Source organism: Ralstonia sp. Ralssp135 (assembly GCF_047304345.1).
GTDB lineage: Bacteria > Pseudomonadota > Gammaproteobacteria > Burkholderiales > Burkholderiaceae > Ralstonia > Ralstonia chuxiongensis.
This window is the reverse complement of record NZ_JBGLYZ010000008.1, coordinates 114,103-163,857: the sequence shown is the minus strand read 5'-3', so window position 1 is coordinate 163,857 and position 49,755 is coordinate 114,103. Positions and strand designations below refer to the sequence as shown.

Genomic DNA, 49,755 nt, shown 5'->3' with positions numbered 1-49,755 from the left:
ACCGGGGGGATGGGCGGGCTGGGCGAAGCCATTGCCATCCGTCTGTACGCGCAAGGGCATCGCGTTGTGGTTACCCATTCGCTGGGCAATGCGCATGTGACCTCATGGGTGGCAGAACAGCATGCCTACGGGCGCCTGTTCCAGACGTTCGCGGTGGATGTGGCCGACTACAACGCTTGCCAACGATGTGCATCTGAGGTGCTTTCGATCGTGGGCCCGGTCGACATCCTGGTAAACAACGCCGGTATCACGCAGGACATGACCTTCAAGCGCATGACCTTGGAGGCCTGGCGGAACGTGCTTGCCACCGATCTCGACTCCGTCTTCAACATGACCAAGCCGCTGTACGAAAACATGATCGACCGTGGTTGGGGCCGCATCATCAACATCTCGTCGGTCAACGGATCGCGGGGTGCGTTCGGGCAGACGAACTACGCGGCGGCCAAGGCCGGCATACATGGGTTTACCAAAGCGCTGGCCCTCGAGTGCGCCGCAAAGGGCGTGACCGTCAACACGATCTCGCCCGGTTATCTCGCCACGCGAATGACACGCGATATTCCCGGCGAGATCATGCAAGAGCGGATTCTTCCGCAGATCCCGGTAGGCCGTCTCGGTCGGCCCGAAGAGGTTGCGGCCCTGGTGGCTTTTCTCTGCGGCGAGGACGCTGCCTACATTACCGGTGCCAACCTGGCCGTAAATGGTGGCTTGCACATGCAGTAGTGCGCGTGCACAAGCACGATGCCTCAAGAGTGTGATTCACGTTTGCCATTGGCTTGCACGAGCATGCGTTCCACGTGCGAGAAGGCCTCGTGAAGCGCGACGTATGGATCCTCGTTGGACGTATTGCTCGAAACATGCGTCTGATGCGGTGTGAACACCTGGACGTTGACGTCGAACGGCTTGCCCTGGTGCTGGTGCTTGGCGCCCACGGCAAGGCTGACGCGGCAGCGCATCAGATCGGCGCGAATACGCTCCAAGCGGTCTGCATGATTGATCACCGCTTCTTCGACGGCCTTGGAATGCGGAAGACCCTGGAAGGAAATATCGACTGGGACACTCATGGTTTGGCTCCGGTTGCTCTGGATACTGATGTAGAAATTCATGTGTTCATTCTTGATCGCTCGATTTCCGGCACCTTGACTCGGATCAACCCGATGGGCACGGCGTACGTCATGTTGCGGTGCGGATACAGACTGGCCGAGGTGGTGTGCACATGCGCTCGTCACATAGTCCGCTTCAACAACGGAAGCAGCGTCTCGAGCGAGTGTGTATTGAGTACGTCTGCTTGCCCCAGCCACGCACGGCGGGCTTGCGTGACCCCCAGGGGCAGGTTCGTCAGATCGGCCGGGCTGTGCGCGTCGGACGCAATGCTCACGAGCACACCTTCCGCCTTGGCCAGGCGGCATCCACTGTCGGACAGGTCCAGGCGTGAGGGCTGGGCATTGGCCTCAACGTAGCAGCCGCGCTGTGCAATGGCGGTCAGGACCCGCTTGAGGTCAACGTTGCAGGCGTTGCGCTCGCCGATCAGGCGGCCTAGCGGGTGGGCAAGGATGGTGAAGTGGGGATGATCGAGCGCACGAAGAATGCGCGACGTCTGTTGGTCGGCCGGCAGGCTGAAGTGGCTATGAATTGCGCCCACGACAAGATCCAGGCGCCCCAGCACCGAATCCGGCAGGTCCAGTGACCCATCCTCCAGGATGTCGACTTCAACGCCCTTGAGCAGCACGGGCCAACCCTCGTGTTCGGCGTTGAAACGGTCAATGGCATCGGCTTGTGCTGCCAGGCGGTCCGCCGTGAGCCCATGTGTTACGCGAATGCGTGGCGAATGGTCGGTCACTGCCAGGTATTGATAGCCCAGCAGGCGCGCCTGCGCCGCCATGGCTTCGAGGCTGGCGGTGCCATCGCTGGCGGATGTGTGGGTATGGAGATCCCCCTTGATGTCGCTCTGTTCAACGAGGGATGGTAGTGAGCCGGACTGCGCAGCCGCGATCTCTCCTTGGTCTTCACGCAGCTCCGGACAGATCCAAGGCAAGCCCACTGCACGATAGACCGATGCTTCCGTCTGTCCGGCGATACGCGCCTTTCCTCGGAAAACACCGTATTCGTTGATCTTCAGACCCTGGGCCTGCGCAAGCTTGCGCAGTGCGATGTTATGCGGCTTCGATCCGGTGAAATACACCAGCGCCGCGCCGAAAGCGTCGGAACGCACCACGCGCAAGTCCACCTGCATGCCGTTTTTCAGGACGACGCTTGCGCGGGTGGGCCCCGCTGAGATTCGGGTGGCGACCTCGTTGTAGTGCACGAAATGCTCAACGATCTGGGCGCGTTTTCTTCCCGTGATGAGCAGATCCAGATCCCCCACGGTGTCTCGCCCCCGCCGGTAGCTGCCGGCAACGACGAGCTGGTCGACCAGGCCACTTGCCAGCAGGTAATGCGTCAATGCGTCGGCGCACGGCTTGGCGATTGCCAAACCATAACGGCGATCGCGCGCCAGGCGTGCGTTGAGTGCCTCGATCAATCGCTCTTCGCTTCGGGGGCCGAAGCCATGCAGCTCGCGAATGCGGTGCGCCACTGCTGCCCGAGCCAACTCATCCAACGATGTGATGCCCAGCTCGTGCTGCAGAGCACGGGCCCGCTTTGGGCCCAGCCCAGGCAATTGAAGCAGTTGAAGCACGTACGATGGCACCTCCGTACGCACACGTGTGAGCATGGCGCAGGTTCCCGTTTCGACGATCTCGCGCATCTTGGCCGCGAGGTCCACTCCAACACCCGGCAAGACGGTCAAGTCGGCGCCGCGTGCCAGCATGGCGTCAACGCCTTCCGTCATGCCTTCGACCATGCGGGCAGCATTGCGGTAAGCACGTACCCGAAAAGGGTTGGCCTCCTCAACCTCTAATAAATCAGCGATTTCGTTGAAGATCGCAGCGATGGCCTGGTTCGCGGGGTACTGATAAGAAGCGGCCAATGGCATGGGTCATCCTCTCGCGTGCACGTAGCTCCATGGTTCCATCTGGCCATGCCGGGGCCTTGCGGCACATCAAACGGAATGCGTGGCTTTGCAGGATCACGACACACTGTCGAACCGTCTTGCGCGAGATCAACCCGGCCAACGCGCGCGGCCGTATCGTGGGCAGAGATCAGAGGTGCCTTCATGATCAAGCTGCTCATCCTCACCAACGTGGCGGTGTTCTGTGCAGAGCTCTTTGCAGGAGACGAGCTGCTGCGTACCTTTGCGCTCTGGCCGCTCGGCATATCAGGGGCTGGCCTGCGGAGCGGATTCATGCCGTGGCAACCGCTGACATACGCCTTCCTGCACGCAAACGGCGCGCATCTGGTGCTCAACATGTTCGGGCTCTACATGTTTGGCCGCGACGTGGAACGCACCGTGGGTACACCGCGGGCCTGGCTGCTCTACGTATCCAGCATCTTGAGTGCGGCGTTCGCGCAAATCGCGTTTACGGTCTTGAGTATTCAGACGGCGGGGCCTGTCATTGGCGCTTCCGGGGGCGTATTCGGATTGATTCTCGCTTATGCCGTCCTGTTTCCCAATCGCATGATCGTTCCGTTGATCCCGCCCATCCCGATGCCTGCGTGGGTGTTTGCAACGCTCTATGCGATCGTGGAGCTGACGCTGGGCATGAGCGGCACCGAAGTCGATGTCGCGCACTTTGCCCATCTGGGCGGCATGGCAGGCAGCGGGTTGCTGCTTTGGCACTGGCTGCACGGCACACCAAAAGAGTCATAAGCGGGGCGGCGGGCGATGCGCACCATCCATCCTTCTTCGCAGGTGCGGTTGATGAACAGCTGGGTACTCTCGTTGTGTTGTGCACTTCTGATGCTTGCGTGCCCGGCTGCCCACGCAGATATGCCGGCCGTGCAGCCGCATGTGGTGGTACTCGTCTACCACCGCTTTGCATCGACGGTGGATAGCACCATGACGGTTCGGACGCAGACGTTCGAAGCACATCTACAGGCGATCGAGGCGGCTGGTTATCGCATCGTGCCGCTCGCGGACATCCTGCGCTGGCACCAAGGCGAGCAAGATGCACTGCCGGTGAAGGCGGTGGCCATTACGGTGGATGACGGTCATCGGTCTGTGTACGAGACGTTGTGGCCTGCGCTGCGCGGCCGGCACATTCCCGTAACGCTGTTTGTGTACCCGTCTGCCATTTCAAATGCCGCCTACGCAATGACCTGGCCGCAGTTGCGAGAGCTGGCCCGCACTGGCCAGTTTGACGTGCAGTCCCATACCTACTGGCATCCGAACTTCCGCGTGGAGCGGATGCACCGAAGCGCCGATGATTTCGTCAAGTTCGCCCGCGATCAGTTGCGCCGCGCAAAGGTGCGCATCGAGACAGAAATCGGCGCCCCAGTGCATTTGCTGGCGTGGCCTTTCGGCATTCACGATTCTGAGCTGGAGCGCATTGCACAGCAGGAAGGCTATACCGCAGCCTTCACGCTGGACGCGCAACCGCTGCAGGCGAGCCAACCCGCCATGGCATTGCCCCGATACCTGATCACCGATGGCTGTGGAGGGCGGTGCATGACGAACATTCTCAATGCAGCCGAGGGCAATCATGAGTAGCCGTCTGTGCCTCTGGCTTGCAGTTGCGTGGCTTTCCTGCGCGCAGCTTGCCGGCGCGGCCGAGGTCAGGGTGGTAGATGCACAGACCCACCTTCCTGTGGAAGGCGCAATCACATTCGTTCAGGGCAAGAGTGGAAATACTGATGCGGCTGGCCTGGTCGACATTCCAGCCGCGGCGGTGGATGCACGCGCGGTGGTCAGCGTCCGGGCCCCTGGCTATGCACGCGCCGAGCTGGTGCTTGGCGGCCCGCAGCCCGCAGCCGAGATCGTTCTCAAGCAGATCAAGCCCCGAGCGGTCTATCTGTCGGTACAGGGCGTGTCCAACCGATCTTTGCGCGATGCTGCCGTCGCCCTCCAGAGTGAGACAGCGATCAATGCGCTGGTGATCGACATCAAGGGCGACCGGGGCGATACACCGTACCCGAGCGCGGCCCGTGTGGCATTAGGCGCGGCCCGCGAACAGAAAAACGCTGCAGCGCGCATCAACCAGTTCGCCGCCGTGATTCGGCAACTTCGTCTACGTGGCCTGTATCTGATTGCGCGCATCGTTGTCTTCAAGGACGACCCGTTGGCCCGGGCGCACCCCGAATGGGCCGTGCGAGATCGTGATGGGGCGGTCTGGCACGATCGTGAAGATCAACAATGGATCGACCCCGGTTTCGAAGCCGCCTGGGCCAGCTCGCTTGACGTGGCGGAAGAGGCTGCACGACTCGGGTTCGACGAAATCCAATTTGACTACCTGCGTTTTCCGGACGCCAATGGCTTGCAGTTCCATCAGGCCAACACGCAAGCACACCGGGTTGCGGCCGTGACAGGTTTTCTTGCGCAGGCGAGAGAGCGGCTGCGGCCGTACAACATTTTCCTGGCAGCGGATATTTTCGGCTACGTCTGCTGGAACACCGACGACACGGCGATCGGCCAGCAGATCAACACACTGGGGGCTGTGGTCGACTACATCTCGCCCATGCTCTATCCGTCCGGCTTCACATGGGGCTTGCCGGGCGTCAGAAAACCGACAGAGAAGCCCGGCGAGATCGTTTCGCACTCCCTGGCTGAAGCGAAGCGGCGCACAGGTTTGCCGGGGGTGAGATTTCGGCCATGGCTGCAGGCATTCCGGGACTATGCTTTTGATCGTCGTGAGTTCAACGCCGAGATGATTCGCGCCCAAGTCGACGCTGCTGACGCGGAAGGTACCAACGGGTGGATGCTATGGAACGCGCGCAATCGTTACGATCCTGCCAATTTGCCGCGATAGCTGTCGTGCTGGCTGCGGTGCTGTTGGCCTGCATGCAGAGCGGGCGCGCCGAGCCAACCATCAACGCGCCAGGGCCGCTGGGCAAGCCTGTGCCCATGCACGAGCTGGAAGCCGTGGTAGCCGCGCAGATCACCGATGCCAATGTGGCCGGGGCGGTGGTCGCCATCGGTGATGTCAGCGGGGTGCGTGAACGTGTCGCGCTGGGTCAGCGGACCGTCGGACGCGACGCTGAGCCGATGACGGAAGACACCATCTTCGATCTGGCTTCCCTTACCAAGGCAGTGGCCACTTCCACGGCAGTGTTGCAGTTGGCAGAGCGCGGACGTTTGGACCTGGATGCGCCTGCCAGCCGGTACTGGCCAGCCTTCGCGGACGGAGGGAAGTCGGGCATCACAATACGGCAGTTGCTCACTCACACTTCGGGCCTGCCTCCTGGCCTGGCAGCTCGTTCGGAATTCCGGGGCCCCGCCACGGTGCTTCACGCGATCGGGACCATGCCGCCGATTTCGGAGCCAGGTCAGCGTGTCATCTACAGCGATCTCAACTATGTCGCCTTGGGCGAGATCGTCCGGCGTGTCAGTGGGGTCGGACTTGATGCATGGTGTGCGCAGCATATCTTTCGGCCGCTTGGCATGCGCGACACCGCGTTCCGCCCGAGCCACAAGGCGATCGCGCGCATCGCTCCGACCATCATTCGCAACGGACGATGGGTTCGCGGCAAAGTCCATGATCCGACGGCCGCCGCACTGGGGGGCGTCTCCGGCAACGCGGGCTTGTTCTCTACGGCAGATGACCTCGCGCTGTTCGCCAGGATGCTGCTCAACGGGGGCCGCATTGGGGATCGCCGTATCTTGCAGCCGGACAGCGTTGCCCTGCTGTTGACGCCGGACAGTTCGACTGCAGTGGAGGCGACTCGCACGCTGGGATGGGAAGTCCAGGCGCCGTTGATCCCAAACCGCTATCGCGCGCCGCGCGCCGGACTCCTCCAGCACTTGGGCTATACCGGAACCGGCTTGTGGATCGACCTGGTCACGCGCCGATTCGTGATTGTGCTCACAAGCCGGCTGTATCCGGACGAGCGGGGTAACGCCATGCCGTTGCGTGAAGCCGTGTTGAATCTGGTATCGAGCACTGCGCCGCTGCTCTCGGGCGAACAGATCTCGGTGCGTGCCCCGACCATGGCTGATGCGGTAATCAGTGCCGGACACCGCTTGCCCATGGCGGTTGGCCCCGTACGATCCGGTATCGACGTACTGGAGGCCGACGGCTTCGAACCGCTTATCGGAAAGCGGGTCGGCTTGGTCACGAACCACAGTGGCTTCGATGCACAGGGGCGGCGGACCATCGATGTACTGAGTCAGGCACCCGGTGTGCGGTTGAGCGCCATCTTTGCGCCGGAGCATGGGCTTGGCACCGATCTCGACGCTCGCTTTGGTGACACGATCGACACACGCTCTAACGTGGTCGTCCATAGCCTCTATGGCAACAGCAAGGACATACCACGCAGCGCGCTGGGCGAAATCGACGTCCTGGTGTTTGACCTGCAGGACGCCGGCGTACGCTTCTTTACCTACCTTGCGACCCTGGGGGCGACGCTGGAGGCCGCAGCGAAGGCCCACATTCCAGTGCTGGTTCTGGACCGTCCCAATCCGATAGGCGGTGATCTCGTTGGTGGGCCGGTATCCGATACGGCAGACCGCTCATTGACGAACTACGTGCCTCTGCCGCTTGTGCACGGCATGACGATCGGCGAGCTTGCCCGGCTGCTGAACGACCAGCTGCACATTGGCGCAGCGCTGCATACCGTGGCGATGGAGCGGTACGACCGCGCCATGCGCTTTGCCAACACGGGGCTGGGTTGGGTACCGCCATCGCCAAACCTGCGGGATTTCGCTGCCTTGGAGGGATATCCGGATGTGGGGTTGATCGAGGGCGCAAGTGTCAGCGTGGGCAGAGGCACGTCGGCGCCCTTCGGCATGGTGGGGGCACCGTGGATGGACGGCGCTGCAGTAACGAGAGAACTCAATGCGCTGGATACGGGTGCCACCTATGTACCCGTCCATTTCGTTCCTGCGGAAGGGCCATACCATGGCCGCTCGTGCTCGGGTGTGGCGATCCACCGGACGTCTGCGCTCACGCACCCCGGTCGCATCGGACTAGCACTGGCGCGAGTGCTGTCGCAGGACTATCCGGAGCATTTCAAGCTGGAGGCGATCCGCGTGTCCGTGGGGTCCGAGACGGTCTGGGCGATGCTGCGAGATGGCGTTTCGCTGGACGCAATCGAGCGCGCCTACATCGCACAGACCGATGCCTTCCTTTCCCAGCGGGCGGCGTATCTGCTGTATTGAAGGTGGCAGCTACGCCGACAGATGGAATGCGACAAGGCAATACCAGTTGCTTCTACTTCGTCTGATTACCGCCATCCGTATGTGGATCACGTTTGGCTTTTGCGCCTTCCGTGTACGGGTCGAACTTGCCGCTCCTCGATCCTTCCGTGTAGGGATCACGTTTGCCCTTTGCGCCTTCCGTGTAAGGGTCAAACTTGCCGCGTCTCGATCCTTCCGTGTAAGGGTCGCGCTTGGCTTGTTTGGCGCCTTCCGTATATGCGTCGCGTTTGCCCTTTGCTCCTTCCGTGTATGGATCAAACTTGCCGCTCCTCGATCCTTCTGTGTACGGATCGGGCTTGGACTGTTTGGCGCCATCCGTGTAGGGATTCACCTTGCCGGCCCGTTGTCCGTCGCTGTTCGGTGCCGTGTCGGGCTTGCCTTGTGCGTACGCCGACGTGGAGGCTGCTGCAACAACGAGCAGAGCCATCATGAGTTTTCCGCGCATTTTTTGCTCCTGCAAACAAATCAAGTTCAACCGCTGAATCAACAATCGTTTCCATCCACTGTGTGTTGTCGGATGGCTACTTTAAGAATAGGTAGCTACCAAACATCCTCGTTGACAGGAATCAAGCTCTTCTCTTTCGTCGAGGCCATGCATTGCACATGCCGTTCGGCAATCGCTAGCCATTCCGCCTGAGAGCCGTCACGCGCCTTGCGCGCTCTTGGGCCTCGTGTGCGGTTATGACGGCGCCCGGCCTTGCGTGGCCGATGCGGCTATTGCGTTGAAGGTGTTGACCAATGTTTGCCAAGAATCCAAGGACGCCAACAACAGTTGTGCAGGAGATGCAGCGGTGCCCGGCCGATGTTGGAACTGATCGTTCCACGCTGTCGCCTGGCGCAGATAAGAGCGCTGAGCGTCATTGAGGAGATCGGCCCACTGGCGAGCTGCGTTCGCGCTTTGGCTGGCTTGGAGCTTCATATAGGCGCTTTGCGCCGAGGCCAGCGTGCTCCAGTCTTTGACTGCGTCCAACTGGCCCTCCAGCTGGGACAGATTCTGCAGCGCCGTTTCCGCCATCTTGACGCGAAGGCGCGTGAGCTGAAGCTGACTATCGACGAAGAACTCGGCTGCGCGGCTGGCATCGCGCATGGTGGCGCAGGCGAGGTTGCAGACTGCATCAGTAGGCTGTGGCATCACGATCTCCGGTTGATATGACTGCAGGGTAGGCAGTTCGTCATTGCCAGACTTGACCTGACGCAAGTCGCCAGATCGGCTTGCCATACGCCCCTGATTGGGCGGCTATCGTGAGGCTGTTAGCTGCCTGGGCCAAAAGACGTTCGTCAGAGCGCGATGCGCGCCTCATTGCACTTGGTGAAGAGGCGGCCCGGTGCTTAGTCCAAATCCAATTCTGGATGGTTTGACAGGACGTCGGCACGGGAGCGGCACGCGCGCAAAGGGTCGTCCGGTCCAATCCAAGCTGCGCGCACGTTCGCGCAGACATCACGAAAACGCGCGGTGGTGATGCCCATACGATTGGCCGCCGTGGCCCAGTGTGTGAAGACTTTCGAATGCACCGCCAGATATCTGCGGCGAGCCTCCGGCTCTCGTGGAAACATGCCATCGGCGGCAGAGAAGTCGGGGCACCTGAGGTAGAGGTTGAACCAGAAAAGCGCGGCATACGCGCGGAGAATCTCCTCCACCGACTGCGGACATGTCGGATCGAAGGCGGCACGGGGGCACGGACAACTGGTCGCGCAGAAATATGTCGTATGCATGCTTGCGAGCCCCCGGTTATCCGACGTGGTGACGTTGCAGGGCCACGTAGTCCGCTTGCAGCGGATCGGTGGTGGCTTCCACCGTAACCGTCATGTCCAGCCCGACGACGCCGGGCAAGCGCAGCAGTGCAATCTTCAGGTAGGCCAGCGGGCGGGCATTGCTGACGTGGCCGGCAACGCGAATGCGCCCATGCTCCGCGCTGAGATGGATTGCGGTGGCCAACGCTGGGGCAAACCAGGAAGCGGCCGTTCTTGCCAGAACGGCAAGCGCCGGATCAGGGAGCTGACACGCACTGGCATCCGGAAGAAAGGCCGTCGCCAACGCGTCTTCGTTGATGTGCCGAGCGGGCGTCGCTCTGGAGCGCTGATGGTGGACGAAGGCGGTAGCGATCATGGCAAGTCCGGCGTGTCGAGGTGTCTTGTCATCACTGTAGAGGACGGTTCGGAAGCTCCCTTGATCGTGAACAAAGCTTGACCGGACGCCAGTGGGCTCATGAAGGCCCGAGAGCGCCGGAGCTTTGCTACGCGTATCCGGTATTGAACATGGCCGAGCTTGAAGTCTCATCCGACCGGTCAACATAGCCTTCTCGCACGTCGGCGATCATGCAATCCGTGGTCAACAACAGGGCGGCAATGGAGACGGCGTTCTGCAATGCGGTGCGCACCACTTTGACCGGGTCGACCACGCCTAGCTCCAGCATGTCGCCATAGCGATCGGACGCCGCATCGTAGCCGTGCGATCCTTCACCGGCGAGGACCTGGTGGACGACTGCCTGTGCGTCTGCTCCTGCGTTGGCTGCGATCTGCAGCATCGGCGCGGCCAAGGCGGTATCTACGATACGGGCGCCGGCGTGCTGTTCAGCGTTTGGCGCGTCCCATGCATCGATCGCGGAGCGCGCGCGTAGCAGTGCAACACCACCGCCGGGAACGATGCCTTCCTCAACGGCCGCGCGGGTGGCGTGAAGGGCATCCTGGAAGCGGTTCTTTCGCTCGTGCAATGCGGCTTCAGTTGCAGCGCCTACCTTGATGACAGCCACACCACCACTCAGGCGCGCGATCCGGTGCTGAAGCTGTTCGCGGTCGTAGTCTGTCTTTGCGTCATTGAGTTGAGCCCGCACCTGGCCCACGCGGCGTTCCACCTCGGCCTTTGCCGTATCTCCGGCGATGAGTGTGGTCGAATCCTTGGTTGTTTCCGTTCGGTGTACGCGGCCGAGCTGATCAAGCGTCGCGTGCTCGAGCGAAACGCCGGTCTGCGATGAGATGACGCTCGCACCGGTCAGCGCAGCAAGATCGGCCAGTTGTTCCGTGCGGGACTCGCCAAAGCCGGGCGAGCGAATCGCGCAACTCTTGAGCGTGCCGCGCAGGTTGTTGACTACGAGCGTGGCCAACGCCTCGCCTTCCACTTCGTTTGCAATGACCAGCAGTGGCTTGCCGGTGCCGGACACGGCTTCGAGAACCGGCAGCAGTTGGGCAATCGAACTGATCGTGGCATCGCACAATAAAACCCATGGTTCTTCGAGCACGACGGCCCGGCTTTCGGTGGTGGCAAAGAATGGCGATAGAAAGCCGCGGTCAACATGTGCGCCTTTTGCGATCTCCAACTGGTCTTCAAGCTTTGAGCCATCTTCCACGCTGATGGCGCCATCCTTGCCGACCTGCTCAACCGCGCGCGCCACCAGCGTGCCAACGGTTTGGTCTCCGCTGGCGGAAATCGTGGCGATCTGCCGCATTTCGTCAACGGTGGTGCAGGGCCGGGCCATCGCGTGGAGCTGCTGCGCAACAACAGCGCCGGCGGCCTCGATACCGCGCCTGAGCTGCATCGGGTCGTGTCCGGCTTCGACGTACTTCACGCCCTCTGCCACGATTGCGTGTGCCAGGGTGGTGGCCGTGGTGGTGCCGTCACCTGCGACCTCACTGGTGCGCGCTGCCGCCTCGCACAGCAGTCGAGCGCCCATATCGGCAAAGGGTTCGCGCAGTGAAATGGAACGCGCAACAACCACGCCAGAGTTGGCGACCATAGGCGTCATGCCCGGCCGTTCGATGATCACGTTGCGGCCGCCAGGCCCGAGTGTCACCTTGACAGCTCGGGCCAACAGGTCGATTCCGTTGAGCATCATCCTGCGTGCGGTTTGATGGAAGACGAGGGTGCGGGCTGTCATGGTCAACTCCCCTTGGATGGGATGTGCCGCAGCGTGCTGCTTCGCTCACAGAAACGGTGGGTGCCACCGCCACGAGTGGTATGCGATGCACGGGCTGCTGCTTTTCAGGTTAGCCATGACGTCATGCGCGTGTTTGGTCTGGATCAAAGGTTGCGCCATATCAACGCGCTCCAGCGCGCATAGGCCATTGTGGCTCTAGGGAAGCGAATGAACTCTCGAGGAGTCGGTCATGGTTCGGGTACACAGCCTCTTGCACGCCGCGCTGGTTGCAGCGTCCCTCTTGTCGACAAACGCGGCATTGGCGCAGGGGCCCGCCCCTGAGCAAGTACGCCCGCCGAGCCCCGATTTTTGTGCGCAACTGCGCAATGCTCGGACACCGGCAGAGCGCCGCGCGTTGATGCAGCGCATGCGGGATATCCAAGGCGTGAATGAGCCTGATCGGCTGACGGGCCGGGCACGAGGTGGCAGGCATAGCGCAATGACGAACAGGCGCTCGTGGCGAGCCATGTACGAGATGGGCTGCCTGAATGATGGTGCTTACACCGCCCGTCCCGTTCAACGTGTGCAAGGGGGCGTGGCCTATGTGTCAGGTGGGGTGGGGCAAGACGAGGTGGACGCAATGCGTAGCGTTGCGGCCGACTACAACCTGCGCTTGACGTTCGTTGAGCAAGGGGGCGCGTACGTTTCAGATGTCGACACGCGTATTCGCTCTGCAAGCGGCGCGGTGTCCCTGGCAGTCGTATCGGAAGGCCCGCTGCTCTACGTCCGTCTGCCAAGCGGTAAGTACCAAGTCAGCGCGTCTTATAACGGCGTGATACGGCAGGGCACGCTTGTCGTGCCGGGGCATGGGGCCGCCGTGCGCACCATGACCTGGCCCCGCTGAATCACTTGCCGGCCACACGCTGCAACCGATGCAACCTTGAAGCGGGCGAGGCATGCCGCCCGTCGGCGGACCTTGCCCGGCCACTTCATTTATTGATACATGCGCGGTCGAGCCGATTCCACGCGTGCCGTAAAGCGCGCGGCAAGTTCGCGGCCGAGCAGAATACCGGCACTGAATGCGAGATCTCGGGACACATAGCCCTCAGCGCTGGCCGCCGAGACCCAGGATGAACAGTCTCCATTGGGTGAAACAAATCTGCATTCACAATCCCAGCGCTTGTCGCTTCGCCGTTTTGTACGAACGTCCACCCAACCCCGCTCGGCATGAATGGTCAAGCTCATATGCCCCCCTTTGCTTCGATGATTGCACTCGATTGTTCACGGACCATCTCGCTTCGCAATACGAACTCGACGTCTTTGAACGCATCGCGAAGTGCCAGGAGGGCGTCGTCGCTGGAGGCATGGCCCGAGAGGTGGCGCTGGTGGCGTGTCATCACGTCTATGTGAACCCTGAAGGATGGGATGTGTAGCTGCTGGCGCGGTAGTTGGATCAACTTGACGCGGCAACGGGCGATCTCCTGCTGAACGCTGCCAAGGCTATTCGCCTGTTTGACGACAGCATCCTCAATTGCTTTGGAGTACGGAAAATCCCGAAATGAAATGTCCAATGCCAAAGTCACGCTTGCACTCCTTGACCCAAAATCGGACGCCGCCACGTCATCATGGGCAGCCGAGAATTTCTAGGTCAGTTCCTGTCAACCGGGGCGACGCGGCCGCAGCATGGCGGCTCGGGCCGCGAGTAGAGCCAAGGTGGGCGGAGGCGCGAGTCGTGCAACGACTCGCTGCTCGTCCTCCGCTGCTCTTGCGGTGCGTCGTCCGCTACATCAGCCCCCGTTTACGGGGATCGTTTTGGGCGAGGCTTGCGCCGCGTCTGTCTTGGGGAGCGTCACCGTCAATACGCCATTCTTGAAGCTGGCCTGGATCTTCTCTGTGTCGACGCCGTCCGGCATCCGGAATGACCGCTCGAATGCGCCGAAGTGGCGTTCATGCAGGTAGTAGTCTTTTTGCTTCTCTTCCTTTTCTTCCTGCTTCTCGCCTTTGATCGACAGGCCGCCGTTGGCCAGCTTCACCTCGACGTCCTTTTCTTCCATGCCGGGCAGATCGGCCTTGATCTCGTAAGCCGTATCGGTTTCGACAACGTCCACGGCAGGCGCAGACGTCAGAGCCCATTCACGCCGCCAGAATGGCTCGATATCGAGCGCCGCGCGACGAGATGGGAAGAGATGAAATCCGCGGTCGAAATCATCGAACACACGCGCAACCTCTTGCCGAAGGTTGTCAAAAGCGCGCCAGGGTTGCATGGCGCCAGGCTGCTTGGTCGAAGCTTCCGCGCCGGTCTTCACGGCAATTTTGGTATCGGATTCAGCCATGATGCTTTCTCCTATGGGGGGTCTGGGAGAAACCATTCTGGACGCCGACGTGGACAGCATCTTGATGGGCGTCAACCGATCGGCGCCGGCGACGCGTCGCTACATGGTCTGTGGGCACATCGTGTTCGACTGGAGATCACGCAAACGGTCCCGTCGTTGCCCGAGCAGGGTTGGAGAGCGTTTTGGTTACCGCCGTGTTCGCCAAAAACGGCGCCGTTACGTTCCTGACCTTGATCAGAGAAGCCGGATGCCAAGCGTTGTATGGGAATACCCCCGCCGCCTACCATGAAACAGTGGGAGTGCAGATCTAAGGGATACGCGATGATCAAGGTGCTGATAGCGGACGACCACGCCGTCTTTCGTGAGGGATTGGGCCGCATTCTGAGCGATGCCAGCGATATCGAAGTTGTTGGCGAGGCAACTGACGGCGCATCAACCATCGATCTGGTGCGCGGTACACCAGCCGACGTCATCGTGCTGGACTTGTCGATGCCAGGACGCAGCGGCATTGACCTGATCGCCCAGGTTCGCAGGGATGTTCCGCAGCTCAAAGTCTTGGTCTTGACCATGCACGCTGAAGACCAGTACGCGCTACGCGCATTCCGAGCAGGGGCCGTCGGCTATCTGACGAAAGAGGGGGCGGTCAAGGAGCTAGAGAAGGCTATCCGCAAGGCCGCCTCGGGCGGTACATACATGACGCAGGCCGTGGCAGAGCTACTCGTGCACAATCTCGGCGACCCAGACGACAGGCAGCTTCATCAGCGGCTCAGTGACCGCGAGTTCGATATTTTCCTGCGCTTATCGAAAGGCGAGTCGCTGGCGACGATTGCGCACGATCTCTGCATCAGCAAAAAAACTGTCAGCACATATAAAGCGCGCATTCTGGAAAGAATGAACTTGCAGAATGATGTCGCCTTGGTCCGGTACGCGCTCAGCCATGGGTTGGCATGAGCTGGCCGCAGCGAGCAGTGCCGCAATGCCGAACTACATTGCCCTGGGTTGGTCATCGGCTGCTGGCAGCCGTGTTTGCGGAGTTGCGGCTATCGTTTGTGGAATGGTCAGTTCGATCAATGTTCCTGTTTCGGGCGATGAGTCGATGCTTAAGCTCCCTTGTACGAGATAGGCGCGCTCACGCAAGCCAACAAGCCCGAAAGACAGGTCTTTTCTCGGATGCGCAGGGTCGAAGCCGATGCCATCGTCCCGCACGGAAAGCTGGACGGTGGGGGCCTCATAGATCAGCCGCACCTGTACAACCGACGCACCTGCATGGCGTGCCACATTGGCCAGACACTCCTGCAGCACGCGATACACAGTGGATGCGAAGGGCTCGGGTAGCTCAAAGTGCTCGGGCGCAATCGTGAGCTCGCACCGAATACGGTGCCGCCGGTGAAACGAATCAACGAGCCACCTGCACGCAGGTACAAGACCTAGATCGTCGAGCATGGACGGGCGCAAATCGGAAGCGAGCCGCCGTGTCGCGCCGATCATGTCGTCCACAGCTTGCTCCATTGAACTCAAGCGTTCGGCAGCCGGCTTGTTCGTGGCGTCAAGCTTGTGCTCCAACATCTGCATGTCGACCTTAAGCGCTGCCAGCGACTGGGCAAGCTCGTCGTGAAGCTCGCGGGAAATGCGCCGCCGCTCTTCTTCGCCGGCCCGTGAACTGATCGTTGCCAACTCACGCAATTCCTCTCTCGAGCGCTCAAGCGCCTGTTCGGCGCGCTTACGCTCGACGATTTCCTGTCGAAGCTCGCCGTTCGTGACGCTGAGTTGAGCGGTGCGGTCCTTGACGCGCTGTTCGAGATGCTCGTTCGCTTCGTTCAATTGTTGCGTCTTCTCCAACGCGCGTGCGCGCGCTGCGCTCTCGTTATCCAGTGCTTTCACCAGCATGGCGTAGAGCCTGGCATGTTCGATGATCAGCGCGACAAGAACAAAGCTGGAAGCGACAAGGCCGTAGGCACGGCCGGCGTAAAACCCGAGATCGAAACGCCCATGATTGAACATGGCGGACAGCGCGACCTCAAATACCGAGGTGACGGCGACAACCGCACACCATAGATTCAGCAGGGAGTGGCCACGGTGCCGCCATAGAATGGCTGCGGCCAGCACGTTCAGCAGCCAAACAATGCCCACTGTCGTTGACATTGCACCGGTATATCCATGCCCGCGCATGATGTTCGGCAAGAGAGACGGGTGGGTGGCCAGCGCGGTCAGCCCGTATGTCAGAAGCAGTACAACGCAGCCCGCCCATAGAACGGGGGAAACGGCACGCCGCAACCTGATATGCCGTGTTCGCGCGTTTTCCTGCAAAAGGGCATAGGCGATCAGAGAGACGGGAAACCCCCCGTGCCAGAACATGTAAAGCCACGCTGTCGTTTGCGGGCCCGCATTCAGAAGCCCCGATGCTGAGAACAGCCCAGGAAAGCTGAGCATGTGCACCGCCGCGACCGTGGCGGTAAAGAAGTAGCCGGATGACAGGGCCAGCAATCCTGGAGAGCGGAGCAAGGTGAACTGCCCGACCAGCATCGCGGCGGTGACCAGGTCGTTGATGACCACCGCGGATTCATAGACAGGGATAAAGCCCCAGACCTGCGCCAGTTGCCACTGAGCAAACGGCAATACGGCCACAAAGACGACGACGGATGCCAGCATCACTGCCATGACCAGCCGCTGCTGATTCGGTCGCGGCTGGACGGTCGACAGGAAGATGCGGGGATTGCCCCCTTGGTCGCTCAAGATCACTCTCCCATTTGGTACCTGTGCGGGCGGTACGTGGCCGCTGCAATGTGGGGCTGGACGTCATCTCCGACATGGCACCGAACCTTGTCAGGTTTTCCTGACAAGCGGAGCGCTATCGGGCTGATGTGCATTTCATCCCAGGCCGCTTACTCACGTTGACTCGCCTCTGTAGTGTTCAACCTTAGCTTGCAAGCGTGCGTATCAATATGAGGCAGCGCAGATATTCGGTTGGTGAGCCCCAAGCAAGCAGTGAAATCGAGCGCGCGATCGTTGCCTGATCAATCGGTTGATCCACCAGAACCCAGCGGCTGTGAGCGTGTTTCGGCTGCATACACAGGAGTCCATTCTCATGTCGAGCGACATCAAAACAATGCGCCGGGCAAGCTTCTTACGGCTGTCTGCCCGGTATATCGACGGTGCGCGGAAAGACGAAACCTGCGGCGGCGGAATGGCGCACCAGCCAGCAGTACCGCGAAATCGTGCGCGGACTGCGGCGAAGCCGTCAGGCCTCAGGGTGCGGGTGACCACGGCGCAGTGCTGGCGGCGGCGAAGTCGAACGGCGGTGTCTGGGTGAAGCGGGCGCTTCTGCGCACGCACCCGCTCGCATATCCCGGAAGCCTATGCAAACACGTCGATGGGTACAGCCACTGGGCCTGATTAGCGTAAGCAGGTATTGCGTTGTTGAGGTAGGTCAAAGCGCGCCATGTAGCGCCCAATAGGCTAATAGATCAGTTCGCTTTGATGCTGCTTCGCTGTTGAACTTGGTTTTCATTCCGTTTAGATCATGGACACTCGGCGAGTCGAGATTCAATTCCGTCATCTGCCTCCCTCGGATGCCATCAAGGAAGCCGTGAGGCGATTCTCCACCAGACTCAGCGGTCTTCCATGCGGGGTTGAAAGCTGCAGCGTGAGGTTGGCTTCCGAGAGAGCCGAGCCGCTTTGCGGCGGCCCCTATTTCGTCCACGTCGAAGTGCAGATGCAGGGGCGGGAGCTTGCAATAGACCAGGCATCGGATGTGGACGTACATGTCGCGCTTCTCAATGCCCTTCGAGACATGCTTGAAATGATCAGGGCGGCGGGATCGAAACGCGGATGTTTAGCATGACTACCGGCTGCCCGCCGTAGCCTCTTGAGGTGTGCAATGCCGGAAATCGTCACGCTCACGGTCAATCCCGCAATCGATATCGCCACGTCGGTGGAGCGCTTGACGGACACACACAAGATGCGCTGTGCCCCGGCCCGCAGTGACCCCGGAGGCGGCGGAGTCAACGTCGCCCGTGTTGTCCACCGTCTGGGTGGGGATTGCCTGGCCATCTACCTTGCCGGCGGCCCGGTGGCTGAGCGACTGGGACGTCTTTTGTCGGCAGAGGGCTTATCGCTCGTCGCGCTCGGGATCGAAGGGGAGACGCGTGAGAACTTTTCCGTGACGGAACGCTGCAGCCACCGGGAATTCCGGTTCGTGATGCCGGGCCCGACCGTCTCGGAATCAGAGTCGCAGCACTGCCTGGATTACCTGGATGCGCTGCAACCTGCGCCGCGCTACCTCGTTCTAAGCGGAAGCCTGCCGCTTGGGGTGGCCGACGACTTCTACGCGCGGGTCATTGATCAGGCCAAGGTTCATGGCAGCCGTGTCGTGCTGGATGCCTCGGGGCCGGCATTGCGCGCAGCGTTGCCGCATGGGCCATACCTGATCAAGCCAAGCCTGAACGAGCTTCGGCAGCTAACTGGGCGCGCGTTGGAAACAGAAGCGGATTGCATGCAGACTGCGCAAGAGATTGTCCGCAATGGGCACGCGCATGCGGTCGCGCTCACACTGGGCGCAGGCGGGGCCATGCTCGTCACGCAGGAAGAAGTTGTCCGGGCAGGCGCCGTCGCAACGTCATTCCTGAGCACCATTGGGGCGGGTGACAGCTTCGTGGGCGGAATGGTGTGGGCGCTTAACCGGAATGCAGGCATGCGAGAGGCGTTTCGATACGGCATGGCAGCCGCAGCAGCAGCGTTGAGCCATGCCGGTACCGAACTTGGCAGCGCCGCCGAGATCGAGCAGCGCTACGCAGAGGTCTCGTTGTCTTGAGGCGTACCTGCTCAGACGAGATCGACCGCGGTTGAAGCGCCGGTTGGCGCGCAACGGCGGCTCGATGATCCGTTGTTCAGGTAACCAATCTGTCGGACAGGCGGTTGGGGGCGTTATGGAACGCCCCGGGGTGCTACCGGCTCCATTTCACGTGCAGTTCGGTTTCTGCGTTGCCATAGTCAAACGTCAGGTGTCCGTGGAATGCATGGTGGATTGCATGGCCGATGTCGCGCGCCAGATGAAAGCCGGTCGTCAGGATGTCAGTGCCGCTGCTCGTGCTTTCGACGGCCATGATGCGCTCCATCGGATGATCCGCGCGCAGATCTGCCTCGCGGTGACGGGCGAGTGTCAGGATCTCTTCCCGATGGGCCGCCTCAAAGTCTCCCGACAGGTGGATTCGGGCTGCGGGCATCTGGTCGGCGGCACGCTGGCATGCCGAGCAGATCAATGAGTTGGCCCCGGGCGGTGGACTGCGCCACAGCCAGCGGCCCTTGAGATAGACGGCACCGCAAACTGGGCAGCAGCTTGCAGCCGGTGCCTTGTCGGGTTGCCGATACCGGTTGTGGATCGGCTCGACGGCAAATGGGCTCCAGCGTGCCGGCCGCACTCGTTCGGATTGAGAGCGTTGTTTCATGTTGACTCCTATGAGGGCGAGTTCCTCCGGCCTGCTGCAGACCAGAACCTGCAACGCAGTCGCGGTGGACAATTCTCAGAGTACCTTCCGCAGCGCGACGCAATTTGGGCTGAATCAAGTCTGCGTGCAGCGGTACTCATCAAACCAGATTTGAGTGGAGATGCGTCCCGATGGCGCGCATGACGGCCAACATGGCAGGCAGCGTTTTCGGCTGCGTCAGAGTCAGGTGCGCGTTCCATGATGTCGTCATCTTCTGAATGGCGGCGGCCAGGCAGCGGCGTCATGGCAATGCTGGGCTCCAGCCCTCGTCCGGGTCATATGCGCGCATATGCCGTGTGATCTGGGCGGTATGCGGGCCGAGGTTCCTTTGGTACACGACGCCATCCTGGTTGACGATAAACGTCATGACACCCGATGCCCCAAACGTTGCGGGAAATGCGACCAGCGCGAATCCGCCTGTCATCTGTCTGCCGTCGACATAGCTCCGCGCGCCGCCCGGGGCGTGCTCTCCCTGCCGAGTCAGGATCCGGAAGATGTAGCCATGAAAGGGGATGACCTTGCCCGCGCCTGACGCGTCCTGGCGTCGGGCATCGGCGAGCGCGATGAGCGGCCCCAGCGGGCTCTCTTCATCTCCGGCGGAAGGCACCCAAAACAGCCCATCATGCTTGCCTGGTGAACTGCCAAGGCGCTGTGCAAACTCGGCGCGCCCCTCTGCGGTGCGGTGCGAAGTGCCATAAGCCAGTTGCGCTTCGACATACGCCCGGCAGACGCGGATTGCGTGTGCCTCGTGGTGGCCAACGCGTCGATCAATGATCTGTTGTGCGCCGGCTTTCGTGTCAAAGCGCCAGCGTGTGCCCCGCCTTGCCAGCGGGATCGGGTAGGGCCATTCATCTTTGCCCAGGAGGATGACGGCATGGCCCTCAGCGTCTCGTTCGATTCGATGCCCTTCGTCGTATGCGGAGGCCAGCTTGCTGCGGGCGATCTGTTCGCCGATGGGATCGCCCGATTTCACCAGCGTTGCCCCTGCGGGCCCGAACAGGGCGAGCAGGGCATCGGTGTTTCCCGAGCGCCATGCGGATGCCAATGCCTCGGCTGCGGTCTCGGGCGAAGAGAATGCCTGCTGCGTGGGCTTGTCGGCCCAAGATGGAAGCGCGGTCGCGCAGGCAGCCAGCATTACCAGTCGCCCGGCTAGGCGGCGCAGGCCCAGCGTTCTACAGATACTGCGCATCATCGTCTCCTGGGCCCACCGCCCGCTGCGCCATGGGGTGCAAAGCCACCAGAGCGTGGCCCGGAAGGTTGGGGCATGGCGGGCGACATGCGGCTGGCCTGCCCACGCTGGGCTTGTCCGCGCACATCGGTTCCGCGCCCGAACGACTCGAACGAGGGCGGGTAGCCAGGAGACTGGCGCCGGGAGGAGCGTGCACCAGGAGCAGGCGCGGGCCTGGCCGGCGGCGGCCGGATCGTGGGATGTGCAGGAGGAACCGGGGCGGGGCGTATCACGGAGCCCGCTGGCGGGCTCGGGGGCGTCGGGTAGCCACGAAAGCCGCGTCGCGCGTCTGGCGAGATGGCAGTGCCCGGGCCAAACCGCGCCCGCGATGCGCCCGGATATGGCACGCCATGGCGATGCCCCGGGTCATGGGCCCAGACGCCGCTGGGTGGGCGGCGATGGCGGTCGATGTTGCCGAAGCGGCCCCGGTCAATATCGATGTGATGGCTGTGCCAGTTCCAATGGCTCCAGCCCCACAACGGAACGACTACCGAAAAACCCACCCATCCGAACCCGAGCCCGCCGATGATCACCCCGCCCCCGATGTCGGGAAAGATGTATGGCGGGTAAGCGGGATAGGGCCACGGTGCATAGACGAGGTAAGGGTCATAGACCGGAACGTAGACCACGTTCGGGTTGGTGGGCTCGATGACGATGGCGTCATCCTGCGTTGACACGACGGCTTGTGTTGTCGACCCCAAGGTGCCGTTGGCTTGAGCCCGGCTGCGCAAGCGCTGGATCGAGTCCATGACAGCACCCTCGTCAGCCAGAAAGGCGTTGCCCACGCGTTCCGTCCAATCCAGGTTGCTGTTCATCATGTGCAAGAGCCCAGGAAACGGCACCAGAGATTTCACGCTCGGATCCCACGGCAGGGGTGCGAGGGCTTCGGCCAACCGGTCGCCCCCAAGGGCGGCGTTGGCGGGATCACGCACCCAGCGATCAGCCTGCACCACTTCAAGCGGATATGTGGCTGCCATGAGGATCTGCGCGACCAGTGCATCGGGATACAGCGCGATGGGTGCCAGCATTTGATCGAGCTGCACCGCAGTGGCCGGCTGTGGATCGCTTTCCGATACGTCTGGCTGCGGCATTGCCGGGCGGCCAAACAAGAGCAGGAGTGCCAGGGCAATGGCCAGCTGCTTTACCCATTGCACCTTCATTGGCTGCCTCCGCAAGGAATGGCGGCCACACGTCGCGAACCGGGCGGGGCCCCGATTCATATTGGACGATTGGTTTGGATAGCGATTGATGAGCGTCAACGCACGGGCAACATCCGCGCCGGAGTGCGCGATCAGCGGTACGCCTACCGAGGGGCCCGTCGTTTGCGATAGCGCAATCAGCGTGCAGCCGCGCTGTCTAGACTGCAAATACCGCTGCTACATCCGTGGAGTCGATCGCCCATGTCCACACCGCTCACACCTTTCCTTGGTGTACGTGAAGTGGCCAGCCGCCTCACTGGCAGCGCTGGCGATTACGACAGCCTTCTGGAGATGGCCCGCGCAAAGCGCTACGTTCTTCTTGGCGAGGCGACGCACGGAACACGGGAGTTCTACCAGGCACGCGCAGACATGACCCGGCAGTTGATCGTGCAAGGCGGCTTTGACGCAGTCGCCATCGAGGGCGATTGGCCGGATGTGTGGCGCATCAATCGCTATGTTCAGGGCGAGGACACGGACACCGCCGCCGGAGCGCTGGGCGATTTCCAGCGGTTTCCTGAGTGGATGTGGCGCAATCCGGAGATGCTCGACTTCATCACCTGGCTGCATGCGCACAACGCGGCCCTTGCTGCCTCAGAACGTGTTGGCGTCTATGGGTTGGATCTGTACAGCCTGTACAGGTCGGCCGAGGCTGTCATCGAATACCTGCAGAAGACCGACCCGGAACAGGCGGCGGTGGCGCGGATGCACTACGCGGCGCTTGACCACGTGCGTGAACCCATGACTTACGGCTACGAAGCGGCCGCAGGTTTGAGGTTGCCTGCGCAACGTGAGGTGATCGAGCAACTGCGCCGGCTTCGGGCGAGCGAGGCCAGTTTGATCGAACAGGACGGCGTCGCTGCCATCGACTCGCATTTCTTTGCCGAGCAAAACGCGATCGTCGTCGTCAACGCAGAGGCGTACTACCGTGAATCATTCGGGCACCGCGTCAATACGTGGAACCTGCGCGATGCCCACATGGCACAAACGCTGTTTGGTTTGGCTGCGTATCGGCAGCGCCGTGGCGGTGACGGGCGGATCGTGGTGTGGGCGCACAACTCGCATGTGGGCGACGCACGGGCAACGGAATCCGCCAACCGGCGTGAGTGGAACCTTGGGCAACTCGTGCGTGAGCAGGTTGGCGGGGCCGCATTGCTTGTGGGCTTTACTACGTATACGGGCCACGTATGCGCCGCATCCGAGTGGGGCGGCGAGGCCGAGCGGAAATGGGTGCGGCCAGCGCGGCCAGATAGCTGGGAACACCTGTTCCATAGCACTGGGCTCGATCGCTTCTTCCTCCCCCTTGGGGATAGGGCGGCAGAGGTGTTCCATGAGCCAATGCTGGAACGGGCAATCGGTGTGCTGTACCTGCCGAAGACCGAGTACGCGTCGCACTACTTCGATGCCGCCATCGGCGCCCAGTTTGACGCGCTGATCCATCTGGACGAAACCTCCGCCATCGAACCATTGAGTACAGCGCCGCTACCTTGACCGCACGTGTGCGCCAGATTGCATTGCATGTGTCGTTTGGCTAATGCGGTTTTTGCGCGGGCAGCGGCGCCGGAGCGCTGACGGGAGAACCCGCCTCGGATCTAGGCGGCGGCATCGGGGTCACGTTGCCAGACAGGATCATGTCCAGGTCGTGGCGGTTAACCACTTCCTTGTCCAGCAACATGCGCGACAGCGCTTCCAGTTTGGCGCGCTGGCCTTCCAGCGTGGCTGTTACGCGCGCGCTGGCATCGGACAGCACCTTGCGCACTTCCGCATCGATCAACTGAGCGGTGTCTTCGCTATATTCCTTGCGCTCGCGCTGCATCAGGCCTGCACCGGCAAGGAGCGGGTTGGGCGTTTGCTCGTAAGTGGCCAGACCGAGCTGCTCGCTCATGCCGAACTGGGTGATCATCTGGCGCGCCATGTCAGTTGCGCGTTGCAGGTCGTTCTGCGCACCAGTCGATACGTCGTGGTACACGATCTGCTCGGCCACGTAACCGCCCAGCAGCACGTCGAGCCGGTCCAGCAATTCGCTGCGCTTGAGCAGGTAGCGGTCTTCCGTCGGGGTTTGTTGCGTGTAGCCGAGGGCGGCGATACCTCTTGGAATGATGGAAACCTTCGAAACGCGATCTGCCAGCGGGCGGTGCTCGGCCACGATGGCATGACCTGCTTCGTGGTACGCGATCGTCTCCTTTTCCCTGGCGTTCATCACGCGGTTCTTCTTTTCCAGGCCGCCCACGATTCGGTCGAGCGCCTCGTCAAAGTCGACGGTCTGAACGGCGGATTTACCTTCGCGCGCGGCAAGAAGCGCCGCCTCATTCACCAGGTTGGCCAGGTCGGCACCGGCAAAACCCGGCGTTCGCGCGGCGATCTTCCCCAAGTCAACATCGGCCCCAAGCGTGACGTTCCTGGCGTGGACCTTGAGTATCTGCTCTCGACCCTTGAGGTCAGGCCGGTCCAGGGCGACATGGCGGTCGAACCGGCCAGGACGAAGCAGGGCAGGGTCGAGTATTTCGGGCCGGTTCGTCGCGGCCATGATGATGACGCCTTTGTTGCTGTCAAAGCCGTCCATCTCGACCAGAAGCTGGTTCAGCGTCTGCTCGCGCTCTTCATTGCCGCCAACGAGGTTGAACGCACGCGTCTTGCCCAAGGCATCGAGTTCATCAATGAAGATGATGCACGGCGCCATGGATTCGGCCTGACTGAACAAATCCCGCACGCGCGCCGCACCTACGCCGACGAACATCTCAACAAACTCCGACCCGCTCATGCTGAAAAATGGCACCGCTGCTTCACCCGCAACTGCCTTGGCAAGCAGGGTCTTGCCTGTGCCGGGTGCACCCACAAGCAACACACCCTTGGGGATCCTGCCGCCCAGGAGCTGATACCGCAACGGCTCTTTCAGAAAGCTCACGATTTCTGACAGCTCCTCCTTGGCTTCATCGATGCCGGCAACGTCGGCAAAGGTCACGCCGGTTTCCTTTTGCATGTAGACCTTTGCCTTGCTCTTTCCGATTTCCATCAGCCCACCGGCTGCGGCGCCGCCCATGCGCCGGATCAGGAAGTTCCAGACAGCGAAGAACAGGAGGGCAGGCACGATCCACGACAGGAGCGTGCTCAACCATTTGTTGTCCGGCCGACCGACAAAGCGCACCTTGGCCGCCTCAAGTTCCTGAACCAGAGCCGGGTCATTCACGCGAAGGGTCTGGAAAGGATGGTCGCCCTTGCCCGTGCGGCGAATGGCATCGATCTGCTGCTGCGTCAACAACCCCTCGACGCCTTCGGTCGAGAAAGTGCCTGTGATGTCCTGGTCACCAATGGCGACGTCCTTGATCTTGCCCGCATGCAGGAGGACCTTGAAGTCGCTATAGGGGAGGGTGTCGACCTGCTCGGAGATGAACAACGTTTGCAGCGCCAGCATGGTCAGCGCGACGACGACGGCGTACCAGAGCGAGAACCTTTGCTGCCGGGGCTGCATATTCTCTTTCACTTCGTCACCCTCGCATGGTCGTGTGTCAACCAACGTCCGATCGAACCTTGATGTTCGTGCTTGAGCCGGTACGGCGGTTGATGCGGATCAACCACGGGCCAAGTCCCGCCGCTTTTCAGCAGGCAGATCTGCGTAGCGGCTATAGGCGGCGTACGCGCGATGGCGGGAACAGTCTCCAGCAACCGGCCTGGTGACGGAAGAAGACGATGGCAAGTGGGCGGGCGGATGTCGTCAATTCCGCTCGCACGCAGCCGCAATCAACGCCGGGGCAATGCAGGCGCGTGATTCGCAGATGTGGTGTGTCGCTTAAGCCAAACCACTTGGCTACCAGACCGCGCAGCGAGGTGTCGTATTGGGGCATGGTGCGCTCCGGCGTCATGCGGCCTGAGCCGGCGGCTGTGCAGTGCGCCATTCGGCGGAAAGTGCCACCAGCACCAGCTTGAATAGCGTGCGCGCAGCGCGTATGGGGCTTTTCAGGCACGCCTCCACCTGTGCGCTGCGACATTCTCCAAACAGACACCACGAACAGAAATGCTCGCAGTTGTTGGTCAGCAGCCGATAGTTGCGCTCGCCCAGGCGTGAACCGGCTCGGCGGGCGACTTCTTCGCCGTCATAGCAAGGACTGGCGTCGCACTGAACGGTTACCGCAAAGCCGCATGCAAAGCTGCCAATGGAGATGCGCTCGACCGGCCCGCAGCGCTGGCGGTGGCAGAAGCCGGCGTAGTGAATCACCTGCCCGTTGCCGACATAGATGCCGTGGTGTTCGTATCCATCGCGTTCTGCCACGAGGTGCGCGCCAACAGGAAGCACCGCGTCGAAAGCGGCGGAGTCGCGCGAGCCACTCCACTGGGCGATGCATTCGATGTTCTGGCTCATGGCGCGCTCCGTTGTACTGGCTCGTTGTCGGGTTCCGGGGGGCGATTCGACAAGATGCTGCGTTGCCTGTTGGCGTTTCACCAGTATTGGCAGCGTGCTCGCCGTCGTCATGCAGGCTGTGCTGAGAATGCTGTCGGAGCGGCAGGTGTCCATGTCAGGAAAGCCTGACAAGGCAGCCGGCGCTTCAGGAACGATGTGCTGGGTACGAATCCCATGACACCTGCGCGGCGGCCGCTCTGCGCGCCCGTTGATCTGCCGCAAGGCGTTCCGGCACCGCCGTGCCACGATGAATCTGTTAGCCCGAGGATCCCCGGGGGCCAATCATCAGGAGGCAGTCATGAGTCAACTCAAGCGTTATGACCCGTTCGCCATCGAGCCGGTTGGCGACATTTTCCAGGGGCTCCTGCGCTCGTTTCGCGGCGGCATGGATGGCGCGCTGCCGTTCAAGGTGGACGTGACCGAGTCCGACAAGGCATACAACGTTGTCGCAGAAATCCCGGGTGCGAAGAAGGAAGACATCGACGTGACGGTCGATCGCGGCATGGTCATGATCTCGGCCAAGGTGGAACGCCACGCCGAGGAGAAGGAAGGCGAGCGCATCATCCGCAGCGAGCGTTACAGCGGATCGATGCAGCGCATGTTCACGCTGGATGCGGCGGTCGATGAAACCAAGGTCGACGCAACGTACGAGAACGGACTGCTGCGCGTGACGCTGCCCAAGAAGGAAGCGTCCCAACAGCAGCGCGTCACGATTCGCTGAGCGTCAGGGGGCGTGGCATGCGGCTGCAATTTCTTGGCGCCACCGACACGGTGACCGGCTCGAAGTACGTGCTTGAGACCGGCGCACGCCGTGTCATGGTCGATTGCGGGCTGTTCCAAGGCTACAAGTCATTGCGCTTGCGGAACTGGGACAAGCTCGCCGTCAACCCGCACCACATTGATGCGGTCGTGCTCACGCATGCCCATATCGACCACAGCGGCTACCTGCCGCTGCTGGTCCGAAATGGCTTCCATGGCCCGGTCTACTGCACGAAAGGCACGGCGGAACTGTGCAACATCCTGCTGCCTGACAGCGCTCGGCTTGCGCAGGAGGATGCGCACTACGCCAATGCCGAGGGGTTCTCGCGCCATCATCCCGCCTTGCCGCTCTACGATGAAAAGGACGCTGCCAGGGCATTACGCCGTCTGCATCCCGTTGATTATGGCGAGCGCTTTCCCGTTGCTGAGGGCGTTGAAGCGGAGTTCCACCGTGCAGGACACATCATCGGTGCCGCTACGGCGACATTGCTGGCCGAGGGCCGTCGCATCGTCTTTTCTGGCGATCTGGGGCGGCAGGTCGATCCCGTCATGCGGCCACCCGAGCCCATTGCGGAGGCCGATACCTTGCTGGTCGAATCCACCTATGGCGATCGCGTGCATCCGGAGGGTGACCCGCTCGATGCACTCCAGCAGGTTGTGCAGCGGACAATCGGGCAGGGCGGCACGCTGCTGATTCCCGCCTTTGCGGTGGGGCGTACGCAAGAGCTGTTGTACTGCCTCTACACGCTGATCCGCGAACATCGGATTCCGCATGTGCCGATCTACCTCGACAGCCCGATGGCCGAACTGGCGACCGGGGTGTTTGCGCATCATGTGGACGATCTGCATATCGGGGCTGCCGACTGCCAGGCCGCTTGTGCGTTGGCTGTGCCGGTGCAGAGCCCCGAACAGTCGAGGCATTTGGGGAGCGATCGCGCGCCTAAGATCATCCTTGCGGCAAGCGGCATGGCAACGGGCGGCCGTGTGCTGCATCACCTCAAGAGCTTTGGTGGCGGTAAGCGCAACGCCATCCTGATGTCAGGGTTCCAGGCGGCAGGCACACGTGGCGCGGCGCTGTTGGCCGGTCAACGGGCATTGCGGGTGCACGGACGTGAGGTCGCCATCCGGGCCTCGGTTGAGCAGATTCAGAATCTGTCCGCCCATGCGGACGCCAATGAACTGATGGTCTGGTTACGGGGCTTCACGCGGCCGCCACGGCAGACCTTCATCGTGCATGGCGAGCCGGCCGCCAGCGACGCCTTGCGCCAGCGCATCGAGCATGAACTGCAGTGGTCAGTCCGTATGCCGGAGTATCGCCAGTCCTACGATCTGGAGGGGTCATGACCGCGCCGGTCGTTGGTTTGGATCCGCAGCGTGTGCTGATTCCCATGCCGGGCTGCGAAGCCACCACCATGCGCCTTGCCACGCCGCTGAGCGCCGAGTTGGGTCATGCGGCCGTGAGCCACTTCCCTGACGGTGAATCCTATGTGCGGCTCTACACGCCCGTGCAAGGCGCCGAAGTTGCCATTGTCTGCACGCTCGATCATCCTGACGAGAAGCTGTTACCGCTGCTCTGGCTCGCGATTGCCGCACGCCAAGGCGGGGCGCGCCGTGTTGGATTGATTGCGCCGTACCTGGCGTACATGCGTCAGGACGTCATCTTCAAAGCGGGCGAGATTCGCGCAGCAGAACACTTTGCGGCCTTGCTGAATCCGGTATTCGATTGGCTTGTCACGGTGGATCCGCATTTGCACCGCATTTCACATTTATCGAATGTCTATCGCATGTCGACGGTGGCCGTGGAAGCCGCGCCTGCCATTGCCGCATGGATCCAGACTCACGTAGAGGCGCCGTTCCTGATCGGGCCCGACGACGAAAGCAGGCAGTGGGTCGAGCATGTGGCAGGCCTTTGCCAGGCTCCATGGGCAGCGTTGACCAAAACGCGACACAGCGCATGGCACGTGGAAATCGCGGATTTGCCAAACATTCCACCGCGGTGTGTGCCGGTGCTGGTAGACGACATCATCTCGACGGGGCGCACGATGCTCGCCGCGGCAAGCTTGCTACAGCGTGCGGGCAAACCGCAGCCGGTTTGTGTTGGCGTGCACGCTGTGTTTGCCACCGACGCGTACAGCCAGCTTTGCGCGGCAAGCGCAGAGATCGTGACGTGCGACACCATCCCTCACCCCTCGAACGCGATTGCACTCACAGTGCCGTTGGTTGACGCCGTTTCAAGCATGTTCGATTTACCCCTGCCTTCGGGCAAGCAGGTGCTTGTTTGACCAGGGCACTTTCGTATCTGGAGGCCATCATGAAAGAGATCAGGTTCCTGCCTGACGAGCCGACATACTGCGACGCAGGGCCGCGTCTGCAATGCCGCGCGTCGGTCGATGGCAGCTCCGCAAGCTATGCAATCACGGCGGAGGCTCTTGAGGACCACTTTGGCGCCCGCTCCTGCCGGTCGGACGATCTGCTCAGCGCATTCAAAGAGCACCGCGGTGATATCGAAGACGTCGCGCGCATGCTCTTCGAGCAGACTGGTTCCAAGGAGATCACGCTACACAGCGGGCACTTCCGTTTTGCCGGCTGACGCGCATGTCATGAGCACCCTCTCCATGCCCACGGCTGACGCACCCGTCGTGCCGCCGGGGTGCCTCAGGTTCAAGGCGCTTGGCATTGATACGTGGCAAGAGCACGTGATCTACATGCATCCGGACAGCGCGATCTGCCGGTCGGAGGGCTTCGCTGCGCAGGCGCGTGTGGAAGTCCAGATCGGGCAGCGATCGACGATCGCCACGCTGAACCTGGTCGGGTCGGAGCTGCTAGAGAAGCATGAGGTGAGCCTGTCAGCCGCCGCGGTCGATGCGTTGATGGCGCGCCCAGGGGACGAGGTCTGCGTCAGGCATGCGCCGTCGCTCGAGTCGCTGCGCGCCTTGCGGGCCAAGATCTACGGTGGGCATCTGGACGCCAGGCAGTTGCACGAGATCATTGCGGACATCTCGAACGAGCGCTATGCCGATGTCCATATCGCAGCCTTCCTGAGTGCCTGCGCATCGGGCCGCATGACCATCAAGGAAACCATCGACCTCACGCAAGCCATGGTCGATTCGGGCGAGCGCCTGCAGTGGGACCGCGCGGTCGTGGCAGACAAGCACTGCGTAGGCGGTCTGCCCGGCAATCGCACCAGCCCCATCGTCGTTGCCATCTGTGCGGCGGCGGGGCTGCTGCTGCCCAAGACTTCATCGCGTGCGATCACCTCGCCAGCGGGTACCGCCGACATGATGGAAACACTCACCCGCGTCAACTTGACCGCTGCTGAGCTGCGATGCGTAGTGGGGCAGGTTGGGGCATCGCTCGCGTGGGGTGGGGCGTTGAGCCTCAGCCCGGCGGACGACGTCTTGATTCGCGTGGAAAGGGCCCTTGATGTCGACAGCGATGCGCAGCTTGTGGCGTCCATTCTTTCTAAGAAGATCGCAGCCGGGTCCACCCATGTGCTGATCGATGTGCCCGTGGGCCCGACGGCCAAAGTCCGTAGCGTCGAAGATCTCGAACGCCTTGAAATGCTGCTCAAGCGCGTGGCCCATGCATTTGGGGTGCAGGTTCTGGTGGTGCGCACGGATGGCGCGCAACCTGTTGGCCGTGGAATCGGCCCCGCTTTGGAAGCTAGAGACGTTCTGGCCGTACTTGAACGATCCCCTACGGCGCCGTTCGACTTGCGGGAGCGGTCTTTATTGCTTGCCAGCGCATTGCTGGAGTTCTGCGGCGCAGCTGTTGCCGGAACGGGGCTTGAAATAGCAACCGGCTTGCTGGATAGCGGTGCCGCATGGCGGAAGTTCGAGGCGATTTGCGAGGCGCAGGGCGGCTTGCGGATCCCCGGAGAAGCCGTCTTCCGCCGAGACGTCGTTGCCGAACAAAATGGCATGGTCACGAACATCGACAACCGCCACCTTGCCCGCATCGCAAAACTGGCGGGCGCACCGATGCGTCAAGTCGCTGGGGTGGAAATGCATGTGCGACTGCGCGATCAGGTGAGTGTTGGGCAGCCGCTGTTTACGATTCACGCACAAGCGTCGGGCGAGCTGGAGTATTCGTCTGCATATGCGTTGTCGCATGCTGTGGTGGGTCTGTCTTCAACCGCAGTGGGCTGACATCAAGCCGTCCTGACGGATGCCTCAGGACCCAACAAAAGGGGACTTGCCGCATCGTCAGTTTCTGTTTCGGGACGTGTAACAACGCTCGTGCGAACCGCTTGCCTGCCAGACTTTCGCTGGCGATTTGGATGTCTGGTGCCGACAAATAAAAGGCACATTGCGTTACAATCTTGAAATGCCACGTGCGACCGCAAGCATCTCGCTTCGGGCAATGCTGTTGTTGACCATTGTGTTGATGCAGCTGCTAAGCCCGCTTCTGCACGGCCATCTCGGAACACCGAAACAATTTGGCCTGCACGTGCACACCGCGGTTCCTGCCGCAGTTGATTCTCATTTCCAATCCGTAGCGTTTGCCCACCGTCCTCTCATTGAGGAATCGGCCTTGGCCGGTCGTCATGACTTGACATTGACGAGCCAGGAACCCTTCGAGGTGGATGTCGAGCCTGCCATTGGCCCTGCAGATCTGGGTGCATTTCTTTGGGCAGCGGCGGCGCCAGGGGTATCCGCGCTGACGTTCCTCCTGCTTGCGGCGCTTGCTCTCGCCGCAGTGTTGCGTCCCGCCTATCGCCCAACGCCCGTTCGAGCGCGCTGGCGCGATCGCATCAATCGGCCACCTCCTGCACAGGCCCCTCCACTGCAGTTCTGATCCGTACCCGGTTGACGGCCGGCGAGCGGGTTGCTCCGCAACTTGTTGACTTGCAACAAGCCCCTCGTGTCTGCAATGGCGATGATGAATGAGTCAGAAGTGTTGTCTTCTGACTCATGGCGCACGCCTGACGCTACGCGGTGTTAGCAACTCCACTTCCCTTCGGCCATCCACCGTAAGAGTTTGTCGTTCGCGTCGCATGGAAATGCTGGGCGACGGTTGGTCTTTAGGTCGCCCGCGTATGCGCGGCAATCAGAGGCAGCGTCCGTGGCGTTGCCTCCGAGGATTGGAGTCAGGCATGTCTTTCAAACGAATCGTCGCGGCCAGTGCGTGTATTGCGCTGATCGCGTTTCCCCTTGAGCAGGCCGCTGCCCAAGCAGGCGCCCAGGTGGTGCCGCTATCGGCTGAGCAGGCGCGCTCCCTGGGCGTGCGTTTCAGCCCGGTCGCCGCTTCTTCAGGGTTGGAGGTCGGCACGCACGCGCGTGTGGTCTTCAAGCCGGATGCGCAATATGTGGTGGCCGCCCCATACGCGGGCATGGTTCCCCGGGTGTTGGTGTCGATTGGGCAAACCGTTCGGGCGGGCCAACCGCTGGCGGGTTTTCTGAGTCCGCAGCTCTTCGAAACCAGTCGCGCACTGACGGAAGCCAACTCGCAGGCGCGGCTCGCGCAGCAGTCGCTCGCTCGCGACAAGGCGCTGTACGACGACGGCATCATCGCAGCAAGCCGCTGGCAGGCAACGCAGGCGCGGGCCGCTGAGGCCGGTGCCATGGTGAAGGCGCGCAAGGCAGAGTTGGCCTCCGCAGGCATTGCATTCAGCGGCGCGGGCGGTGAGGCGCAATTGGTTGCCAGCCGTGGCGGTGTGGTTTCCGAAGTCAACGCCGTCCCGGGGGCGCGAGTAGAAGCTGCGGCACCGCTTTTCAGGATTGTTGACCCAGCGGCTCTGGAACTGGACATGCTCGTTGGCCGCGACATACCGGTGCCGGCCACAGGCGACCGCATCGAGATTGCACAACGCGGCGCGGGCGGCGCCGTCATTGGTGTTGCGCCTTCCGGTGATGGCACAGCGGGTGTGCGTGTGCGCGCGTCGCTGGAGCGACGTGGGGACCTGCGTGCCGGGGAGAGCGTCAATGTCACGCTCAAGCTGCGCAGCGCGGCCAATGCAAACGCTCCGGGCCTGCTGCGGGTGCCTGTGGCCGCGTTGGTCTACGTGCGGGGCGTGCCAGGTGTATTCGTCGCAACCGATAAGGGTTTCCGCTTCCAGGATGTCGCAGTCGCCAGTACAGACGACGCCATCGCCGTCGTCCGTGCCAACCTGCCAGCAGGTACACGCGTGGCGGTGACAGGTGTCGGTGCGCTCAAGGGCTTGCTGGCGGGAGAACAGTGATGTTGCCCCGCCTGATTGAGTTCTCTTTGCGCCAGCGCGTGCTGGTGCTGATCGCGGCTGGCGTGCTCGCTGTGGCCGGCGTGTGGGCGTATCTGAACCTGCCGATCGATGCGTTTCCCGATATCTCGCCGACGCAGGTCAAGGTCGTGTTGAAGGTGCCGGGCATGACCCCGGAGGAGGTCGAACAGCGGGTCTCGACGCCCATCGAGCAGGAGCTGCTCGGCCTGCCGCACAAGACGATCGTGCGCTCCGTGTCCAAATACGGCATCAGCGACGTGACCGTCGATTTTGAAGAGGGAGTAGACGTCTACTGGGCGCGCCAGCAGGTATCGGAGCGCTTGGCCGGCTTGGCGCGTGATCTGCCGTCGACCGCCGTGGGCGGCCTGGCGCCCATCACCACGCCGTTGGGCGAGATGTTCATGTTCACGGTGGAGGGCGATGGCTATTCCCTGGCCGAGCGGCGGCGCGTGCTGGACTGGGTGATCCGGCCAGCGCTGCGCACCGTGGCAGGCGTGGCTGACGTCAACGCCCTGGGCGGCGAGGTGCGCAGCTACGAGGTGACGCCTGACCCCGCCCGGTTGCGCGCACGTACCGTCACCCTTGAGCAATTGCGTCAGGCGCTGGACGCCAATAATCGCAACGACGGGGCAGGGCGGCTGGACCGCGGAGACGAGCACTGGGTCGTGCGCGTGGAAGGTGGCATACGCGGGCTGGACGATTTGCGTGCGATTGTCGTGGTGCCGGCGCAGAGCCTGACTTCCGCCCCTGCGGTCACGGTTGGCGATGTTGCGACCGTGCGGCTGGGCGAAGCCACCCGCAACGGCGCTGTCAGCAAAGACGGCAACGGTGAAGCGGTTGAAGGGCTGGTGCTGGGCCTGCGCGGCAGCGATGCCCGCAAGCTGGTCGAGGCGGTGCAGGCGCGGCTGGATGCGCTAGGGCCCCAGTTGCCGAAGGGCATGTCGACCCACGTCTTCTACAACCGCGGCGAGCTAGTAACCCGTGCGGCCAATACCGTGGTTCGCGCCCTGATTGAGGCCAGCGTGCTGGTCGTCATCACGTTGTATCTGTTCCTGGGTGGGGTGCGGTCGGCCCTGGTCGTGGCGGCCACACTACCGCTGTCGATGCTGGCGACCTTCCTTCTGATGCGCTATGTGGGCCTGACGGCCAACCTGATGAGCCTGGGCGGCCTTGCTATTGCACTGGGCATGCTTGTGGACGCCGCCGTCGTCGTGGTCGAGAACATCGAGACGGCCATGGCGCGTGCACAAGACCACAAGACCGATCCTGCGCTGCGCGGTGCGGTCATCCGCCATGCAGTGGCAACGGTAGCGGTACCGATGCTGTCGGGCGTTTCGATTATTGCCATCGTGTTCCTGCCGCTGCTGTCATTGCAAGGTCTGGAGGGCAAGCTCTTCGGGCCGGTGGCGCTCACCATCGTGCTAGCGCTGGCCTCGTCCGTGGTCATTGCCTTTACGGTGGTTCCGGCGCTCGCTTCTTTGCTCTTGCTTGCGCATGCAGATGAGCCGCCCTGGTTGATGCGAAAGGTCGCGAACGGTTTTGCGCGAACCCAGGCCTGGACGACAACGCATCGCCGCACGGTCTTCGGCCTGGCGGGGGCGGCATTGGCGCTGGCCGTGGTGTTGTACATGTCGGTCGGCAAGACATTCATGCCGACGATGGACGAGGGCGATCTGATCGTGCAATTGCAGAAAGCGCCGTCCGTTTCGCTCACGGCGTCGCTGGACATGGACCAACGCGTGCAGCAGGCGCTGCTCAAGGAGGTGCCGGAAATACGCTCGATCGTTGCGCGCTCAGGCTCCGATGATCTCGGCCTTGACCCGATGGGTCTGAACGAAACCGATACCTTCCTGGTGCTCAAGCCCAAGGATCAGTGGCGCGGCAGCAAGGAAGACATCGCGATTGCGATCCGGCGCGTAATGGAGCGCTTCCCAGGCGTGATCTACGGCTTCACGCAGCCCATTGAGATGCGTGTCTCGGAGATGCTGACCGGCACACGTGGCGACATTGCCATCAAGCTCTTTGGTAGCGATCTTGCTGCCATCGATGCAGCCGCGCAGGCCATTGCTGCCAAGGTCCGCACCATCCCGGGCGCGGCAGAGGTGATCGCGCCCAGCAACAGCGGCGTGCAGTATCTGAAAGTCTCGCTGAACCGCGCTGCGGTCGGTCAGGCCGGCTTCTCCGGCGACGCCCTCCAGGCGCAACTGCGCGCCCTGATCGAGGGCGACCGGATTGGCGTGGTGCCTGAGGGCATTGTCCGCACGCCGTTGATCCTGCGTGGCGGAGCAGGCTTGCGACAGGCGCCCGAAAACCTGACCAACCTCCTGGTAACGGCACCCGACGGCAAAGTCTGGCCGCTCACCTCTCTGGCACGTATCGAACGCGTGGATGGGCCCGTGCGCATCAACCACGAAGATGGTGCCCGGTTTGCCGTGATCCAGGCCAATGTCGATGGTCGGGACCTAGCAGGTTTCGTGCAGGAAGCCCAGGCAGCAGTCAGCGGTATTGGCACGTTGCCAAAAGGATTGCGGGTGGTGTGGGGCGGCCAGTTCGAGAACCAGCAACGCGCTGCAGCGCGTCTTGCGTTGGTTGTCCCATTGGCCCTGTGCGCAATCTTTCTCTTGCTGATGTTGACGTTCCGCTCGGTGCGGCAGGCAGTGCTGGTGGTCGCCAACATTCCGTTCGCGCTCGTCGGCGGCATTGCGGCGCTGCGGATATCGGGCGAGTACCTCTCGGTGCCGGCCTCCGTTGGCTTTATCGCGCTGCTCGGGATCGCGGTGCTCAACGGCGTGGTTCTGGTTTCGCACTTCAACACGCTGCTGGAGTCAGGCTTGAGCATGACGGAAGCCGTGCGCGATGGCGTGCGCGACCGCCTGCGGCCCGTCCTGATGACGGCCTGCATTACCGCACTGGGGATGATTCCACTACTGCTGGCCAGCGGGCCGGGGTCAGAGATTCAGCGGCCGCTGGCGATCGTGGTATCGGGCGGGCTGATTTCTTCGACCGCGCTGACGCTGCTTCTTCTGCCCCTGCTGTTTGAACGTTTTGGGTTGCCTCGGCCGCGTGCGGCCGCTGGGCAGGGAGATTCGCAATGAGGTTGGATCTGTTTCGCATCGTATTGGCGGGAGCGAGCACGATGCTGCTTTGCAGCACCGCCGCGCAAGCGCAAATCTCGCCGGCCTATCTGCCGGCGGAGAGCGCAGTGCGCGAAGCCGTCGCGCAGTCGCCCGACGTGCTGACTGCAGAGGCCCGCCGCGACGCCGTACTGGCTCGGGCTGATGGCATTCGCGCCGGCACTGCGGAAACCGTCGTGCGCGCAATTGGCCAAGGGCGCCAGGTGCGCGATCCCTCCGAGCGCCATGCCGAAGGGCAGATTGCGGTGGAGCGTCCATTGCGGCTTTGGGGCAAAGCGCAAGCCGATGGGCAACTGGCCGATGCCGCCGCCGAGGCTGGGCAGTTGGCCGTCAAGGATGCGCGCCACGAGGCATCGCGCCAGATTCTGGCCCTCTGGTTTGGCGCCGTGCGTGCAGGGCAGGCGCGCCAGGCAGCGCAGGAAAATGCCAAAGCGGCTGCCGACCTGGCGGCGCTGACTGCCCGAAGGGTGCAACTGGGCGATGCCTCACGCCTGGATGCCGAACTGGCCGCCGCCGATCGGGCGCGCACGGAAGCGGCGCTGGCAACAGCCGTCGCAGCGGAACAGACGGCGCAGGCGGAGCTGCAAGCCCGATTTCCGGGGTTGGGGCGCCCCTTGTTTAGCGCCGATACCGTGGTGCCCGCATTGCCGCAAGATCCACCAGATCGATTGCGCACCCAGTACATTCAAGACAGCCACGAATACCGTCTCGCCATGGCAGAAGAGGTTCAGGCACAGCAAATGGCCAAGCGCGCAGATCTGGAGCGTCGGCCTGACCCGACCGTCGGCATGTTCGTTACGGTGGAGCGCGGCGGTGCGGAACGCATCATGGGCGTGAGCGTTGCCATGCCGATCGGTTCGGTGCATCGTCGCTCTGCGGCGTTGGCGGCGGCTGCCGATGCGGAAGCGGCTGCTCGGCGAAGATTGGGCTCTGAGCGTCGGCTGGGTGCCGAATTCGACGTGCTCTATGGCAACTTGCAAGGCAAACGGGCGAGCGCGCAAGCGCAGATGGAAGCGGTTACGCTGCAGAAAAGCGCATCCGACAGGGCAACGCGTTCATATCGCGCAGGTGAGTCGGGCTTGACGGAACTACTGGCAACGCGCCGTAGTCTGGCCGAGGCCCTGCTGGCCGAGCGGCTCGCCCGCGTTGATCTGCTGGAGGCAGACAGCCGCCTCAAGCTCGATCTGCACCGGATGTGGGACTTTGACGATTGACCTGCTCCAGCCTTACCCCTCACTCAACACATTCTGGATAACGCTATGCAATCCGAACAGAAATACTCCCTCACCATGCGCTCGCTCCATTGGCTCGTGGTTCTGGCGGTGTTGATCGCCGTCGTGGCCATCGAAATCATGGATTTCTTCCCGAAAGGCAGCGCTGAGCGTGCCGCTTTATTCATCGTTCACCAGACAGCGGGGCTCTCCGTGTTCGCCCTGATGGTGTTGCGTCTGCTGGCCCGGGTGGGCACACAGGCACCGCCTCCCGTGCCGGGCTCACCGCTGGTGCAGCTTGTCGCGCGACTCACGCACGGCGCGCTCTATGTCCTGATGGTCGGCATGCCCGTTTTGGGCTTGCTGGCACTGGCTTTGGCAGGCAAGCCGATTCAACCATTCGGACTGGATCTGACGCTGGCATTGGCGCAGGACAAGTCGTTGGCCCACTTGGCCAAGGAAATTCATGAGTCGGGCGCCACGGTCGTCTATATCGTGGTCGGGCTGCATGCCGCCGCGGCGCTCTGGCACGAGTTCATCCTGAAGGATCGCCTGCTGCGCCGCATGATCTAGCGCACATGACAACGGCGCCGACAAGAGACTCGACGATGCACTCTCCGCGCTTGCTCGCCAACGTTGCATTGCTCGCCTTGTCGGTGCTGACCATGGCGGCGGGGTTATGGGCACGGCACCTCGGTGCCGATGCGCTGGCGCGACAACTCTGGCTGATTGGCGTCGTCCCGAACTGGCTGGCCCTGGTCGTCACGATTATTCGGTCACTGGTGCGACGGCAGGCCGGCGTGGATATTCTGGCGGTCCTGGCGATCACCTTTTCACTCTGGTCGGGTGAGGTGCTCGTCGCGGCGGTCATTGCGTTGATGCTTGCGACGGGGCGCGCGTTGGAAGACTTTGCCCAGGCGCGTGCGGAACGCGAGATGACTGCGTTGCTGGGCCATGCACCCAAGCGGGCCAATCGCTTCGAGGGGGGGCAGTGGCGCCAAGTCGGTCTGGAACAGGTTCAAGCGGGCGACCGCCTGCTGGTGCGGCACGGTGAAGTCGTACCGGTGGATGGCACTTTGTCCGGGCCTGCCGATCTGGATGAATCCACATTGACAGGAGAATCGGTCACCCGCCATCGCCTGACGGCGGATGCCATTTGCAGCGGTGTGCTGAATGTGGGCGCCGCTTTCGAAATGATCGCCAGTGCGTCCGCCGAAAAAAGCACGTTTGCGGGCGTTGTCCGGCTGGTTAGTGCAGCGCAGGCGGGACGCAGCCCCTCCGTGAGGCTGGCTGACCGGTACGCCTTTGCCTTTGGAGGCGTCGCCGTTCTCCTGGCGGGGGCAAGCTGGATCCTGACCGGTGATTCTGCGCGTTGTCTTGCCGTGCTCGTCGTGGCCACGCCGTGCCCGCTGATCCTGGCGGTGCCTGTCGCCATCGTTTCAGGGCTGTCGCGTTGCGCCAAGCGAGGCGTACTGGTCAAGGGCGGCGGCGCGCTGGAGAGACTGGCGTTGGCCGACACGCTGTTCTTCGACAAAACCGGCACGCTGACCAGCGGATATGCACGACTGGTCAACGTTGAGTGCGCACCGGAGTACGCTGCCGACGTTGTGCTGAGCCTGGCCGGTTCACTTGCACAGGCATCGAATCACGTCACGGCAGAAGCCGTTGCCAAGGCCGCGCGCGAACAGGGCGCAACGCTGCGACTGCCCAGTGCGGTGGTCGAGAGTCCAGGAGCCGGCGTTTGCGGCCGCGTTGAAGGTCATGTCGTGTCGATCGGCGCGTTGCCTTATGTCTTGGGTTCGGCTGATGTACCGCGCTGGGTGGAGGCGTTCGTCAAGCGCGTGAGCTATGCCGGTGCGTCGGCCGTCTTTGTCGGCGTGGACGGTCAACTGGTGGGCGCATTGCAGTTGATTGACCGGGTCCGTCTTGAGGCGCCTCGCGCGCTGCGACTCCTGCGCCGGGAGGGCATCACACGACAGGCAATGTTGACCGGGGATCGGCCAGACGTTGCCGAATCCGTTGCGTCCATGTTGGGGGTGACAGAGGTCTATGCGGCCCTGTCGCCGGCGGCCAAGCTCGCGGTGATTCGGGATGCCCGAGCGGACGGCAAGGTGATCATGGTCGGCGATGGCGTCAACGACGCGCCTGCGCTCGCCGCTGCGGACATTGGCGTGGCAATGGGTGCGCGCGGCGCGGCAGCCTCTTCGGAAGCTGCAGATATTGTCTTGTTGGTGGACCGCCTGGATCGGCTCGTTGATGCGGTCCGAATAGCGCACCGCACACGCCGCGTCGCGCTGCAGAGCGTGATGATCGGCATGTCGCTGTCGCTGGCCGCCATGGTTGTCGCAGCGCTGGGGCATCTGCCACCCTTGGCGGGCGCAATGCTGCAAGAGGTTATCGATGTCTTTGCGATCGCCAGTGCGTTGCGCGCCCTGCGACCGACACCAGACGAGACAACCCGTTCACTCGTCTCTGCAGACGTCGAGCGCCTCAAAGCCGAACACGCGGAGTTGGAACCCATTCTGAGCCGGATCCGAGTGGTCGCCGACACGCTGCCTCATATGGCCGGCAGCGCGGCAAAAACCTCGTTGCTATCGCTCAATCAGTCCTTGGCAGACGTGCTGGTACCGCATGAGCGCCGAGACGATATCCAGCTCTATCCAGACGTCGCCCGCCTGCTTGGTGGAGATGACCCAATGGCGGCAATGAGCGCCATGCATCGCGAGATATTCCGAATCACGAACCTGCTGGGCCGGATCGTGGCAGATGTTTCCTCTGACGGACCCGATGCCGCAGTGACGCAAGAGCTGCAACGCTTGCTCTACGGGCTGGATGCCGTCGTGCGGCTGCATTGCGCACAAGAAGACGAACTGTTCCATGTACTCGGTGAGGAGGTGTGATCGTCATGACAAACCTGCTCGCATTGTTCGTGACCATCCTGTTGCTGAATGTGATGCCTGCGTTCGCACCGCCGACGTGGATGGTGATGTCATGGATCGGCTTCTCACGGCCTGATGCCAACCCGGTGCTTCTGGCGGGCATTGCCGCTTGCGCAGCAACCCTCGGCCGCCTGGTTCTGGCGCGGCTATCTTGCACGCTCGTACGCAATCGCTGGATGCGCGAGGCCGATCGCCAGAACGTCGATGTCGTTCGCTCCTGGCTTGAAGAACGTAAAGGTATGACGGTTGGTCTGATGCTCGCGTACGCGTTCAGCCCGTTCCCGTCCAACTACATCTTCATAGCCTACGGCTTGACCGGGATGCGGCTTTGGTTGATCGGACTTCCGTTCTTCGTGGGCCGCTGGATAAGCTATCTGACCTGGACGCGCATTGCCCAGATTGGTGCCCGTTATCTGGATGTGGAGACGGAGATCGACGGCGCGTATATGGGCGTGTACTTCGTCGTGTCGCAGGTCGTGTTTCTGGCTCTCGTCTATGGGTTTGCCAAACTGGACTGGCAGTACCTTCTGCAAGCGAAGCGTCTGCGCTGGCGGCGACCGGATTCAATCGCATCGTCCGCCAAAGCCGCACGCACAAGGGCAGGGCGATGAGCAGACCCACATGCTTTGCGTAAGGAATGCGATGGGCGGCGCCTGCTTCTGGCCTGGTCGCCGCGCATGTCATCGACAGTGCTCATTTTGAGTGGGATATCAATGCCCTGAATGCGCGGCGGATTAGCGAGACGTTGGCCCTGCAGCGCTGGCATCTGTACTGATTGAGGTAGGTCAACGTCTGGCGGGCAAATGCAAGTAGCCTGAAAGAACCAGTGCGCAGGCCCTCTCTTCTTCGCCCGGAAAATCCTTCTCAGACATGCGGAGCCGGAGCTTGAAGAGGCTGGCATGCATGACAGCCACGTGTGCTTTGCAGGAGATCGATATGTCGGCCTGGGCAATTGAACAGTACCGGGGCTGCTCCATTCATATCTTGGCGGTCGTTGGACGGTGCGATGGATTCAAGTACGCCTACACCGGCTTTATCTGTTCGCCCAAGTCAGCCGCGCTGGAATATCCAGACCTCGAGCGCTTCCACCACGTCGCTGCCGACTTTGACTCTGTGGATGGCGCAATTGAAGCCGGCATGCAGGTGGGCCGAGCAATTGCTGAACGCTGGACCTCGCCGTCAGGGCGGGGCCGAACATCTGAGCGGCTCACTCGCCCGCCTCCCTAGCCAGCCGGTGTGTTGTGGAAACGGTGTTCAACATTCAGGCCGTCAGCAAGGTCTATCCAATGGGAAGCGTGAGCGTGCGCGCCCTGGAACACGTCGACCTGCAACTCAGGGCGGGTGAGATCGTTGTGCTGCTCGGGGCGTCGGGCAGCGGCAAATCCACGTTACTCAACCTGATGGGCGGGCTGGATACGCCAACGACCGGTTCCATCGTGTATCGGGATCACGATCTTTCCCACGCGGGAGACAGAGGGCTTACGCGATTCCGACGGGAGCATGTCGGATTCGTTTTTCAGTTCTACAACCTGATTCCAAGTCTCACCGCTCGCGAGAACGTCGCCCTGGTGACGGACATCGCGGAGCACCCGCTGGACCCCACCGAGGCGCTGAACCGGGTGGGGATCGGTGCGTTGGCGGACAACTTTCCCTCGCAAATGTCGGGGGGTGAGCAGCAACGTGTTGCCATCGCCCGCGCGGTCGCAAAGCGGCCAGATGTCCTCCTGTGCGATGAGCCGACAGGTGCATTGGATTTTCGGACGGGGCAACTGGTGCTAGAGGTGCTCGAGCAGGTGAACCGCGAGTTCGGCACTCTGATTGTCATCGTCACGCACAACGTCGTCATCGCCGACATGGCGGATCGTGTCGTCCGGATGAGCAGCGGAACCATTGTCGAGCAACACCGCAACGCACAGCGTGCCCGAGTGGGAGATCTGGCATGGTGACCATGCTTGTCCGGCTACTCTGGCGAGACCTCTGGCAAATGAGGGCGCAGGTCTTGGCGGCAGTCCTCGTTGTCGGGTGCGGTGTTGCCACGTTTGTTGCGATGCGCAGCACCTATCTGGCTTTGTTGAACGCCCAGCAGGACTACTACGCGTCATACCGCTTTGCCGATCTCTTCGTGCATCTGAAGCGCGCACCACTGGAGACGGCTTCGCGCATTGCTGCATTGCCCGGCGTGTCACATGTGGACGCGCGGGTGGTGTCAGATGTCACGGTCGACATTCCCGGCCTTTCCGAGCCGGCCACAGCGCGCCTTGTTTCGATCCCGGAACTCGGGTGGCCCCCGCTGAACCTGCTGCATCTTCAAAGCGGCCGATACATTTCGCCGGGCCGAGAGGACGAAGTACTGGTCAGCGCGGCCTTCGCTGAAGCCAACAGCCTGCGAGCGGGCCAATACTTCAGCGCCATATTGAATGGCCGCTGGAAGCGGCTGCACATTGTTGGTCTTGCAATCTCGCCGGAGTATGTCTACGAGGCAGGCGCGGGCTCCATCTTCCCGGACAACCGTCACTACGGCGTGGTGTGGATGGGAACGAATGCGGTTTCGGCAGCGTTCCGCATGGATGGCGCCTTCAATGATCTCGTGTTGTCTCTCGACGGCAGCGTGCCCGCGCCGCACGTCATCGCGCAGATCGACCGAACGTTGCTACCGTATGGCGGACTTGGAACTATCAGCCGGGAAAACCAGATATCGAATCGGTTCATTACCGATGAGATCGCGCAGAACCGCGTAACTGCCACCTATGTGCCGGCCATCTTTTTTCTCGTCGCGATGTTTCTTTTGCAGAACGTCCTGACCCGGCTGATCGATACACAACGCTCACAGATCGGCTTGATGAAGGCGTTTGGATACAGTGACCTTTCAGTCGGTTTGCATTACCTGCAGCTTGGTTGCGTCGTTGCTGCCGCAGGCACGGTTGTCGGTATTGGGGGGGGATTGGCGTTAGGGACGTATCTGACAGACCTCTACGCCAAGTACTACAGGCTTGCCCACCTCGAATTTCGCGCCGATCTTTCGACGATAACCTGGGCGTTCTTCATTAGCTTCGGAACGGCAATGGGCGGTGCCATCATGAGCACTGCGAAGGCCATGAGATTGATGCCCGTAGAGGCGCTTCGCGCAGTCGATCCGCCTGCGTTTTCAGTGGGCTGGGTGGAGCGGGCCGGCATCTATCGGCAACTGAGCGTGGTGTGGCGAATGATTGCGCGCAATATCGCGCGCCAACCCGTCAAGTCGCTCCTGGGTTCCTTGGCCATTGCATGCGCGAGCGCGATTCTCGTCGTTGGCGGGTTCTTCTTCGATTCAATTGATTTCCTTTTCGATACGCAATTTCAGCAGATCGAGCGGCAGGATGTGACGGTGGCCTTTTCTCAGCCGTTTTCCCACCGCGCCGTCTACGCGATCGAGCGTCTGCCGGGCGTGCTGAAGGTCGAGGGGTTTCGCGATGTGCCGGTCAAGCTATCCGCTGGGTATCGGTCTCGGCGGGTCTCGCTGAGCGGAATCGCTCAGAAGGCAGCTCTGCACAGGCTGGTTGATGATGAGGGCAGACCGCTGCATATGCCCCCGGATGGCTTGGTGGTTTCAGCCAGACTTGCCGCCGTTCTTGGCATAAAACCTGGTGATCCGGTCACCATTGAAGTGCTCGAAGGAGAGCGCCAAACCAAACAAGTCACGTTGATGCAGCTGTCGGGCGATCTGGTGGGCGTCGCGGCCTACATGGACCAGACGGCACTGGCGAAACTGCTGGGGGAGGGCGGAAACTGGTCAGGGGCGAGGCTGTCTGTCGATCAGCATGCGGCTGCACATCTGTATGCGACGCTCAAGCGGCTGCCGTCGGTCAATGCAGTGGCGGTTCGCCAGTCCGTCATCGCCAGCTTTCGTAAGATCATGGACGAAAGCGTTCGTCTTTCCACGTCCATCAACTTCGCTTTTGCCTGTGTGATTGCGTTTGGTGTGGCGTTCAATGGCATGCGCATCGCTTACTCGGAACGTGTTCAGCAGTTGGCTTCGCTGCGCGTGCTCGGGTTCACGCAGACCGAAGTCGCTTGGATTCTCCTCGGCGAGCAGTTTGTGCTCACCGCCATTGCGCTGCCAGCCGGACTCCTGCTTGGCTATGGCGTATGCGGGCTCCTCGCGACTCGGCTGGCAACTGACTTGTACCGCCTTCCGCTTGTGGTTCATGCGGCGACCTTCGCTTACGCATTCCTTGTAGCCGGTGGGGCGGTGGTGTGTTCGGGCCTGTTGGTAGCAGCCAAGATCAGACGGTTGGATATCGTCGCCGTCCTCAAGGCAAGAGAATCATGAAGCGCGGCGCTGTGCGAAAGTCACTGGCTCTTGCGGGTGCCGCGCTTGCGCTGGCATTGACGCTCGCGTATGCGCTCTGGCCAGCGCCTGCGGCAGTGGACACAGGGCGCGTCACACGTGGGCCACTTCAAGTCACGATCGACGAAGACGGCGAAATTCGTGCGCATGATCGTTACGTCATCACGGCGCCGATCACAGGCCGACTGCTTCGGGTTGAGCTGCATGAAGGCGATCAGATCAAAGGCGGGCAGGTGATCGCCGCCCTGGTGCCGGTGCCGATGACGCCGGGGGAGGGGGCATCGCAACGAGCAAGGGTTGATGCGGCAGAGGCAATTTTCCGAGAGGCCCAGGCGCGGGCCGCTCACGCCAGGGCGGACTACGAACAAGCTCGCCGGGACCTGGCCCGGGGCGAAACGCTTCTGAGCAGCGGCGCCACGTCGAGGCAGGAAGTGGAGCAGATGCGGACCATGTCTGCCTCGAGCGCCAGCGATCTGTCGGCAGCACGCGCAAGGGAGACGTCGGCCGCAGCCGATGTGCGCGTCGCCATGGCGAATCTGAAGGCGTTGGAAGCAGGGCAACCTGTTGAAGTCCGGGCACCGGCCAACTCGGTGCTGCTACGTATCGAACAGCAAAGTGAGCGCGTCGTGCTTGCAGGTACGGCCCTCATGGTCTTAGCTGACCCTTCGCGCTATGAACTGGTCGTCGATGTGCTGTCGACCGACGCTGTCAAGATCAGCCCCGGAATGCGTGTATCGGTAGTGGAGTGGGGTGGCCCACTGGCGATCAACGCCACGGTACGAACGGTCGGTCCGGGGGCGTTTACCAAGGTGTCTGCGCTTGGGGTCGAAGAGCAGCGCGTCCATATCGTCGCGGACCTTGTCGACCCACCAGGAAGATTGAACGATGGGTACCGCGTACAAGGCCGCATTGTCATCTCGGACCAGCCTGATGTACTCAAGCTACCGATCGGCGCGCTTTTCCGCTGCGGCGATCACTGGTGCACGTTCATCGTCAAGAATGGAAAAGCTGTCCAGCGAATCATCCAGATCGGACAGCGCAACGCGGAAGAAGCCCAGATACTCGACGGACTTCAGGACCACGACACCGTGGTCGTTTATCCTCCAACCACGCTTAGTAACGGCATGAGCGTGCGGCCCCTGAAATAGGCAATCTGAGCGCCCGCTGCGTCCCGGGGGGTAGATAGCGACACCGAAATCCTGTGACTGCAACGTAGGCGTCCGAGCATCCTCCGGACACAAGTAAAGGTCAGCCCAAAGTAGAGGGCTGGCCCAACTTGTTCGTCATTCGGCTACACAATCCACATAGCGAGTCGTACAGGTTCGCGGGCGGACATAGCGATTACCCACGCAGCCGCGGTTGAAACTCGGCGGGCCGAGCTGCGTTCCCCGTACGCGGAGAGCTGCCGCTGATGCGTCCGGCCTACTCCCTCCGTTCATCTCGATCCTACTAGGGCGGCCTATGCCGTGCATTGGTGTTGTCGCTGATTATGTCTAGTCTGTGTGTGGCAGGACATGCGTCAGCGAACGGCGCCGCCTTGCCGCAGAATGCAACCCGCCCGTAACGAGCGGCATGGCTGGAGGAGGTCGATCAGTGAACGTGGCCACGAGCTAGGTGATGGGCGCCCCGTAGTGGCGGCAGCGATCCGCCCAGAACTGAGCCACGTCACCATGACCGACTTTGCTTTTTATATCACATTGTGATACATCTAAAGCATGCATGCATAAGATGATGTCGCGAAGCGGTGCCCTCATGGCCGCTGTCAGAACCACGTGCGTAGCAGTGCCTATGCGCAGCGATGCTGGTGCAGGGAACGACGGGAAAACTCCATGGCCGAGTCCAGAACGTTCGACATCTTCCGCTACGATCCGGACCGTGACACCGCGCCACACATGCAGACGTTGGAGATCGACATCACGTCAACTGACAGGATGCTACTCGACGTCTTGGTGCGGCTGAAGGCGCTCGATGAAACGTTGAGTTACAGGCGCTCTTGCCGGGAAGGCGTATGCGGTTCAGACGCGATGAACATCAATGGAAAGAACGGTCTTGCCTGTACGACGAACCTTCTCGATCTGCCACGCCATACGGTTTTGCGCCCGTTGCCCGGCTTGCCGGTCGTCCGCGACCTGATCGTCGACATGACGGCATTCTTCAAGCAATACCACTCGATCACGCCATACCTGATCAACGATACGCCACCACCTGAACGCGAGCGCCTCCAGTCGCCGGACGAACGCGATCAACTTGACGGGCTCTACGAATGCATCCTGTGCGCCTGTTGCTCGAGCGCTTGTCCATCGTTCTGGTGGAACCCCGACAAATATGTCGGCCCCGCAGGGCTTCTACAGGCATACCGCTTCCTCGTGGACTCACGCGATGAGGGCACGAATGCACGGCTCGACAATCTCGAGGATCCATATCGACTGTTCCGCTGCCGCTCGATATTGAATTGCACCGACGTTTGCCCGAAAGGACTGAACCCAGCGAAGGCGATCGGCGAGATCAAAACCATGCTAGTACGCCGGATCATTTAAACCGTTTTGGAGAAAGGAGCAAAAACCATTATGGCAACACCACGAGCGGCGCCAGGGGAACTGATCGACGTGCGACCGCTCGGTCCGGGCGTGAAGAGCGCCAAGTCGGTCTCGCTCATGCGGTCCGACCATCTCGAGGTCATACGGCTCGTGCTTCCAGCCGGCAAGCGGATTCCCGAACACCGCGCGCCAGGTGAAATTACCGTGCAGTGCCTCGAAGGAAGCTTGACGTTCGGCACGGACGTCGCTGTACGCACGATGCACGCCGGGGACTTGCTCTTCATCGTTCCGGGCCAAGCGCACTGGCTCGAGGCGCTCGACGACGCGTCGGTACTGGTCACGCTCTATTTGCCGCAGGGTCACGGGAAAGGGAGGTGAGGCAATATCGTCGGCTCATGCGGCAACGGAGTGCGAACGTCTATACAGATCATGAGCGCACCGAGCTCTTTCAGCTTTTGGCGTCAGCGCCCGGAATACGCCACGTTGAGATCACGAAAAGCACCCGAAGGGGGCTATCGCACTTGCTTCGATCTGTCGATGGACGTTGTCGACGATTTCGTCGCCTACTTGGAAGATCACGACTGGATGTCTTGTTTTGTCGTGCGTCGTAAAAGCCGTGCCCGGTCGCTGTTAGCTTAGCCCCACTTGAGTACCTATTAAGAGGCCTAAATGCTGACGCGGCGTAACGGTCAAGGTTATTTCTCGGACACAACGCTCGCTCAGGCCGCTACAGTCCCAACGGCGATTTGCCTCGGCCTATAGAGCCGCGTATGCAACACGTCCAGGTGTGCCAGCCCTTGCGCGATGCTGGACATCGGCAGATAGCTGAAGCACAGCCGGACGTGGTTGAGGCTGGCCGGGCCGTAGTGCTGGCCGTGCACCAAACGCACATCGTGCTCGCGGCGCGCTGCGTCGATGAAGGCCTGCGCATCGGTGCCAGCCACCAGCCGAACCCAAAACGAGAACCCGCCGCGTGGCATGGTGTAGTCGGGCTCGCAGAAGCGGCTGCCTTGAAGCAGCTTGTGCAGAGCATCGCGCTTTGCGCGGTAATGCGGGCGCAGCCGCGCGATGTGCGTATCGAGCACGTCCGACCGCATCAGTCCCAGCACCACGTTGCTCACGATCGGGCTCACGCCGCCGTCGCACTTGAGCCGCGCGAGTTGGCTGATGATGTCGGGCTCCGCCAGCACCCAGCCTACGCGCAGGCCCGGTCCCGCCACCTTCGAGATGGAGTGCACATTGATCACGTTGCCACCGGACGAAAGCCACTCGGTGGGGCCATCGTAGGGCAGTTCGGCGTAGACCAGATCCTGGACCAGCGGCACCCCGTGCTGCGCCAGCAGCGCTGCCACGCGGGCCATGTGCGCACGTGGCATATGGCAGCCGGTCGGATTGTGGAAGGCAGGAGTGGTGTAGTACAGCCTCACGCGGTGCGTTTGACGCAGAGCGGCTTCCAGCGCATCCAGGTCGACGCCGTCTGCTCCCATGCCGAGCTGCACTATGGTCGCCCCTGCCACCGAGAACGTGCGTAGCGCGCCCAGATACGACGGGTCTTCGGTCAGCACTACGTCGCCTGGATCGAGGTACAGGTCAGCCAGCAGTTGCACTGCTTGCGAGGCTCCGTTGGTCAGGATCACCTGGTCTTGCCGCACGCCGTGACGCAGCGCGATCTGCGTGCGCAGCTCCGGCAGGCCCAGCGCATCGGTGTACTGCGGCAGGTCGGCCGCCGATACGCCGGTGGCAGTGTCGAAGGCATCCGGCCAGGCAAGCTCTTTGAACAGAGCTGGGTCCGGCAGGCCGTAGGCGAAGTTGACGGCGTGCTTGCCGCCCGAGTAGTCGAACGCGGCAAAGTCTTGCGACAGGCGGCTGCGGTGCGAGGGGATCAGGTTCATGGGTCAGGCAGGCATGGTCGCGGCGGCGTGGTCAGGGCGAAAG

The 49,755-nt window shown here is 62.0% G+C and carries 43 protein-coding genes (1 of these 43 only partly in view); 27 read left to right on the top strand and 16 right to left on the bottom strand.

Features of this window, described 5'->3' with window-relative positions:
• On the top strand, positions 1 to 720 hold a 720-nt coding region (gene phbB / locus ACCD03_RS08945; protein ID WP_413411354.1), incomplete at its 5' end, for an acetoacetyl-CoA reductase.
• 23 nt (positions 721 to 743) lie between these two features.
• Here the strand turns inward: phbB and ACCD03_RS08940 are convergent.
• Both ACCD03_RS08940 and polX read right to left on the bottom strand, forming a co-directional pair.
• Positions 744 to 1,103, bottom strand: a complete 360-nt coding sequence (locus ACCD03_RS08940) for an HPF/RaiA family ribosome-associated protein (protein WP_413411353.1) — start codon at positions 1,101 to 1,103, stop codon at positions 744 to 746.
• Between the two features lie 119 nt (positions 1,104 to 1,222).
• Positions 1,223 to 2,971, bottom strand: coding sequence for a DNA polymerase/3'-5' exonuclease PolX (gene polX / locus ACCD03_RS08935; protein WP_413411352.1), 1,749 nt, complete (start codon positions 2,969 to 2,971; stop codon positions 1,223 to 1,225).
• 180 nt (positions 2,972 to 3,151) lie between these two features.
• Between polX and ACCD03_RS08930 the strand changes: the two genes are divergently transcribed.
• From ACCD03_RS08930 to ACCD03_RS08915, 4 genes are read left to right on the top strand one after another with little or no spacing between them, the layout of a single operon-like run.
• Positions 3,152 to 3,745: a rhomboid family intramembrane serine protease gene (locus ACCD03_RS08930; protein WP_413411351.1), complete on the top strand. Its 594-nt coding sequence runs from the start codon at positions 3,152 to 3,154 to the stop codon at positions 3,743 to 3,745.
• A 51-nt stretch (positions 3,746 to 3,796) separates the two neighbouring features.
• The gene (locus tag ACCD03_RS08925; protein ID WP_413411350.1) at positions 3,797 to 4,585 is read left to right on the top strand and encodes a polysaccharide deacetylase family protein; all 789 of its coding nucleotides are present in this window, start codon (positions 3,797 to 3,799) and stop codon (positions 4,583 to 4,585) included.
• Complete coding sequence (locus tag ACCD03_RS08920) at positions 4,578 to 5,840, top strand: putative glycoside hydrolase (protein ID WP_413411349.1); 1,263 nt, start codon at positions 4,578 to 4,580, stop codon at positions 5,838 to 5,840. Before ACCD03_RS08925 ends, ACCD03_RS08920 begins: the two co-directional genes overlap by 8 nt.
• Positions 5,795 to 8,188: a serine hydrolase gene (locus ACCD03_RS08915; protein WP_413411348.1), complete on the top strand. Its 2,394-nt coding sequence runs from the start codon at positions 5,795 to 5,797 to the stop codon at positions 8,186 to 8,188. The genes ACCD03_RS08920 and ACCD03_RS08915 overlap by 46 nt, the downstream gene beginning before the upstream one ends.
• A gap of 52 nt (positions 8,189 to 8,240) precedes the next feature.
• Here ACCD03_RS08915 and ACCD03_RS08910 read toward each other — a convergent pair whose 3' ends face one another.
• From ACCD03_RS08910 to groL, 4 genes are all read right to left on the bottom strand, one after another.
• Positions 8,241 to 8,714, bottom strand: coding sequence for a hypothetical protein (locus ACCD03_RS08910; protein WP_413411346.1), 474 nt, complete (start codon positions 8,712 to 8,714; stop codon positions 8,241 to 8,243).
• Between the two features lie 192 nt (positions 8,715 to 8,906).
• Entirely contained in the window at positions 8,907 to 9,425 is a 519-nt protein-coding gene (locus ACCD03_RS08905; protein ID WP_413411345.1) for a hypothetical protein, read from the bottom strand.
• A 531-nt stretch (positions 9,426 to 9,956) separates the two neighbouring features.
• Positions 9,957 to 10,334 carry a hypothetical protein gene (locus tag ACCD03_RS08900; RefSeq protein ID WP_045203919.1) on the bottom strand — a complete coding sequence of 126 codons (378 nt, stop codon included), beginning with the start codon at positions 10,332 to 10,334 and terminating at the stop codon, positions 9,957 to 9,959.
• A gap of 127 nt (positions 10,335 to 10,461) precedes the next feature.
• Entirely contained in the window at positions 10,462 to 12,099 is a 1,638-nt protein-coding gene (gene groL / locus ACCD03_RS08895; protein WP_413411343.1) for a chaperonin GroEL, read from the bottom strand.
• 478 nt (positions 12,100 to 12,577) lie between these two features.
• Here groL and ACCD03_RS08890 point away from each other — a divergent pair, with 478 nt between their 5' ends.
• On the top strand, positions 12,578 to 12,982 hold the full coding sequence (locus ACCD03_RS08890; RefSeq protein ID WP_413411342.1) for a carboxypeptidase regulatory-like domain-containing protein: 405 nt from the start codon (positions 12,578 to 12,580) through the stop codon (positions 12,980 to 12,982).
• Positions 12,983 to 13,319: 337 nt separating this feature from the next.
• On the opposite strand, the gene ACCD03_RS08885 is transcribed toward ACCD03_RS08890, so the two are convergent.
• A complete protein-coding gene (locus tag ACCD03_RS08885; protein ID WP_413411341.1) occupies positions 13,320 to 13,661 on the bottom strand; it encodes an HPF/RaiA family ribosome-associated protein in 342 nt (113 codons plus the stop codon).
• Between the two features lie 204 nt (positions 13,662 to 13,865).
• A complete protein-coding gene (locus ACCD03_RS08880; protein WP_413411340.1) occupies positions 13,866 to 14,411 on the bottom strand; it encodes an Hsp20/alpha crystallin family protein in 546 nt (181 codons plus the stop codon).
• Between the two features lie 321 nt (positions 14,412 to 14,732).
• Between ACCD03_RS08880 and ACCD03_RS08875 the strand changes: the two genes are divergently transcribed.
• Positions 14,733 to 15,362, top strand: coding sequence for a response regulator (locus ACCD03_RS08875; RefSeq protein WP_413411339.1), 630 nt, complete (start codon positions 14,733 to 14,735; stop codon positions 15,360 to 15,362).
• 33 nt (positions 15,363 to 15,395) lie between these two features.
• Here the strand turns inward: ACCD03_RS08875 and ACCD03_RS08870 are convergent, their stop codons facing one another.
• Positions 15,396 to 17,144 carry an MASE4 domain-containing protein gene (locus ACCD03_RS08870; RefSeq protein ID WP_413411338.1) on the bottom strand — a complete coding sequence of 583 codons (1,749 nt, stop codon included), beginning with the start codon at positions 17,142 to 17,144 and terminating at the stop codon, positions 15,396 to 15,398.
• Between the two features lie 787 nt (positions 17,145 to 17,931).
• Between ACCD03_RS08870 and ACCD03_RS08865 the strand changes: the two genes are divergently transcribed.
• Positions 17,932 to 18,252 carry an HPF/RaiA family ribosome-associated protein gene (locus tag ACCD03_RS08865; protein ID WP_413411337.1) on the top strand — a complete coding sequence of 107 codons (321 nt, stop codon included), beginning with the start codon at positions 17,932 to 17,934 and terminating at the stop codon, positions 18,250 to 18,252.
• A gap of 36 nt (positions 18,253 to 18,288) precedes the next feature.
• A complete protein-coding gene (locus ACCD03_RS08860) occupies positions 18,289 to 19,221 on the top strand; it encodes a 1-phosphofructokinase family hexose kinase (RefSeq protein ID WP_325652791.1) in 933 nt (310 codons plus the stop codon).
• A 133-nt stretch (positions 19,222 to 19,354) separates the two neighbouring features.
• Here the strand turns inward: ACCD03_RS08860 and ACCD03_RS08855 are convergent, their stop codons facing one another.
• The 3 genes from ACCD03_RS08855 to ACCD03_RS08845 all read right to left on the bottom strand — a co-directional run bounded on the left by ACCD03_RS08855 (position 19,355) and on the right by ACCD03_RS08845 (position 22,282).
• Positions 19,355 to 19,855, bottom strand: coding sequence for a BCAM0308 family protein (locus ACCD03_RS08855; protein ID WP_045203911.1), 501 nt, complete (start codon positions 19,853 to 19,855; stop codon positions 19,355 to 19,357).
• Positions 19,856 to 20,135: 280 nt separating this feature from the next.
• On the bottom strand, positions 20,136 to 21,086 hold the full coding sequence (locus ACCD03_RS08850) for a DUF2950 domain-containing protein (protein WP_413411336.1): 951 nt from the start codon (positions 21,084 to 21,086) through the stop codon (positions 20,136 to 20,138).
• Complete coding sequence (locus ACCD03_RS08845) at positions 21,083 to 22,282, bottom strand: DUF3300 domain-containing protein (RefSeq protein WP_413411335.1); 1,200 nt, start codon at positions 22,280 to 22,282, stop codon at positions 21,083 to 21,085. Before ACCD03_RS08845 ends, ACCD03_RS08850 begins: the two co-directional genes overlap by 4 nt.
• A gap of 240 nt (positions 22,283 to 22,522) precedes the next feature.
• Between ACCD03_RS08845 and ACCD03_RS08840 the strand changes: the two genes are divergently transcribed.
• The gene (locus ACCD03_RS08840) at positions 22,523 to 23,809 is read left to right on the top strand and encodes an erythromycin esterase family protein (protein WP_413411334.1); all 1,287 of its coding nucleotides are present in this window, start codon (positions 22,523 to 22,525) and stop codon (positions 23,807 to 23,809) included.
• 40 nt (positions 23,810 to 23,849) lie between these two features.
• Here ACCD03_RS08840 and ftsH read toward each other — a convergent pair whose 3' ends face one another.
• Together ftsH and ACCD03_RS08830 are read right to left on the bottom strand one after the other, a co-directional pair.
• On the bottom strand, positions 23,850 to 25,787 hold the full coding sequence (gene ftsH, locus ACCD03_RS08835) for an ATP-dependent zinc metalloprotease FtsH (RefSeq protein WP_325652795.1): 1,938 nt from the start codon (positions 25,785 to 25,787) through the stop codon (positions 23,850 to 23,852).
• A 387-nt stretch (positions 25,788 to 26,174) separates the two neighbouring features.
• Positions 26,175 to 26,675 carry a lecithin retinol acyltransferase family protein gene (locus ACCD03_RS08830; RefSeq protein ID WP_316676061.1) on the bottom strand — a complete coding sequence of 167 codons (501 nt, stop codon included), beginning with the start codon at positions 26,673 to 26,675 and terminating at the stop codon, positions 26,175 to 26,177.
• A 337-nt stretch (positions 26,676 to 27,012) separates the two neighbouring features.
• Between ACCD03_RS08830 and ACCD03_RS08825 the strand changes: the two genes are divergently transcribed.
• The 17 genes from ACCD03_RS08825 (at position 27,013) to ACCD03_RS08745 (ending at position 48,198) form a co-directional block, all read left to right on the top strand.
• Complete coding sequence (locus ACCD03_RS08825; RefSeq protein WP_413411333.1) at positions 27,013 to 27,435, top strand: Hsp20/alpha crystallin family protein; 423 nt, start codon at positions 27,013 to 27,015, stop codon at positions 27,433 to 27,435.
• Positions 27,436 to 27,452: 17 nt separating this feature from the next.
• Positions 27,453 to 28,817, top strand: coding sequence for an MBL fold metallo-hydrolase RNA specificity domain-containing protein (locus ACCD03_RS08820; protein ID WP_413411332.1), 1,365 nt, complete (start codon positions 27,453 to 27,455; stop codon positions 28,815 to 28,817).
• Positions 28,814 to 29,755, top strand: coding sequence for a ribose-phosphate pyrophosphokinase (locus tag ACCD03_RS08815; protein ID WP_413411331.1), 942 nt, complete (start codon positions 28,814 to 28,816; stop codon positions 29,753 to 29,755). Before ACCD03_RS08820 ends, ACCD03_RS08815 begins: the two co-directional genes overlap by 4 nt.
• Before the next feature lie 29 nt (positions 29,756 to 29,784).
• Complete coding sequence (locus ACCD03_RS08810) at positions 29,785 to 30,063, top strand: DUF1488 domain-containing protein (RefSeq protein ID WP_045203905.1); 279 nt, start codon at positions 29,785 to 29,787, stop codon at positions 30,061 to 30,063.
• A 10-nt stretch (positions 30,064 to 30,073) separates the two neighbouring features.
• Complete coding sequence (locus ACCD03_RS08805) at positions 30,074 to 31,621, top strand: thymidine phosphorylase family protein (protein WP_325652804.1); 1,548 nt, start codon at positions 30,074 to 30,076, stop codon at positions 31,619 to 31,621.
• Positions 31,622 to 31,835: 214 nt separating this feature from the next.
• Complete coding sequence (locus ACCD03_RS08800) at positions 31,836 to 32,270, top strand: hypothetical protein (protein WP_325652806.1); 435 nt, start codon at positions 31,836 to 31,838, stop codon at positions 32,268 to 32,270.
• A 298-nt stretch (positions 32,271 to 32,568) separates the two neighbouring features.
• Complete coding sequence (locus tag ACCD03_RS08795) at positions 32,569 to 33,654, top strand: efflux RND transporter periplasmic adaptor subunit (RefSeq protein WP_413411330.1); 1,086 nt, start codon at positions 32,569 to 32,571, stop codon at positions 33,652 to 33,654.
• Complete coding sequence (locus tag ACCD03_RS08790) at positions 33,654 to 36,767, top strand: efflux RND transporter permease subunit (protein ID WP_045203902.1); 3,114 nt, start codon at positions 33,654 to 33,656, stop codon at positions 36,765 to 36,767. The genes ACCD03_RS08795 and ACCD03_RS08790 overlap by 1 nt, the downstream gene beginning before the upstream one ends.
• Entirely contained in the window at positions 36,764 to 38,020 is a 1,257-nt protein-coding gene (locus ACCD03_RS08785; protein ID WP_413411329.1) for a TolC family protein, read from the top strand. Before ACCD03_RS08790 ends, ACCD03_RS08785 begins: the two co-directional genes overlap by 4 nt.
• A 45-nt stretch (positions 38,021 to 38,065) precedes the next feature.
• Positions 38,066 to 38,590, top strand: a complete 525-nt coding sequence (locus ACCD03_RS08780) for a cytochrome b (RefSeq protein ID WP_045203900.1) — start codon at positions 38,066 to 38,068, stop codon at positions 38,588 to 38,590.
• 35 nt (positions 38,591 to 38,625) lie between these two features.
• Complete coding sequence (locus ACCD03_RS08775) at positions 38,626 to 40,917, top strand: heavy metal translocating P-type ATPase (RefSeq protein ID WP_413411358.1); 2,292 nt, start codon at positions 38,626 to 38,628, stop codon at positions 40,915 to 40,917.
• Between the two features lie 5 nt (positions 40,918 to 40,922).
• The gene (locus tag ACCD03_RS08770; protein ID WP_045203898.1) at positions 40,923 to 41,567 is read left to right on the top strand and encodes a hypothetical protein; all 645 of its coding nucleotides are present in this window, start codon (positions 40,923 to 40,925) and stop codon (positions 41,565 to 41,567) included.
• 630 nt (positions 41,568 to 42,197) lie between these two features.
• A complete protein-coding gene (locus ACCD03_RS08765) occupies positions 42,198 to 42,902 on the top strand; it encodes an ABC transporter ATP-binding protein (RefSeq protein ID WP_413411328.1) in 705 nt (234 codons plus the stop codon).
• Positions 42,896 to 45,265 (top strand): ABC transporter permease, encoded by a 2,370-nt coding sequence (locus tag ACCD03_RS08760; RefSeq protein ID WP_413411327.1) that lies wholly within the window; start codon positions 42,896 to 42,898, stop codon positions 45,263 to 45,265. Before ACCD03_RS08765 ends, ACCD03_RS08760 begins: the two co-directional genes overlap by 7 nt.
• Positions 45,262 to 46,431: an efflux RND transporter periplasmic adaptor subunit gene (locus ACCD03_RS08755; RefSeq protein ID WP_413411326.1), complete on the top strand. Its 1,170-nt coding sequence runs from the start codon at positions 45,262 to 45,264 to the stop codon at positions 46,429 to 46,431. Before ACCD03_RS08760 ends, ACCD03_RS08755 begins: the two co-directional genes overlap by 4 nt.
• Positions 46,432 to 47,112: 681 nt before the next feature.
• On the top strand, positions 47,113 to 47,820 hold the full coding sequence (locus tag ACCD03_RS08750; RefSeq protein ID WP_045203894.1) for a succinate dehydrogenase iron-sulfur subunit: 708 nt from the start codon (positions 47,113 to 47,115) through the stop codon (positions 47,818 to 47,820).
• Between the two features lie 30 nt (positions 47,821 to 47,850).
• Positions 47,851 to 48,198, top strand: coding sequence for a cupin domain-containing protein (locus ACCD03_RS08745; protein WP_413411325.1), 348 nt, complete (start codon positions 47,851 to 47,853; stop codon positions 48,196 to 48,198).
• A 341-nt stretch (positions 48,199 to 48,539) separates the two neighbouring features.
• Here ACCD03_RS08745 and ACCD03_RS08740 read toward each other — a convergent pair whose 3' ends face one another.
• Both ACCD03_RS08740 and ACCD03_RS08735 read right to left on the bottom strand, forming a co-directional pair.
• Positions 48,540 to 49,712, bottom strand: a complete 1,173-nt coding sequence (locus ACCD03_RS08740) for a PLP-dependent aminotransferase family protein (RefSeq protein WP_045203892.1) — start codon at positions 49,710 to 49,712, stop codon at positions 48,540 to 48,542.
• A 3-nt stretch (positions 49,713 to 49,715) separates the two neighbouring features.
• Positions 49,716 to 49,755 carry the final stretch of a class I tRNA ligase family protein gene (locus ACCD03_RS08735; RefSeq protein WP_413411324.1) on the bottom strand. The gene runs 1,550 nt beyond the window's last position, so 40 of the gene's 1,590 nt are visible here — the last part of the coding sequence; its start codon lies beyond the right edge, outside the window; its stop codon occupies positions 49,716 to 49,718.

Coding starts and splice junctions, on each gene's coding strand:
- polX (WP_413411352.1), bottom strand. CDS start 2,971: ATGCCATTGGCCGCTTCTTATCAGTACCCCGCGAACCAGGCCATCGCT.
- ACCD03_RS08840 (WP_413411334.1), top strand. CDS start 22,523: ATGTCCACACCGCTCACACCTTTCCTTGGTGTACGTGAAGTGGCCAGC.
- ACCD03_RS08890 (WP_413411342.1), top strand. CDS start 12,578: ATGACGAACAGGCGCTCGTGGCGAGCCATGTACGAGATGGGCTGCCTG.
- ACCD03_RS08920 (WP_413411349.1), top strand. CDS start 4,578: ATGAGTAGCCGTCTGTGCCTCTGGCTTGCAGTTGCGTGGCTTTCCTGC.
- ftsH (WP_325652795.1), bottom strand. CDS start 25,787: ATGCAGCCCCGGCAGCAAAGGTTCTCGCTCTGGTACGCCGTCGTCGTC.
- ACCD03_RS08750 (WP_045203894.1), top strand. CDS start 47,113: ATGGCCGAGTCCAGAACGTTCGACATCTTCCGCTACGATCCGGACCGT.
- ACCD03_RS08770 (WP_045203898.1), top strand. CDS start 40,923: ATGACAAACCTGCTCGCATTGTTCGTGACCATCCTGTTGCTGAATGTG.
- ACCD03_RS08830 (WP_316676061.1), bottom strand. CDS start 26,675: ATGAGCCAGAACATCGAATGCATCGCCCAGTGGAGTGGCTCGCGCGAC.
- ACCD03_RS08860 (WP_325652791.1), top strand. CDS start 18,289: ATGCCGGAAATCGTCACGCTCACGGTCAATCCCGCAATCGATATCGCC.
- ACCD03_RS08900 (WP_045203919.1), bottom strand. CDS start 10,334: ATGATCGCTACCGCCTTCGTCCACCATCAGCGCTCCAGAGCGACGCCC.
- ACCD03_RS08815 (WP_413411331.1), top strand. CDS start 28,814: ATGACCGCGCCGGTCGTTGGTTTGGATCCGCAGCGTGTGCTGATTCCC.
- ACCD03_RS08810 (WP_045203905.1), top strand. CDS start 29,785: ATGAAAGAGATCAGGTTCCTGCCTGACGAGCCGACATACTGCGACGCA.
- ACCD03_RS08790 (WP_045203902.1), top strand. CDS start 33,654: ATGTTGCCCCGCCTGATTGAGTTCTCTTTGCGCCAGCGCGTGCTGGTG.
- ACCD03_RS08745 (WP_413411325.1), top strand. CDS start 47,851: ATGGCAACACCACGAGCGGCGCCAGGGGAACTGATCGACGTGCGACCG.
- ACCD03_RS08740 (WP_045203892.1), bottom strand. CDS start 49,712: ATGAACCTGATCCCCTCGCACCGCAGCCGCCTGTCGCAAGACTTTGCC.
- ACCD03_RS08785 (WP_413411329.1), top strand. CDS start 36,764: ATGAGGTTGGATCTGTTTCGCATCGTATTGGCGGGAGCGAGCACGATG.
- ACCD03_RS08925 (WP_413411350.1), top strand. CDS start 3,797: ATGAACAGCTGGGTACTCTCGTTGTGTTGTGCACTTCTGATGCTTGCG.
- groL (WP_413411343.1), bottom strand. CDS start 12,099: ATGACAGCCCGCACCCTCGTCTTCCATCAAACCGCACGCAGGATGATG.
- ACCD03_RS08775 (WP_413411358.1), top strand. CDS start 38,626: ATGCACTCTCCGCGCTTGCTCGCCAACGTTGCATTGCTCGCCTTGTCG.
- ACCD03_RS08880 (WP_413411340.1), bottom strand. CDS start 14,411: ATGGCTGAATCCGATACCAAAATTGCCGTGAAGACCGGCGCGGAAGCT.
- ACCD03_RS08930 (WP_413411351.1), top strand. CDS start 3,152: ATGATCAAGCTGCTCATCCTCACCAACGTGGCGGTGTTCTGTGCAGAG.
- ACCD03_RS08855 (WP_045203911.1), bottom strand. CDS start 19,855: ATGAAACAACGCTCTCAATCCGAACGAGTGCGGCCGGCACGCTGGAGC.
- ACCD03_RS08825 (WP_413411333.1), top strand. CDS start 27,013: ATGAGTCAACTCAAGCGTTATGACCCGTTCGCCATCGAGCCGGTTGGC.
- ACCD03_RS08795 (WP_413411330.1), top strand. CDS start 32,569: ATGTCTTTCAAACGAATCGTCGCGGCCAGTGCGTGTATTGCGCTGATC.
- ACCD03_RS08875 (WP_413411339.1), top strand. CDS start 14,733: ATGATCAAGGTGCTGATAGCGGACGACCACGCCGTCTTTCGTGAGGGA.
- ACCD03_RS08865 (WP_413411337.1), top strand. CDS start 17,932: ATGGACACTCGGCGAGTCGAGATTCAATTCCGTCATCTGCCTCCCTCG.
- ACCD03_RS08760 (WP_413411327.1), top strand. CDS start 42,896: ATGGTGACCATGCTTGTCCGGCTACTCTGGCGAGACCTCTGGCAAATG.
- ACCD03_RS08915 (WP_413411348.1), top strand. CDS start 5,795: ATGGAACGCGCGCAATCGTTACGATCCTGCCAATTTGCCGCGATAGCT.
- ACCD03_RS08755 (WP_413411326.1), top strand. CDS start 45,262: ATGAAGCGCGGCGCTGTGCGAAAGTCACTGGCTCTTGCGGGTGCCGCG.
- ACCD03_RS08940 (WP_413411353.1), bottom strand. CDS start 1,103: ATGAATTTCTACATCAGTATCCAGAGCAACCGGAGCCAAACCATGAGT.
- ACCD03_RS08850 (WP_413411336.1), bottom strand. CDS start 21,086: ATGATGCGCAGTATCTGTAGAACGCTGGGCCTGCGCCGCCTAGCCGGG.
- ACCD03_RS08800 (WP_325652806.1), top strand. CDS start 31,836: ATGCTGTTGTTGACCATTGTGTTGATGCAGCTGCTAAGCCCGCTTCTG.
- ACCD03_RS08845 (WP_413411335.1), bottom strand. CDS start 22,282: ATGAAGGTGCAATGGGTAAAGCAGCTGGCCATTGCCCTGGCACTCCTG.
- ACCD03_RS08820 (WP_413411332.1), top strand. CDS start 27,453: ATGCGGCTGCAATTTCTTGGCGCCACCGACACGGTGACCGGCTCGAAG.
- ACCD03_RS08780 (WP_045203900.1), top strand. CDS start 38,066: ATGCAATCCGAACAGAAATACTCCCTCACCATGCGCTCGCTCCATTGG.
- ACCD03_RS08805 (WP_325652804.1), top strand. CDS start 30,074: ATGAGCACCCTCTCCATGCCCACGGCTGACGCACCCGTCGTGCCGCCG.